This window comes from Pannonibacter sp. CBAS1226, assembly GCF_055685825.1.
The window spans coordinates 338522-394030 of record NZ_JBVOUO010000004.1 but is presented as its reverse complement, the minus strand read 5'-3'; the positions used below and the strand labels follow the sequence as shown (position 1 = coordinate 394030).

General features: G+C 63.9%; 56 protein-coding genes and 1 tRNA gene (1 of these 57 running past the window's edge). 13 read left to right on the top strand and 44 right to left on the bottom strand.

The window, feature by feature from the left end; genetic code table 11:
* The 11 genes from AC0CMF_RS14465 to flgB all read right to left on the bottom strand — a co-directional run.
* Positions 1 to 883, bottom strand: partial view of a flagellin N-terminal helical domain-containing protein gene (locus AC0CMF_RS14465; protein WP_050474392.1) — the 5' portion only. It extends 38 nt beyond the left edge of the window; 883 of the gene's 921 nt are visible here — the first part of the coding sequence; its start codon is at positions 881 to 883; the stop codon falls past the left edge of the window.
* A gap of 263 nt (positions 884 to 1146) precedes the next feature.
* A complete protein-coding gene (gene fliP, locus AC0CMF_RS14460) occupies positions 1147 to 1896 on the bottom strand; it encodes a flagellar type III secretion system pore protein FliP (protein WP_122519159.1) in 750 nt (249 codons plus the stop codon).
* A complete protein-coding gene (locus AC0CMF_RS14455) occupies positions 1893 to 2399 on the bottom strand; it encodes a flagellar basal body-associated FliL family protein (protein WP_050474390.1) in 507 nt (168 codons plus the stop codon). The genes fliP and AC0CMF_RS14455 overlap by 4 nt, the downstream gene beginning before the upstream one ends.
* 23 nt (positions 2400 to 2422) lie before the next feature.
* A complete protein-coding gene (flgH, locus tag AC0CMF_RS14450; RefSeq protein ID WP_050474389.1) occupies positions 2423 to 3127 on the bottom strand; it encodes a flagellar basal body L-ring protein FlgH in 705 nt (234 codons plus the stop codon).
* Entirely contained in the window at positions 3127 to 3696 is a 570-nt protein-coding gene (locus AC0CMF_RS14445; RefSeq protein ID WP_374629155.1) for a MotE family protein, read from the bottom strand. The genes flgH and AC0CMF_RS14445 overlap by 1 nt, the downstream gene beginning before the upstream one ends.
* A gap of 275 nt (positions 3697 to 3971) precedes the next feature.
* Entirely contained in the window at positions 3972 to 5090 is a 1119-nt protein-coding gene (gene flgI / locus AC0CMF_RS14440; protein WP_058898124.1) for a flagellar basal body P-ring protein FlgI, read from the bottom strand.
* Positions 5091 to 5092: 2 nt separating this feature from the next.
* A complete protein-coding gene (gene flgA / locus AC0CMF_RS14435; RefSeq protein WP_050474387.1) occupies positions 5093 to 5557 on the bottom strand; it encodes a flagellar basal body P-ring formation chaperone FlgA in 465 nt (154 codons plus the stop codon).
* A 28-nt stretch (positions 5558 to 5585) separates the two neighbouring features.
* Positions 5586 to 6374, bottom strand: a complete 789-nt coding sequence (gene flgG / locus AC0CMF_RS14430; protein ID WP_050474386.1) for a flagellar basal-body rod protein FlgG — start codon at positions 6372 to 6374, stop codon at positions 5586 to 5588.
* A gap of 50 nt (positions 6375 to 6424) precedes the next feature.
* Positions 6425 to 6766, bottom strand: a complete 342-nt coding sequence (gene fliE / locus AC0CMF_RS14425; RefSeq protein ID WP_334252828.1) for a flagellar hook-basal body complex protein FliE — start codon at positions 6764 to 6766, stop codon at positions 6425 to 6427.
* Positions 6767 to 6768: 2 nt separating this feature from the next.
* Complete coding sequence (gene flgC / locus AC0CMF_RS14420; protein WP_050474385.1) at positions 6769 to 7185, bottom strand: flagellar basal body rod protein FlgC; 417 nt, start codon at positions 7183 to 7185, stop codon at positions 6769 to 6771.
* Positions 7186 to 7188: 3 nt separating this feature from the next.
* Positions 7189 to 7569, bottom strand: coding sequence for a flagellar basal body rod protein FlgB (gene flgB / locus AC0CMF_RS14415; RefSeq protein ID WP_050474384.1), 381 nt, complete (start codon positions 7567 to 7569; stop codon positions 7189 to 7191).
* Between the two features lie 232 nt (positions 7570 to 7801).
* Between flgB and AC0CMF_RS14410 the strand changes: the two genes are divergently transcribed.
* Complete coding sequence (locus AC0CMF_RS14410; protein ID WP_123193467.1) at positions 7802 to 9100, top strand: Hsp70 family protein; 1299 nt, start codon at positions 7802 to 7804, stop codon at positions 9098 to 9100.
* Between the two features lie 580 nt (positions 9101 to 9680).
* Here AC0CMF_RS14410 and AC0CMF_RS14405 read toward each other — a convergent pair.
* The 4 genes from AC0CMF_RS14405 to AC0CMF_RS14390 form a co-directional block, all read right to left on the bottom strand.
* Positions 9681 to 10208: a glycine cleavage system transcriptional repressor gene (locus AC0CMF_RS14405; RefSeq protein WP_374629156.1), complete on the bottom strand. Its 528-nt coding sequence runs from the start codon at positions 10206 to 10208 to the stop codon at positions 9681 to 9683.
* A 102-nt stretch (positions 10209 to 10310) separates the two neighbouring features.
* Complete coding sequence (locus tag AC0CMF_RS14400) at positions 10311 to 10715, bottom strand: carboxymuconolactone decarboxylase family protein (protein ID WP_374629157.1); 405 nt, start codon at positions 10713 to 10715, stop codon at positions 10311 to 10313.
* A 122-nt stretch (positions 10716 to 10837) separates the two neighbouring features.
* A complete protein-coding gene (locus AC0CMF_RS14395; protein WP_374629158.1) occupies positions 10838 to 12268 on the bottom strand; it encodes a PepSY-associated TM helix domain-containing protein in 1431 nt (476 codons plus the stop codon).
* An 84-nt stretch (positions 12269 to 12352) separates the two neighbouring features.
* Positions 12353 to 12772, bottom strand: coding sequence for a DUF2946 family protein (locus AC0CMF_RS14390; protein WP_374629159.1), 420 nt, complete (start codon positions 12770 to 12772; stop codon positions 12353 to 12355).
* 220 nt (positions 12773 to 12992) lie between these two features.
* Here AC0CMF_RS14390 and AC0CMF_RS14385 point away from each other — a divergent pair, with 220 nt between their 5' ends.
* The 3 genes from AC0CMF_RS14385 to AC0CMF_RS14375 all read left to right on the top strand — a co-directional run bounded on the left by AC0CMF_RS14385 (position 12993) and on the right by AC0CMF_RS14375 (position 14286).
* The gene (locus tag AC0CMF_RS14385) at positions 12993 to 13454 is read left to right on the top strand and encodes a hypothetical protein (protein ID WP_374629160.1); all 462 of its coding nucleotides are present in this window, start codon (positions 12993 to 12995) and stop codon (positions 13452 to 13454) included.
* Positions 13451 to 13888: a cobalamin biosynthesis protein gene (locus tag AC0CMF_RS14380; RefSeq protein WP_374629161.1), complete on the top strand. Its 438-nt coding sequence runs from the start codon at positions 13451 to 13453 to the stop codon at positions 13886 to 13888. Before AC0CMF_RS14385 ends, AC0CMF_RS14380 begins: the two co-directional genes overlap by 4 nt.
* 68 nt (positions 13889 to 13956) lie before the next feature.
* The gene (locus AC0CMF_RS14375; RefSeq protein ID WP_157757089.1) at positions 13957 to 14286 is read left to right on the top strand and encodes a hypothetical protein; all 330 of its coding nucleotides are present in this window, start codon (positions 13957 to 13959) and stop codon (positions 14284 to 14286) included.
* Between the two features lie 21 nt (positions 14287 to 14307).
* Here the strand turns inward: AC0CMF_RS14375 and AC0CMF_RS14370 are convergent, their stop codons facing one another.
* From AC0CMF_RS14370 to cyoA, 5 genes are all read right to left on the bottom strand, one after another.
* Positions 14308 to 15018, bottom strand: coding sequence for an SURF1 family protein (locus tag AC0CMF_RS14370; protein WP_374629162.1), 711 nt, complete (start codon positions 15016 to 15018; stop codon positions 14308 to 14310).
* A gap of 333 nt (positions 15019 to 15351) precedes the next feature.
* Entirely contained in the window at positions 15352 to 15753 is a 402-nt protein-coding gene (cyoD, locus tag AC0CMF_RS14365) for a cytochrome o ubiquinol oxidase subunit IV (protein WP_374629163.1), read from the bottom strand.
* On the bottom strand, positions 15753 to 16376 hold the full coding sequence (cyoC, locus tag AC0CMF_RS14360; protein WP_374629164.1) for a cytochrome o ubiquinol oxidase subunit III: 624 nt from the start codon (positions 16374 to 16376) through the stop codon (positions 15753 to 15755). The genes cyoD and cyoC overlap by 1 nt, the downstream gene beginning before the upstream one ends.
* A gap of 5 nt (positions 16377 to 16381) precedes the next feature.
* Entirely contained in the window at positions 16382 to 18385 is a 2004-nt protein-coding gene (gene cyoB, locus AC0CMF_RS14355) for a cytochrome o ubiquinol oxidase subunit I (protein WP_374629165.1), read from the bottom strand.
* A 12-nt stretch (positions 18386 to 18397) separates the two neighbouring features.
* Positions 18398 to 19603 (bottom strand): ubiquinol oxidase subunit II, encoded by a 1206-nt coding sequence (gene cyoA, locus AC0CMF_RS14350; protein WP_050474373.1) that lies wholly within the window; start codon positions 19601 to 19603, stop codon positions 18398 to 18400.
* Between the two features lie 240 nt (positions 19604 to 19843).
* Between cyoA and AC0CMF_RS14345 the strand changes: the two genes are divergently transcribed.
* Entirely contained in the window at positions 19844 to 21172 is a 1329-nt protein-coding gene (locus AC0CMF_RS14345) for an MFS transporter (protein ID WP_374629167.1), read from the top strand.
* 72 nt (positions 21173 to 21244) lie between these two features.
* Here the strand turns inward: AC0CMF_RS14345 and AC0CMF_RS14340 are convergent, their stop codons facing one another.
* The 3 genes from AC0CMF_RS14340 to AC0CMF_RS14330 all read right to left on the bottom strand — a co-directional run bounded on the left by AC0CMF_RS14340 (position 21245) and on the right by AC0CMF_RS14330 (position 24377).
* Complete coding sequence (locus AC0CMF_RS14340) at positions 21245 to 22576, bottom strand: cobyrinate a,c-diamide synthase (RefSeq protein WP_374629168.1); 1332 nt, start codon at positions 22574 to 22576, stop codon at positions 21245 to 21247.
* Positions 22573 to 23445 carry a uroporphyrinogen-III C-methyltransferase gene (cobA, locus tag AC0CMF_RS14335; protein ID WP_374629169.1) on the bottom strand — a complete coding sequence of 291 codons (873 nt, stop codon included), beginning with the start codon at positions 23443 to 23445 and terminating at the stop codon, positions 22573 to 22575. Before cobA ends, AC0CMF_RS14340 begins: the two co-directional genes overlap by 4 nt.
* A gap of 128 nt (positions 23446 to 23573) precedes the next feature.
* The gene (locus AC0CMF_RS14330) at positions 23574 to 24377 is read right to left on the bottom strand and encodes a WecB/TagA/CpsF family glycosyltransferase (protein ID WP_208977647.1); all 804 of its coding nucleotides are present in this window, start codon (positions 24375 to 24377) and stop codon (positions 23574 to 23576) included.
* Between the two features lie 335 nt (positions 24378 to 24712).
* On the opposite strand from AC0CMF_RS14330, the gene AC0CMF_RS14325 reads away from it, so the two are divergent.
* The gene (locus tag AC0CMF_RS14325; RefSeq protein WP_374629170.1) at positions 24713 to 26725 is read left to right on the top strand and encodes a GumC family protein; all 2013 of its coding nucleotides are present in this window, start codon (positions 24713 to 24715) and stop codon (positions 26723 to 26725) included.
* Positions 26703 to 28079 (top strand): UDP-phosphate alpha N-acetylglucosaminyltransferase, encoded by a 1377-nt coding sequence (locus tag AC0CMF_RS14320; protein WP_374629172.1) that lies wholly within the window; start codon positions 26703 to 26705, stop codon positions 28077 to 28079. Before AC0CMF_RS14325 ends, AC0CMF_RS14320 begins: the two co-directional genes overlap by 23 nt.
* 29 nt (positions 28080 to 28108) lie before the next feature.
* Here the strand turns inward: AC0CMF_RS14320 and AC0CMF_RS14315 are convergent, their stop codons facing one another.
* Both AC0CMF_RS14315 and AC0CMF_RS14310 read right to left on the bottom strand, forming a co-directional pair.
* The gene (locus tag AC0CMF_RS14315; RefSeq protein ID WP_122519141.1) at positions 28109 to 29266 is read right to left on the bottom strand and encodes a glycosyltransferase family 4 protein; all 1158 of its coding nucleotides are present in this window, start codon (positions 29264 to 29266) and stop codon (positions 28109 to 28111) included.
* Positions 29263 to 30348, bottom strand: coding sequence for a polysaccharide deacetylase family protein (locus AC0CMF_RS14310; protein WP_208991435.1), 1086 nt, complete (start codon positions 30346 to 30348; stop codon positions 29263 to 29265). Before AC0CMF_RS14310 ends, AC0CMF_RS14315 begins: the two co-directional genes overlap by 4 nt.
* A 226-nt stretch (positions 30349 to 30574) precedes the next feature.
* Between AC0CMF_RS14310 and AC0CMF_RS14305 the strand changes: the two genes are divergently transcribed.
* From AC0CMF_RS14305 to AC0CMF_RS14290, 4 genes are read left to right on the top strand one after another with little or no spacing between them, the layout of a single operon-like run.
* Positions 30575 to 31807: a glycosyltransferase gene (locus AC0CMF_RS14305; protein ID WP_058898145.1), complete on the top strand. Its 1233-nt coding sequence runs from the start codon at positions 30575 to 30577 to the stop codon at positions 31805 to 31807.
* On the top strand, positions 31804 to 33180 hold the full coding sequence (locus tag AC0CMF_RS14300; RefSeq protein WP_374629173.1) for a lipopolysaccharide biosynthesis protein: 1377 nt from the start codon (positions 31804 to 31806) through the stop codon (positions 33178 to 33180). Before AC0CMF_RS14305 ends, AC0CMF_RS14300 begins: the two co-directional genes overlap by 4 nt.
* Positions 33180 to 34334 carry a glycoside hydrolase family 5 protein gene (locus tag AC0CMF_RS14295; protein ID WP_374629174.1) on the top strand — a complete coding sequence of 385 codons (1155 nt, stop codon included), beginning with the start codon at positions 33180 to 33182 and terminating at the stop codon, positions 34332 to 34334. Before AC0CMF_RS14300 ends, AC0CMF_RS14295 begins: the two co-directional genes overlap by 1 nt.
* Positions 34318 to 36066 (top strand): alpha/beta fold hydrolase, encoded by a 1749-nt coding sequence (locus AC0CMF_RS14290; protein ID WP_374629175.1) that lies wholly within the window; start codon positions 34318 to 34320, stop codon positions 36064 to 36066. Before AC0CMF_RS14295 ends, AC0CMF_RS14290 begins: the two co-directional genes overlap by 17 nt.
* Here the strand turns inward: AC0CMF_RS14290 and AC0CMF_RS14285 are convergent.
* The 6 genes from AC0CMF_RS14285 to AC0CMF_RS14260 all read right to left on the bottom strand — a co-directional run bounded on the left by AC0CMF_RS14285 (position 36054) and on the right by AC0CMF_RS14260 (position 43009).
* Positions 36054 to 38501, bottom strand: a complete 2448-nt coding sequence (locus tag AC0CMF_RS14285; RefSeq protein WP_374629177.1) for a glycosyl hydrolase 2 galactose-binding domain-containing protein — start codon at positions 38499 to 38501, stop codon at positions 36054 to 36056. The two genes, AC0CMF_RS14290 and AC0CMF_RS14285, sit on opposite strands and share 13 nt — an antisense overlap.
* A 353-nt stretch (positions 38502 to 38854) precedes the next feature.
* The gene (locus AC0CMF_RS14280; protein ID WP_374629178.1) at positions 38855 to 39853 is read right to left on the bottom strand and encodes a DUF1839 family protein; all 999 of its coding nucleotides are present in this window, start codon (positions 39851 to 39853) and stop codon (positions 38855 to 38857) included.
* A gap of 1 nt (position 39854) precedes the next feature.
* Positions 39855 to 40763 carry an amino acid--[acyl-carrier-protein] ligase gene (locus AC0CMF_RS14275; RefSeq protein WP_374629179.1) on the bottom strand — a complete coding sequence of 303 codons (909 nt, stop codon included), beginning with the start codon at positions 40761 to 40763 and terminating at the stop codon, positions 39855 to 39857.
* A gap of 31 nt (positions 40764 to 40794) precedes the next feature.
* On the bottom strand, positions 40795 to 41976 hold the full coding sequence (locus tag AC0CMF_RS14270) for an acyl-CoA dehydrogenase family protein (RefSeq protein WP_374629180.1): 1182 nt from the start codon (positions 41974 to 41976) through the stop codon (positions 40795 to 40797).
* Positions 41976 to 42224: an acyl carrier protein gene (locus tag AC0CMF_RS14265; protein ID WP_050474357.1), complete on the bottom strand. Its 249-nt coding sequence runs from the start codon at positions 42222 to 42224 to the stop codon at positions 41976 to 41978. The genes AC0CMF_RS14270 and AC0CMF_RS14265 overlap by 1 nt, the downstream gene beginning before the upstream one ends.
* Before the next feature lie 251 nt (positions 42225 to 42475).
* Positions 42476 to 43009, bottom strand: a complete 534-nt coding sequence (locus AC0CMF_RS14260) for a cytochrome b (RefSeq protein ID WP_050474356.1) — start codon at positions 43007 to 43009, stop codon at positions 42476 to 42478.
* A 266-nt stretch (positions 43010 to 43275) separates the two neighbouring features.
* Between AC0CMF_RS14260 and AC0CMF_RS14255 the strand changes: the two genes are divergently transcribed.
* A complete protein-coding gene (locus AC0CMF_RS14255) occupies positions 43276 to 44148 on the top strand; it encodes a RibD family protein (RefSeq protein ID WP_374629181.1) in 873 nt (290 codons plus the stop codon).
* On the opposite strand, the gene AC0CMF_RS14250 is transcribed toward AC0CMF_RS14255, so the two are convergent.
* From AC0CMF_RS14250 to AC0CMF_RS14195, 12 genes are all read right to left on the bottom strand, one after another.
* Positions 44139 to 44942 carry a class I SAM-dependent methyltransferase gene (locus AC0CMF_RS14250; RefSeq protein WP_374629182.1) on the bottom strand — a complete coding sequence of 268 codons (804 nt, stop codon included), beginning with the start codon at positions 44940 to 44942 and terminating at the stop codon, positions 44139 to 44141. The two genes, AC0CMF_RS14255 and AC0CMF_RS14250, sit on opposite strands and share 10 nt — an antisense overlap.
* A 20-nt stretch (positions 44943 to 44962) precedes the next feature.
* Entirely contained in the window at positions 44963 to 46048 is a 1086-nt protein-coding gene (locus tag AC0CMF_RS14245; protein WP_374629183.1) for a glycosyltransferase family 4 protein, read from the bottom strand.
* Positions 46045 to 46446, bottom strand: coding sequence for a 6-pyruvoyl trahydropterin synthase family protein (locus AC0CMF_RS14240; protein ID WP_374629184.1), 402 nt, complete (start codon positions 46444 to 46446; stop codon positions 46045 to 46047). The genes AC0CMF_RS14245 and AC0CMF_RS14240 overlap by 4 nt, the downstream gene beginning before the upstream one ends.
* Positions 46447 to 46450: 4 nt before the next feature.
* On the bottom strand, positions 46451 to 47461 hold the full coding sequence (locus AC0CMF_RS14235; protein ID WP_374629185.1) for a zinc-dependent alcohol dehydrogenase: 1011 nt from the start codon (positions 47459 to 47461) through the stop codon (positions 46451 to 46453).
* Between the two features lie 189 nt (positions 47462 to 47650).
* Entirely contained in the window at positions 47651 to 48118 is a 468-nt protein-coding gene (gene ptsN, locus AC0CMF_RS14230; RefSeq protein WP_050474443.1) for a PTS IIA-like nitrogen regulatory protein PtsN, read from the bottom strand.
* 79 nt (positions 48119 to 48197) lie between these two features.
* Complete coding sequence (hpf, locus tag AC0CMF_RS14225; RefSeq protein ID WP_082206083.1) at positions 48198 to 48803, bottom strand: ribosome hibernation-promoting factor, HPF/YfiA family; 606 nt, start codon at positions 48801 to 48803, stop codon at positions 48198 to 48200.
* 261 nt (positions 48804 to 49064) lie between these two features.
* Positions 49065 to 50633, bottom strand: coding sequence for an RNA polymerase factor sigma-54 (gene rpoN, locus AC0CMF_RS14220; protein ID WP_058898156.1), 1569 nt, complete (start codon positions 50631 to 50633; stop codon positions 49065 to 49067).
* A gap of 72 nt (positions 50634 to 50705) precedes the next feature.
* Positions 50706 to 51488, bottom strand: a complete 783-nt coding sequence (gene lptB / locus AC0CMF_RS14215; protein WP_050474349.1) for an LPS export ABC transporter ATP-binding protein — start codon at positions 51486 to 51488, stop codon at positions 50706 to 50708.
* A 96-nt stretch (positions 51489 to 51584) separates the two neighbouring features.
* Entirely contained in the window at positions 51585 to 52130 is a 546-nt protein-coding gene (lptA, locus tag AC0CMF_RS14210) for a lipopolysaccharide transport periplasmic protein LptA (RefSeq protein ID WP_050474348.1), read from the bottom strand.
* Positions 52127 to 52786, bottom strand: coding sequence for an LPS export ABC transporter periplasmic protein LptC (lptC, locus tag AC0CMF_RS14205; RefSeq protein ID WP_050474347.1), 660 nt, complete (start codon positions 52784 to 52786; stop codon positions 52127 to 52129). Before lptC ends, lptA begins: the two co-directional genes overlap by 4 nt.
* 254 nt (positions 52787 to 53040) lie before the next feature.
* The gene (locus AC0CMF_RS14200) at positions 53041 to 53661 is read right to left on the bottom strand and encodes a ribonuclease D (RefSeq protein ID WP_055454382.1); all 621 of its coding nucleotides are present in this window, start codon (positions 53659 to 53661) and stop codon (positions 53041 to 53043) included.
* A 150-nt stretch (positions 53662 to 53811) separates the two neighbouring features.
* A tRNA-Leu gene (locus AC0CMF_RS14195) sits at positions 53812 to 53897 on the bottom strand.
* 174 nt (positions 53898 to 54071) lie between these two features.
* Here AC0CMF_RS14195 and AC0CMF_RS14190 point away from each other — a divergent pair.
* The gene (locus tag AC0CMF_RS14190) at positions 54072 to 55046 is read left to right on the top strand and encodes a complex I NDUFA9 subunit family protein (protein WP_058898157.1); all 975 of its coding nucleotides are present in this window, start codon (positions 54072 to 54074) and stop codon (positions 55044 to 55046) included.
* 102 nt (positions 55047 to 55148) lie between these two features.
* Here the strand turns inward: AC0CMF_RS14190 and AC0CMF_RS14185 are convergent, their stop codons facing one another.
* Positions 55149 to 55397, bottom strand: a complete 249-nt coding sequence (locus AC0CMF_RS14185; protein WP_058898158.1) for a YjiS-like domain-containing protein — start codon at positions 55395 to 55397, stop codon at positions 55149 to 55151.
* Positions 55398 to 55509 lie beyond the last annotated feature (112 nt).

Below are 55509 nucleotides of genomic sequence, written 5' to 3'. Positions count from 1 at the left end.
TGGCGATCGACAGAGCCTGGATACCGAGCTGCTGCTGGACCTGAAGGGCCTGCAGGCGGGTCGATTCAGCGTTCATGTCAGCATCAACCAGCTGGCCGACACCACGCTCGATGGCGTCGGTCAGGGCGGTCACGAAGCTCTTCTGGGTATCGACACGGGTCTTGACCGAGCCAAGCAGAGTAGCTGCATTGGTGATGTCCTTCAGGGCATCATCGACCGCACCAATGGTTTCTTCCAGAGTGGTGAGATCAGCTGCGGAGTCCGTCAGAGCCGAGATGTTGATGGTCGACACCTTGACGTCACCACCGCTGGCAAGAGTGCGATCCTTGTCCAGGATACCGATCTGGCCGTTGCTGTCATACAGCGTGGTCTGGGTGATATCGATGTCAATCGTATCGATCGAGATCGTACCGCCAGCACGCGTGAAGGAGCCGACAGTGGACTTGGTGGCGTTGTAGTCAGCTGCAGCGGAGTTCACCGACAGCCAGTTCTCACCGTTGAACACTGCAGAGTCTGCAATGGTCTTCAGCTGACCCTGCATTTCGGTGATGTCCGACTGGATCTTGTCACGGTCCACACCCGGCTGACGGGCAGCAACGAGCTTGGACTTGATGTCGTCGACCAGTTCCTTGGCCTTGTCCATGGCGGTGTACTGCACGTCGAGGGTAGCAGCGCCCAGACCCAGGGCATCCTTCACGGCCGAGAGAGCCATGTTGTCGGAACGCATCGTGGTGGCGATGGACCAGTAAGCGGCGTTGTCCTGAGCAGTCGAAACGCGCATGCCGGTGGAGATGCGGCTCTGCACCTGCGCCATGGAAGCGTTGGTCTTGTTCAGGGTCTGCAGCGCCGTCATGGCGGAGGCATTAGTCAGAAGGCTGGACATAGCAAGTCCCTTTCATATGGAAAGTTGAAGGGGACATACCGGGTTTTCACCGGTACAGCAGGGCGGCATCATGCCTTTGAGCCTCAAAGTGTGGGAAGGGCTCAACCTGTTGTGATACTCACGCTAGCGCTGCAGGCTTGCGTGAAGCTGACCAAAAGCTAGCATCACAAAAGTGCCGTTGCCAAGGGGCAAATGCACGCGCTTCGAAACAAAAAGGCACGGCGCGGGCGGCGCCATGCCTTGTAATACGTCAGGCGGTTTTCTCAAAAAAAGGACCGCACCAAACTGCCCACCAGCAGATTCCAGCCATCGATGAGCACGAAGAACAAGGCCTTGAACGGCAGGGCGATCACCGTGGGCGGCAGCATCATCATGCCCATGGACATGGTGATGGTGGCCACAATCATGTCGATCACAAGGAACGGCAGCACGATCAGAAAGCCGATCTCGAAGCCCCGGCGCAGTTCCGAAATCATGAAGGCCGGGATCAGGACCCGCAACTCGACCTTGTCCGGCGAGGCGGCGGTTTCATTGGTCACCCGGCCGGCTGCCAGATCATCGAACAGCACCAGATCAGCCTCGCGCACTTGCGACAGCATGAAGTCGCGGAACGGATCGGTGATCCGCTCATAGGCAACCTCTTCGGTGATCTCGTTGGCCAGAAGCGGCTTGACCCCCTCGTTCCACGCCCGGTCGAACGTGGGTGCCATGACATAGAAGGTCATGAACAGGGCAAGGGAAATCAGGATCAGGTTGCCCGGTGTCGTCTGCAGGCCGATGCCGGAGCGCAGAAACGACAGGGCGATGGCAAAGCGCGTGAAGCTCGTCACCATGATGAGAATGCCCGGGGCAACCGACAGCACAGTGAGGAGCGCAATCACCTGCACGATGCGGCCGCTGGCGCTGGCCTCACCCGCCGGCAGCAGCGAGGACAGATCTGGCAAGGCCTGCGCACTGGCGGCAACAGTGCCCGCAAGCAGCAGAAGAACGGCGGTCAGCAGCCTGCGTGTCATTGCACCACCAGGGATTCAAGGATCAGCTCACGAACCTTGCCGCCGGAGCGGGCCTTGGCGCGCTCATTGAGATCTTCGCGCAGGTGCTGAAGGCCGGCTGCTCCTTCGATCTGGGCCAGGGTGACGGTGCGCAGATAGGCCAGGACATCTTCTTCGATATAGCCAAGCAGGACGATGACATCATCGATGCCTTCCTGATCGATCACCACGGAGGCCTGCAGCCGCACCCAGGCCTCGCGCGGAGCCGCCAGATTGGTCACCAGCGGCTTGAGCGACCTGAGCCGCACGGGAGCGAGATAGATCTGTTCCACGTCAGGCTCTTTCGCAGCCGTTGCGGCCTGACCGGCGACAGCGTTGCGGACCGTTTCCGTGAAATGCAGACCAGCGACAGCACCGATCCCCCCGCCAAGCAGCGTCAGCAGAAACAGGATCAGGATGAAGCTGCCGATGGAGCCGCCGGACGAGCCATCCCGCCCATCAGGATCATTGGCAAGATCAGCCATGGAAACGCCTCCTCAACAGGCACTCAGAAGGGTGAGATCGTGTCGATGACCTGCTGGCCCCAGGCAGGCTGCTGGATCTCCGAGATGCGCCCGCGTCCGCCATAGGACACGCGCGCTTCTGCAATCTTGTTGTAATCGATGGTGTTGTTGCCGCCGATGTCACGCGGGCGGACGATGCCGGCCACGTTGAGAACGCGCATCTCGTAGTTCACCCGGACTTCCTGGGACCCGGAGATGACGAGGTTGCCATTCGGCAGACGGTCGGTGACGACCGCGGCAACCTGCAGCTTGATCTCCTCCTTGCGGTCGATGGTACCGCGCGAGTTGGAGGAGGAGCCGGATTTGGTGTCGAAGGAAAGATCTGCCGAGGTTCCCGAGCCGCCGGCACTGGCCGAGAAGCCGCCGCCGATCCCGAGCTTGCCGTCGCGCCCGCGCGCCGAATTGTTGTTCAGCGTTGCCTTGTCATTGATGGCAATCAGCACGGTGATGACATCGCCAACACGGCGGGCGCGGGGATCGGAGAAGAAATCATCGCGGCCTGAAACCCAGAGCGAATTGTAGTCCTTGCGGCCGCTCGGATTGAAGGTGTTGAGCGGATAGACCGCGGCGGGCTGGGACGCGAGGCCATAGCCCACGGGTGACATCGCCGGCTCACGGCCGATTTCATTCATCTGACCTGCGCAACCTGCTGACACAAGACAAAGGGCGAAAGGGATCAACAGGCGCATCAAAGGCTCCCCTGTGCTTCGGATTTGGAAAGTCCAGCCATGGAGTGGGTCAGCTGGGCCGCGCGGGCGGGATCCATTTCGTCCAGGATCTGGCTGGCTGCGCGGGCATTGAGCTTCACAAGCACGGCAACGGCCGTATCTTCGTCCAGCGTCGCCAGCTGGGCTGCAGCCGCCTCCGGCCGCATGCGCTGAAAGATCGACACAACATGCCCCTCGACTTCGCCGAGAACCTTCTCGCGCCGCTTGACCCATTCCTCGTATTCGGCGCGCTTCTGCTCCAGCTCGCGGATCCGGTTCTGAAGCCGCTCTTCCAGCGCAATGAGATTCCATGTCTGCCAGGCAAGACGGGCATCACTCGCCGCCCCGCCCATGTTCTGGCAGTAGAGCGCCGCATCGCTCGGCGCGCCCGCGTCTCCAGGCTCGGCCGGGGCGGGCACCGGAAGATCCGCAGCCGATGCATTGCGCAGGTTGGAGGCCGTCTGGGCGCCAGCCGGAGCTGCAAAACCCAGCGCTGCCAGAGACAGCAAGCAGGAGATAGTCAGGATGCGGCAGACAGAACGCCGGAACAAAGGGCGCAGGGCTCCAGCCGGGGTCATGCACGGGATCATGGGCAGGAAATCCTTCCAGTCGCTGTTGGCCCGACTATGGCGGCCGAGGCTTGTGCGGAGCTTGGCCGGATGCCGTGAAGGCAGCGCAGGCTTGCGGAAGAGACAGGCTGGCGGACGTAAGGGCAGGCTGAAATGCAGCACGGTCCACAGCCATCAGGCTGCGGACCGTGCCCTCCCCCGGAGCTGTGTGGGCAGGGGGCTGCCGGGAGAATTCGGGATTGCTGACCGTGCAAGGCTTACTGGATCACCAGTTCCGCCTGCAGGGCGCCTGCCGTCTTGATCGTCTGAAGGATGGCGATGATACCGGTCGGCTTGAGACCGATGCGGTTCAGACCGCGCACGAGCGTCTGCAGGTCGGTGCCGCCGATGATGGCGAGCTGCCCGCCATTTTCAGCCGCATCAATGAAGGTGCGGGGCGTCACCACCGTTTCACCATTGCCAAAGGGCTGCGGCTGGGACACCTCCGGCGCCTCGGTGATGCGGACCGTCAGATTGCCATGGGTGACGGCGACAGTTGAAATCTGCACATCGCGGCCGATCACCACCGTTCCCGTCCGCTCATCGATGACAACGCGCGCCGACTGATCCGGCTGCACCATCAACCCCTCGATTTCTGCCATGAAGCGGGTGAGGCTGACCTTGGCCGGCGGGGTCAGATCGATGGAGCGGTGATCTCTTTCACGGGCTGACGAAACGCCATAGGTGGTCTTGGTGTAGCGGTTGATGGCATCAGCCACCCGCACCGCAGTGCGGAAGTCCGGGTTGGACAGTTCCAGCACCAGCCCGGGAATATTGGCGAAACGGTCCGGCAGATTACGTTCGATCATGCCGCCATTGGGAATGCGCCCCACTGTCGGAATGCCCTGACGCAGGCTCTCGGCCTGCCCGGTTTCGGAAAACCCCGAAACCGCAACAGCACCCTGCGCCACCGCATAAACCGCCCCGTCCGCGCCAAGCAGCGGCGTGGCGACCAGCGTGCCGCCAGCCAGAGAGGATGCATCGCCGAGGGACGAGACATTGACGTCAATGCGCGAGCCCTGGCCAATGAAAGGCGGAAGGTTTGCCGTCACCACCACAGCCGCGACATTGCGGGTGCGCAGGCGCGCGTCACGCACGTTGATGCCCATGCTGTCGAGCATGGACTGAAGGGATTGTTCGGTGAAAGGCGCATTGCGCAGCGTGTCGCCGGACCCTTGCAGGCCGATGACAAGGCCGTAACCGACCAGCTGGTTGTCACGCACGCCCTGAAGCGAGGCAATGTCCTTGATGCGCACCATGGCACTGGCAGGCGCCGCAAGGCTGGCGGCGCCCATGGCAAGGGCCAGGGCCAGAACTGCAAGGAAAATCCGCCGCATGGTCAATCACCTACCAGAATGGAGCCGTCCGGCTGAACCCGGCCGGTGATGATGAGGCCGCTGTCGATGTTTCTGGCGCGAATGAAGGATCCGACGGACCCATTCTGCAGCGCCTCGACCTGAGCAATGATCTGCAAGCCGCCTTCGCGGAAGATCAGGCGGGCAGGTTCGCCGCGCTTGATCACCGTTTCCACCGCAACGGCGGTTGCGGGCACAGGCACACCCGGCTGCAGCGAGCGGCGGGCGACACGCCCCACCAGCTCTTCCCTTGTTGCAACCACGGAGAACTGCTGAACCGTCCTCAAGGGGAAGCGGCGGATGATCACCTGATCGGCACTGATCACCTCGCCCTGCCGGACGCCGGACCGCAGCACCGGCAGATCCAGAGAAGAGGCGCGCGCACCGGTCATGGCGGCCGTGAGGGCAAGGCCTGCCAGCATCATGCAGATGAAAAGCCGTGTCAGCATCGCTGCTCTCCTCGCCCGCTCCTAAGGATCAGCGGATCCCTTGCGTCACCACGCCAAACATGTCGTCCGCGGCCTTGATGACCTTGGAGTTCATTTCGTAGCCGCGCTGCGCCGAGATCAGCTCGGTGATTTCCTTCACCGGATCGACGTTGGAGGCCTCCGTGTAGCCCTGGCGGATGATGCCGAAACCCGGATCACCGGCGACACCGGCAATGCCCGGGCCGGAGGCCGGGGTTTCACGGAACAGGTTGCCGCCGATGGGCTCAAGCCCGACGTCATTGGCAAAGTTGGTCATGGCCAGCTGCCCCAGTTCCTGCGGGTTCACTTCACCTGCCACCTTGGCAAAGACCGTGCCGGACTCATTGATGGTGACTTCAATGGTCTCCGGCGGAATGATGATCGCCGGTTCAATGGCATAGCCATCGAGCGTCACAATGCGACCCTCGGCATTCTTGTTGAAGGCGCCGGCGCGGGTGTAGAGTTGCTCGCCTTCCGGCCCGGTTACCTGGAACCAGCCGCGCCCGTCGATGGCCATGTCCAGCTCGTTGCCGGTCTGGTTCATGGTGCCCTGGATGTGCAGCTTGCGGATGGCGGCGGAACGCACGCCAAGACCCAGCTGCGCGCCTTCCGGCACCGGATCCTCACCGCCCCGGTTCGGCACCCCCTGCAGGCGCTCGGCCTGATAGAGCAGGTCGGTGAATTCGGCCCGCGCCCGCTTGAAGGAGGTGGTGTTGATGTTGGCGATGTTGTTGGCGATGACTTCGACATTGAGCTGCTGGGCGCTCATGCCGGTCGCTGCGATTGCCAGAGCTTTCATGTCAAACTCCCTCGATGCGGGCTGAATTCAAGATCATCCGGGCAGGAGCCTCAGATGGCCATGCGGCTGACTTCCTGATAGGCGGAAACGACCTTGTCGCGGATGGCGATGGCGGTTTGCAGAGAGGCCTCGGCGGCCATCACGGCTTCCACCACCTGCTGGGCTGAAGCCTTGCCGCTGATGCCGGCGATCGAAACGGCTTCACCTTCCTTCACGCGCTCGATGGCTTCCTGCGTCACGGAGGCCATGGTGTCCGTGAAGCTGACCTCGGGCACCGCATTGGCGGGCGCTGCGCCGCCCAGCGGCACGCCGCCTGCGACATAGCGGGTCTGGGAGACCTGCGACGTGATACCGTCACCGGCGGATTTGATGGCGGAAATCTGGTCGATCATCTTCAATCCCTCAGAAGGTCGATGGTGCGCATGATCATGCTGCGGGCCTGCGTCATCATCTTCAGGTTGGCTTCGTAGGAGCGGTTCGTCTCGCGCATGTCGGCCATTTCGACCAGCATGTTGATATTCGGCATCTTCACGTAGCCATTTTCGTCGGCAGCCGGATGGCCCGGATCGTACTCAACGTTGAAAGGCGCCTTGTCGGACCCGATGCCCTTGACCTTCACCAGATCAGCGGACAATGCCCGGTCAACCTCGCTTTCGAAGGTGATGGTCTTGCGCTTGTAAGGATCCGAGCCCGGCGTCTTGCCAGTCGATTGCGCATTGGCCAGATTTTCCGACACGATGCGAAGACGGTCGGACTGGGCGCGCAGGCCGGAAGCGGAGATCTTGAGAGTTGCGGCCAGCGGGTCGATCATCACTTATCCCTTCAGGCTTGCCAGATACATGCGGTGAAAGGACTTGATGATGCTGGTGTTGAGCGCATGGTCGCGCGAAACTTCACCCGCCTTCATCAGTTCCTGCTCCAGATTGACGCTGTTGCCGGAGTGGGAAACATCCCAGCTTTCCGCCTTGCCAACCTTGGACGCTTCGGGCGCATCCCCGAGGCTGCCCATGTGGCGGCCGTGGGTTGCGGTCATCACCAGGCTGGTTTCATCCAGAAGCGTGGTGAAAGCCTCGATGTCGCGGGCGGCATAGCCGGGCGTGTTGGCATTGGCGATGTTCTGCGCCACCGTTGCCTGGCGCACCGACAGCCAGTCGGCCTGACGGGATGCAAGACTGTTCAGATAGACAGGTTCCAACGTCGCTCTCCGAAGCCTGTTGTGGCGTTCGGTAACAGAACTAGGGCGTCAACCTTGTCCGAGGCTTTCGACCCCGGCCCTGCCGGTACGGCTGGCGCAGGCGGGAAGGCACCGGCCGGACAGGCAGAAAACCGGCCCCTGCCCTTGCGCAAGGCGGCGGGATCGGCTAATGCGCACGTCCCTTGCGCGCCTGCACGGCGTCCCACTCCAGCGACATTTCAGGGAGCCCGCCATGCGTCCGGCCATCGGTCTTGATTTCGGCACGTCCAACACGGTGCTGACCGCCTGCACCGCGGCAGGCAATGCCAGCAGTATCACCTTCGGTCATGCTCCGGATCAGGTGGACAGCCTGCCTTCCGTGCTGTCCTTCCTGGAGCCGCCGCGCGGCGTCCATCCGGACGAGCGCGCCGACGTCGGCCAGTGGGCCATCCGCCAGTTCATGGACCACACGGGCGAGTGCCGTTTCCTGCAATCGCTCAAGACCTTTGTTGCCAGCAAGCTGTTCAAGGGCACCGGCGTATTCGGCACCCATTATGAGTTCGAGGACCTGCTGGAGACCTTCCTGCGCCGCGCCGGAGCACACCGCGACGAGGCGCTGGATACGGGCGGTGGCCGGCTGGTCATCGGCCGCCCGGTGACCTTTGCGGGCGGCGCACCGGATGATGCGCTGGCGATGCAGCGCTACCGCTCGGCCCTCTCCCGCTTCGGTTTTGAGGAAGTGCTGTTCGTCTATGAGCCCGTGGCAGCGGCTTTTGCCTATGCGCAGCGGCTTGAGGGCGAGGCCACCGTTCTCGTCGCCGACTTCGGCGGCGGCACCACCGACTTTTCGCTGATGCGCTTTGCCCGCAATGCCGGCGGCCTCACGGCCGAGCCGCTGGGCCATGGCGGCCTCGGCATTGCCGGCAACACGCTGGATTACCGCATCGTCGACAAGGTGATTCTGCCGGAACTGGGCAAGGGCAGCCAGTACCGCAGCATGGGCAAGGTGCTGGAAGTGCCGCCGAATCTTTTCTCCAACTTCGCCCATTGGCACATGTTGTCGGTCTTCAAGGCTTCCGCCGATTACCGCGAGCTGAAGAAGATGCTGAGTTCCTGTCTCGATCAGGACAAGATCGAACTGTTCATCGAGCTGGTCGATACCGATCAGGGCTATCCGCTCTACAAGGCCGTTTCGGATGCCAAGGCGCGGCTGTCCTTCGATGAGGAAACGGAACTGCGCTTTGCCCCCATCGGCAAGGACTTCGCCGCCACCGTGCGCCGGGCGGACTTCGAGGAGTGGATCGCCCACGACCTCACCCGCATCAGCGACGCGCTGACGGCAACGCTCGCCAGCGCCAACCTGGATGCAAAGGACGTGGACAAGGTGTTCCTGACCGGCGGCACCTCCTTCGTGCCCGCGATCCGCAAGCTCTTCGCAGACCGCTTCGGAGCGGAGCGCCTGTCAGGCGGGGAGGAAATGTCCTCTGTCGCCAAGGGCCTCTCCCTCATCGGCGCCCGCGAAGACGCCGCCGCCTGGGCCGTGGCTGCCTAAGGCGGGAGATGGGGAGCGCTTGATCTCACCGGCACAGCCTTTCAGCCCCCTGCCCCTGTTGGGGAGTGTCTACAACGGACTTGCAGTCAGGCACCAGTTCCTCTCCCCCCTTGCTACTGCATGCACACATCATGCCCGAAGCTGAATACAAATCAGGGAAAGCCTGAAGTTTGATCACTCTGGCACGGCGTTTCAGCCCCCCTCCCCCTCGTGGGGAGGGGGGAGGGGTGGGGGGGACGGCCTCTCCGTCTGACAGAGTGTCCATTGATTATGGGCGGTTTCGCTTCCTGATGAATCATCAGAAAAAGATCTATTTTTCAAAATGTTGCAGGCTCAGAACCCCCCACCCCTTACCCCTCCCCACCAGGGGGAGGGGGGCGGACAGGCCCTACCTCAGAAAAGATGCATCACTGCGGGTGGTGTCTGAGCCTGATGTGTGAATCCGGTAGCCCCCCTCAAGGGGGGAGAGGGGCGCTGCGGTCAAACGAGGGCCCGATTTTCTTCTGTGCGTCCAACGTAAATACTGCCCCACCAGAGAGCGTGAGCTGGAAGGCCGTACCCAAGAAGATAGACCTCTCCCTCAGTCCTCCGTGTCCTCGCTCATCTCGATATCGGCCATGATGTCGGCGGCAATCGCCTGGATGGCGGCTTCGAGGCTGGCGACGCTGGTGCTGTCCGGCAGGATCAGGTCGGCACTGGCACGGAAGAGCAATTCGCCCGACATGGAGCCTGGGGAGACGATGGTTTCCAGCGTCTCGATGCTTGCCCCTTGAGCGGCAATCACCTGCGTGACCGCACGCAGGATGCCCGGCTGGTCCTGACAGACCAGATCCAGCCGCAGACGGCGGCCTTCAGCACCATTGCCACCGCCGCCGCGTACCACACTGACGGAAATGCCTTGTTCCGAAAGCGCAGCCAGCGCTGCTTCCAGCTCGGATGCCCGGTCTTCCGGCACATCGACGCTGACAATGCCCGCAAATTCGCCGCCGAGGCGCGCCATGGAGCTTTCCAGCCAGTTGCCGCCTGCTGCGGCGATGACACCGGCCAGCGCATCCACAAGGCCCGGCCGGTCTTTGGCAATGGCAGTCAGAACGATATGGCGGCCCATGGCTTTTCTTCCTCTCGATGTGTCCGGCAGGCCGTCATACGGCCTGCCCCTTCTGCTCGCACCTTAGGCATGCTCCGGGCTGGAGGCAAAGCCTATCGGGCGTCAGGTGCTCATATCAAACTGCGGATCAACGGTAACCTGCAGCGCCGTCACCAGATGGTTGGTCTTGGCGGCAAGGCCGATGACGGACAGAAGCTCGCCATATTGCGCCTCGCTCATGCCCTTGGCGCGGGCAGCAGCCGTATGGGAGTGAACGCAATAGGAGCAGCCGTTGGCCACCGACACGGCGATGTAGATCATCTCGCGGGTGAGCGGATCAAGGCTGCCTGGCGCAGCCATGACCGTCTTCACCTCGGCCCAGGTGCGCTCCAGTGCGGCCGGGTCAGCCGCCAGTGCGCGCCAGAAATTGTTGATGAAATCGGTGCCGCGCGTCTTGCGGATATCGGCAAAGACGGCTGCCACCTGCGGCCCGGCCTCTGCATCGGAAATCAGTCTGACTGTCGCCATGTCGGTCCTCCCTTGGGAGTGCCAGACTAGACCGCTTTATGGCGGCAGGGAAACACCTGCTGACAAAGACAAAAGGGCGCGGCAGTCCCCTGCCGCGCCTTTTGATCATCATGCGGTCAGGCTCAGCGCAGGGCGCGGGCCAGCGGCGAAATGCGGGAGATGACCAGAATGTCCAGCGCCAGCACCGCGATCAGCGTCAGGCCGACCAGCGGGAAGAACAGGGACACGGCCAGCATCACCAGCATGGCGCTGCGCCAGTGCGGCAGATTGGACGGCACCTGCGGCGCGAACAGACGGGCACCGCCGCGCGCCGGGCGGCGCTTCCACCACAGAACCACGGAGCTGAGGGACAGGAAGATCACCGACAGGCAGATCACCGTGTTCAGCATCAGGTTCCACAGGCCCGTGAGCCCCATGTGCAGCGGAACACCGACGGCCATCACCTTGCCAGCAACCGAGTAGTCCTCGAAGCCGACGCTGGCGAGAATGCGGCCCGTGTAACGGTCCACATGCACGGTGCGGTCGGAGAAGGGATCAGCCGCGTCCGAGCTCATGGTGTCCTGGTTGATGGTCCAGACGCCGGTTTCGCCCTTCGGATAGGAGATGCGATAGCGGGCGTTGAAGCCCACGGCCCTGGCGAGCGAGGCAAGGCTGTCGATATCGACGGCAACGCCCGGCGCCACACCGATCACGCCGCCGGTGGAACCGGAGGCAGGCATCATCGTCTGTTCCAGAGCCCAGGGCACATTGGCAACGCCATCATGGTTCAGGGCTTCGGCATGGGTCACGTCAGACAGGGGCACGTTGTCCCACTTTTCTGCCGGGAAGGTGCTCCAGGCCTGTGTCAGCTTCGAGCCCCAGACGCCCGTCCAGGACATGCCGGAGAGAAGGAACAGCAGCAGGAAGGCGGAGAGATAGAAGCCCACGGTGCCATGCAGCGTCTTCCAGAAGGCACGGCCCTTCTGATTGAAGCGCGGCAGCAGAACGGCACCGAGCCCGCCCTCGCGCGGCCACCACATGTAAAGGCCGGTGATGATCAGAATGATGCCGAAACCGGCGGCGATCTCCAGCATCCGGTCGCCGGGCGTGCCCAGCAGGAGGTCGCTGTGAATGTCGTCGGCCAAGTCATACCAGCCGGCGCGGCGGCCCCAGGTCTCCACCACATCGCCCGTGTAGGGGTTGATGGCCACCATCTCCTGCCCTGCATCCGTGCGGATGCGGAAGACGCCGACCCGGTCTTCGGCACGGGGGCTGAGCCATTCCACCATTGTGCCGCCGCCAAGCGCGGCAACGGCCTTGTCCGCCTGTTCGGAGACAGCCAGCGCCACCGCACCCTGCGGCACGGTCACGCGGATGTTCTCGCCATCCCGGCCATCAAAGTAGCCGATGTACATCATCATCATGCCGGTGACGGCAAGGATGCAGAAGAAGGGCACGACAAACAGGCCCGCATAGAAATGCCAGCGCCAGGCGGCACGGTAGAAAGCTGCGAGCAGAGAAGCGTCGGCGGCGCGGTCCGCGTCCTGCGCGGTGCCGGAAACAACGTCGGTCATGGTCTGATCCTCATGGCCGGAGACGCGCGCTTCAAGGCACGCAGCATCAACCGGCAGGGTGTTCTGGAATGAAAGGTGAGGGGATCAGATCAGAACGGGCGGCGCGCGCGCCCCGGCACCGGCATAAATGCCCGCCGTATGGCCTGCATTGTCGAAAACGGAGAGAAGACGGCCGCCGGAGAGAACCGGCAGAGGCAGGGCGGGAGAGGCTTCAGGAGTGGCCAGTGCCAGAACGGCAGAGAAGGAACAGGGCGCAGCCTGCCCCTTGCCCTTGCGCTGGTCTTCAGGATTGGACGGCTGCTCATGCCCGGAAGCATCCAGCGTCACGGTCTGGAAGCCCTCAGCCGTGGAAGGCGCGCAGATGACGATAGTCAGATCACCGCTACTGGAACGGCCCGGCATGAAACCGGCTGGAATGAGGGCATGAAACAGCACGGCGAGCAGTGCAATCCACACCGCCAGCACGCGCGCATCATGGCGCAGATCTGTCCATAGGGAAGACAAACGCGTAAGCCCCCAGCCTGCCCGGTGCAAGCTTTCCTCTCTTGCTGTCTAGCCGATCACCTTCTTTGGAACAATAGGGGAAACCCGGACCTTGCGAGGGCAGGATGGCTCAACTAGGGTCGGGCCTGACGGCGCGCGGCGGCTCATGCGCGCTCTTTTTCCGGTGTGTGACCTATCCGGCGCGGCTTCTGGCAGCGCCCCGCCAGCAGGAGAGACTGACGTGAAGGGAGTGGGCAGCGGACTGGGCAGCGGGCAGGGCAATGGCCCTGATGGCTCCGGTCTGCCAGAGGGCGAAACAGGCACCCAGCCATCCAGACGGCACGCGGGCGTGTCTGCGCTTGCCAATCAGGCAGGGCCACTGCCCCGGCAGGCTGCGCCCTCCCCCGCACCTGAGGCTCCGGCTCCCATGCGGTCCACCCGTAGCGCAGCAGCGGCGCCTCAAGGCGTGCCGGCAAGCAAGTCTGGCAACCCGAAGGGGCTGAGGTCCCTCGGTTTCCTGTCTCACGGCGGTTCGGCCTCCGGTGAGCCCCCCCGCAAGGCACGGGGGCGCAAGATGCATACGCAGGTGGTCACGGCACCGCCCGCCCCTGACGCAGCCGCCAAGCCCGGCGATCTTTCCATAAGGCACAAGCGCCTGCCTTCCCTGCGCGAGGAAAAGGCGCAGGACAAGCAGGACCCATGACCGCCGCTGCCGCATCCGGGCACCAGCCACACGGCGCCGGGCTGGTGATTGTTGGAGCAGGCTGCAGCCAGGGCTGCGCTTCTGCGGAGCTGATCAGTCTGGCGGGCGCCGCATTGGAGGAGGCAGGCCTTCCGGCGGAAGCTGTTGCCGCCATCGCCACGCTGGATCTCAAGGCCGGGGAGGCGGCCATCGGCGCGCTCGCGGCGCATTTCGGCGTGCCGCTGCTTGCTTTCGGCGCAACGCGGCTGGAGCAGGAAACGCCGCGTCTGGCCACCCCTTCGGCGCGTGTTTTTGCGGCTGTCGGCTGCCACAGCGTCTGCGAGGGCGCGGCGCTGGCCGCCGCAGGACCGGGCGGGCATCTGGTGCTTGCCAGACGCAAGTCAGCACGGGCGGCCATCGCTCTGGCTGCGGCCATGGCATTGCCACAAGAATAGGCAAGAGACGGACTACAAGTCCCTGTCCAGAAGGACGGGACGCCTTGCGAATGATGGGAACCTCAGACATGTCTGCGACAAAATACGCCCTGATCGCCCTCACCCTCGCCTCTGGCGGCTGCGCCGCAACGACAGGCGAGAAGCGGGCGGAAGGCTCGGACCAGCCGGTTGCGATCACCAGCACCGCCTTCGACCGCCAGTGCCCTGCCAATGCCGGCGGCATCGTGATCCGCAACAACACGGCGCAGAAGCAGAGGGTGACCTACGAGCGCTCGGGCAACCGCAAGAAGCCGCTGCGGGTCGCCGTCAACATCGCGCCGGAGCCGGGCAGCAAGTGGATCGGCTGCGAGGGCGACGGCTACAGCTACCGCGTTCTGCGCCACGCACCGCGCAAGTGAGCGGCCACGGCAGGGGAAGCGTCAGTCTTCCCCGCTCCTGCGGAACGCCCAGAACAGCAGGAAGGTAAGGCCGCCGGAGAGAGCAAACCACGTCAGCGCATATTGCAGGTGATTGTTGGGGAAGCTGACGACGGTGAGCCCGCCAATGGGCAGGCTGTCAGCCGCCCCCTCCGTCACACCGCCATCGAGGAAGTAAGGCGCGGCCTCGCCAAGCCCGAGGCTTTGCGCCATCGCTGCCGTATCGCGCGAGAACCAGCGTCCGCCTTCAGGATCGTTGGAACGCAGGAAGGCACCATCCGGCTGGCTGAGGCGCAGAAGGCCTGAAACCTCAACCGCTCCCGCGGGACGGGGCCGGTCTTCCGGGTTCTGCCGGTCCTGCGGCACGAAGCCCCGGTTCACGAACAGCCGCCAGCCGTCCTGTGTCTCGAAGGGTGACATGACCCAGAAGCCGGGTCCGCGCGCCGTTACCGCCATCACCAGCAGGTCGGCTTCCGGCAGGTAATGACCGCGGGCGGTAATGCGGCGGTATTCGGCGCTGTCGAAGGTGATTTGCGGCCAGTCTGCCGGACCGGGCGCGGCAACGGGCTGCGCCGCAAGGCCGGCCTCCACCCGTGCGATGAGCGCATTCTTCCAGCCAAGCCGCTGCACCTGCCAGATGCCAAGGCCTGCCAGGATGACCACGGCCAGAAGGCCGGGGCCAAGAAGCAGCCATTTGCGCGTTCCGGCAGACATCACGCCTCCTCTGGCAGGCCTTTCACGGGCACTCGACGAGAACCGCAGCGCCCTCTCCCTGTTGGTCTACAGCATGCACACATCGTGTTTGAAGCCAAAGACGGTTTGGGGTCAGCCAGCAGTCTGGTTACTCTGGCGCGGCGTTTCAGCTCCCCTCCCCCTCGTGGGGAGGGGGGCGGCAGGCGTCCCCCCGAAAAGCAAACGTCTCATTGCGGGCAGTTTCCAGACCTGATGCGTGAAGCTGGTCGCCCTCGTGGAGGAGGAGGAAGGGTCCCTTTACCAAAGGTAATGCAGATGCCTCTTGCAGGCATCTGCATCATATCAGGATCAGGATCAGGAGCCGAAGCCCTGCATCTGCGCGGGGTCCATCTGCGGCATCATGTTGGTGTTGAGGTTGTACATCACCCACAGGGAGCCAGCGAGCATGATCACCACAACGATGACGGTGAAGATCATCGACAGCATGGTCCAGCCCTCGTCCGAACGGCTGTTCATGTGAAGGAAGTAGACCATGTGCACGAGGATCTGCACGACGGCGAAGCCGATCACGATCACCGCCGTCACCGCGCGGCTTTCAAAGCCGCCGGTCATGACGATGGCGAACGGGATCGCCGTCAGGATGACCGAGAGCACGAAGCCGATCAGATAGGACTTGTAGCTGCCGTGATCATGGCCAACGTTGCCCTGCCCATGATCGCCATGATGGCTGTGGGGTTTGATGGAATGTGCGGACATCAGATCATCCCCAGAAGATAGACGAAGGTGAAGACACCGATCCAGATCACGTCGAGGAAGTGCCAGAACATGCTGAGGCATTCCATGCGCCGGGTGTTGGCCGGAATGAGACCCTTGCGGTTCACCTGAACCATCAGCGTCACAAGCCAGATCGAGCCGAAGGCAACGTGCAGGCCGTGGGTGCCGACCAGTGCGAAGAAGGCCGACAGGAAGGCAGAGCGCTGCGGCCCGGCCCCCAGGTGGATCAGATGGTGGAACTCGTAGATTTCCAGCGCAAGGAACGCCAGACCAAGAGCCAGGGTCACCGCCAGCCACATCTGCATGCGGGCCTGACGGCCCTCATACATCGCCAGCATGGCAAAGCCGAAGGTGATGGACGACACGAGCAGGAAGCCCGTGTTGATCGCGATCAGGGTCAGGTCGAACAGGGCCTTGGGGCCGGGACCGGCCGCATAGCTCTGCCCCAGCACGCCGAAGCAGGCGAAGAGGACTGCAAACATCAGGCAGTCGCTCATCAGGTAGATCCAGAAGCCGAGCTTGGTCGACGCGCCTTCCGGATGATGATGCGGCTCGGTTTCCCAGTAGGTTGCGGCAGCGCCTGCCGAATGGGCCGTGGTGCTCATCGGATTCAGGCTCCAATCTTCGCAAGTTCGAGATCACGGGCACCTTCCACCCGCTCGACCTCATCGACCGGCACATAATAGTCGCGGTCATAGTTGAACGTATGGGCAATCGCCACGGCGATCAGCGCCAGGAAGGACAGGGCCGCCAGCCACCAGATGTACCAGACGAGGGCAAAGCCGCAGAGCGTGGCAAGACCCGAAAGGATGACACCCGTGCCGGTGTAACGCGGCATGTGGATCGGCATGTAGGCTGCCTTCGGGCGCGTGTGTCCGGCCTGCTTCATGTCATGCCAGGCGTCCATGTCATGCACCACCGGGGTGAAGGCGAAGTTGTAGGCCGGCGGGGGCGAAGAGGTTGCCCATTCCAGCGTACGGCCATCCCAGGGGTCGCCCGACAGGTCCATGTTTTCCTTCCGCTTCCAGATGGAAACACCGATCTGGACAAAGAAGGCGGCGATACCGGCGGCGATCAGCGCAGCACCTGCGGCGGCGAGGATGAACCAGATCTGCAGGTCCGGATCATCGAACACCCGCATGCGGCGCGTCACACCCATCAGGCCGAGGATGTAGAGCGGCATGAAGGCCAGCCAGAAGCCGACGACCCAGCACCAGAACGACACCTTGCCCCAGAACACATTCAGCTTGAAGCCGAAGGCCTTGGGCCACCAGTAGGCGATGGCGGCAAAGCAGCCGAACAGCACGCCGCCGATGATGACGTTATGGAAATGCGCCACGAGGAACAGCGAGTTGTGCAGCACGAAGTCGGCCGGGGGAACGGCCAGCAGAACGCCCGTCATGCCGCCGACCGTGAAGGTCAGCATGAAGGCGACAGTCCACATCATCGGCAGTTCGAAGCGCACCCGGCCCTTGTACATGGTGAAGAGCCAGTTGAAGATCTTCGCACCGGTCGGCACGGAAATGATCATCGTGGTGATGCCGAAGAAGGCATTCACCGAGGCACCCGAACCCATGGTGAAGAAGTGGTGCAGCCAGACGAGGTAGCTAAGGACGGTAATACAGACCGTGGCATAGACCATGGAGCTGTAGCCGAACAGCCGCTTGCCGGAGAAGGTGGACGTGACTTCCGAGAAGACGCCGAACAGCGGCAGGATGAGGATGTACACTTCCGGGTGACCCCAGATCCAGATGAGGTTGATGTACATCATGGCGTTGCCGCCAAGGTCATTGGTGAAGAAGTTCGTGCCGATGTAGCGGTCAAGCGTCAGCAGGATCAGCGTCATCGTCAGCACCGGGAAGGAAGCGACGATGAGCACGTTGGTGCAGAGCGAGGTCCAGGTGAACACGGGCATGCGCATCAGGGTCATGCCGGGAGCGCGCATCTTGATGATGGTCACCAGCAGGTTGATGCCCGATAGCGTTGTTCCCACACCCGCGACCTGCAGGCCCCAGATGTAATAATCGACACCCACCCATGGACTGTAGCCGATGCCCGACAGCGGCGGAAAGGCCAGCCAGCCGGTCTGCGCGAATTCACCCACGAAGAGCGAGGCCATGACCAGCACGGCGCCGCCGACCGTCATCCAGAACGAGAAGTTGTTCAGGAAGGGGAAGGACACATCGCGTGCGCCGATCTGCAGCGGCACCACATAGTTCATCAGGCCCGTGACGAAAGGCATCGCCACGAAGAAGATCATGATGACGCCATGGGCCGTGAAGATCTGGTCGTAGTGGTGGGCGTTGAGATAGCCCTCCGAGCCGTTGAAGGCCCAGACTTGCTGGATGCGCATCATGATGGCGTCGGCAAAGCCGCGCACCAGCATGATCAGCGCGAGGATGATGTACATGATGCCGATCTTCTTGTGATCGACGGTCGTGAACCATTCCTTCCAGAGATAGCCCCAGAGGCGGAAGTAGGTCAGGCCGGCAAGAAGCGCGATGCCGCCCACCGCCACAACGGCGAAGGTTGCCCAGACGATGGGGTCCTGGGGGATTGCGCTCCAGTTGAGGCGCCCCAGAAGAAATGTGGTCGAGTGATCTATCGTGGCCATGCCCGGATCCTGTCAGAGCTGGGGCGCAGAGCCGGAGAACGGCAGTGCGTAAGTGATGGAACGGTCGTCGCGCTGACCGAAGAGCGAAGCGGGCTGGGAAAGCCCGTGGCCGCGCAGCGGACCGGAGATGACGGGGCGTGCATCTGCCCAGGCCGGCTTCACCGACAGCATCTGCTGCAGTTCTTCGGTGGAGCAGAAGCCAACCACCTGGAACGGCGCCCAGCCCAGCACCGGCGAGCGGGTGCCGCGGCGGTCATACTTGTCATAGATGAGCGAGGACATGTTGACGGTGCCGGCAAGGCCGGTGCCGCCCTGCGCGTCCAGCGCCATCATCTCGGCCATGCAGATCTTGCCGTTTTCGACGCACATGTTGACGATGCGCGGGAAAAGCTCCGGATCGACGCTGGCGAAGGTGGCCGGTGCCACGTTCTCGCTGGGGCGCTCCAGCTCCAGATAGGACGGACGGTCAAGCGTCTGGTCACCGGCACGTGCGGCCTCGACCCAGGCCTCGAATCCGGCGGCATCGCTCGCCAGAGCCTTGAAGCGCATGCCGGAGAAGCCGGCACCGGAATAGTGCGAGGCGAGACCCTGATAGGTGCCCTCTTCGTTGAAGACGCCGTGCAGCGTCGTCTGCATGCCCGGCATCGCATAGATCATGCCGGCCATGGCGGGAATGTAGAAGGCATTCATCACCGAGGAGGAAGTCAGCGTGAACTGGATCGGCCGGTCCACCGGCGCCGCCAGCTCGTTCACCGAAGCCACGCCATATTGCGGGTAGATGAAGAGCCATTTCCAGTCGAGCGCCACCACCTGCACCTGCAGCGGCTCCACGTCCGGGCTCACCGGCTGGCCCTTGGCGATGCGGTCCAGCGGGCGGTAGGGATCAAGAAGATGGGTGCCAACCCAGGTGATCGCGCCCAGCGAGACGATGATCAGCAGCGGGATGGCCCAGATGACCAGTTCCAGCTTGGTGGAATGCGACCATTCCGGCTCGTAAGCCGCCTTCCTGTTCGCAGAACGGAAGTGCCAGGCGAACCAGCAGGTCAGCAGCATCACCGGAATGATGATGATCAGCATCAAGAGCGTGGAGATGACCAGCAGGTCGCGCTGCTGCGCTGCAACATCACCGGACGGTGCAAGGACCTCGGCCTTGCATGCGGACAGCAGCAGAAAGGCGCCGCACGCAGCGAGTATTCTCGGGAGGCGAAGCTTCGACATGGTTTACCCTGACAGTTTGCCGCACCCGTCAGCCGCCTCCCCCCGAACGCAAACTGACGCGATTTGATCTTGCGCAATGCACCTAGAGCGATTTTGTGCGGGCGCACATACGACAATTTGTCACCTGTAAAAAAATTTCGCACTGCGGCATTGAGCCCTAAATACGTATTTACCGGTGCAGCAACAGGCCGCAGGCTTGCAGCCGCACTCCGTCAGTCCTCATGAAAGTGGCCGGATCCGATGGCGAACACAGCCGATATCTCATCCACGAATTCCTCTTCGAGCGGGCGCGGCACGTCGGAGCATGATGTCTCCCCGTCCGATATCGCGGTCGGCGTGATCATCGGGCGCACGTCGGAGTTCTTCGACTTCTTCGTCTTCGCCATCGCCTCGGTCATCGTGTTTCCGGCACGGATTTTCCCGTTCGTTGATCCGCTGACCGGCACACTCTGGTCTTTCGCCCTCGTGGCGCTTGCCTTCGTCGCCCGTCCGCTGGGCACGGCGATGTTCATGGCGCTCGACCGGCGCCATGGCCGTGTCACCAAGCTGACGGTGGCGCTCTTCCTGCTCGGCACCTCAACAGTCGCCATGGGTCTGGTCCCCTCCTACGAGACTGCCGGATGGTGGGCCGTCGGCATGCTGGTGCTGCTGCGCTTCGGCCAGGGCCTGGCTCTGGGCGGCACGTGGGACGGTCTTGCGCCGCTGCTGGCCATTACCGCCTCGAAGAGCAGCCGTGGCTTTTACGCCATGATCCCGCAGCTTGGGGCCGTCGCCGGCCTTGCGGTTGCGGCAGTCATGTTTGCCTATCTGGTGATGACGCTGTCTTCCGCCGACTTCCTCGACTGGGGCTGGCGCTATCCGTTCTTCGTGGCCTTCGCCATCAACGTCGTGGCGCTGTTTGCCCGCCTGCGCATTGTCGATACGCCGGAGTTCACCGAGCTGTTCAAGTCGAACGAGCTGACGCCGACGCGGCTTTCCACCACCTTGGTACAGGATGGGCGCACCATGCTGGTCGGCATTTTCGTGCCGCTGGCCAGCTTTGCCATGTTCCACATGGTCACGGTGTTCCCGCTGTCGTGGATCTTCCTCTACACCGATGAAACCCTTGGCTCGTTCCTGCTGATCGAGGCAGCCGGAGCCGGACTGGGCATCCTCGCCATGCTGTTCTCCGGCTGGCTGTCCGACCGTATCGGCCGCCAGAAGATCCTCGTCTGGGGTGCCTGGGCCATTGCGGCCTTTGCCCTCAGCGCGCCGCTGCTGCTGAATGGCGGATCGGCCGGTGTCACGGCCTATCTGATGATCGGCTTCCTGATCCTCGGCTTCAACCTGGCCCAGTCCTCCGGCGCCGTGGCATCGCTCTTTGACCAGCGCAACCGCTACACGGGTTCGGCCTATGTTTCGGCCCTGTCGTGGATGTTCGGCGCAGGCTTTGCGCCGCTCTGCGCGCTGCTGCTCTCCACCTGGTTCGGCCTCTTTGCCGCAGGGCTCTATCTGCTCTCGGGCGCTGTCTGCACGCTGTTGTCGCTGGCCGTGGCCCGGCAGATCGCCCTGCAGCCGCGCGAAGGCTGAGCGGCGAACCATTGAAACAGAAGGGCCGCCGGTTCATGCCAGAACCGGCGGCCTTTTGCATGTCCAGGGGGATCAGATGCGGGCGATCAGATGGGCGTAGGAGCCCGAAACCGTTCCGCACCGCAGCCCCATTGCAGGAAGTTCATCGCCGAGCGCATCACGGGCGGTAAACAGCCGCTCCGCCTCGCCCTCATGGATGATGCTGGCATAGTGGAATTCGTGCCCGGCGAGCGCCGCGCCTTTTTCCACTCCCGCAAAGGGCAGGCCGCCCAGCGCGGTCAGCCGCCGGTAGCCCAGATGCAGTTTGCGCGCGGCAAAGCTGGTGACGAGCGGGAGCAAACCCAGCATGGCATGTCTCTCGCCGCCTGCATCGATCAGGCCCTCGCCCAGCATCATGTAGCCGCCGCATTCGCCGTAAACCGCAGCGCCGCGTTCCGCCGCCTGCTGCATCCCGGCCTTGAAGCGGAAGGCTGCCGCAAGCTGGCCTGCATGAAGCTCCGGATAGCCGCCCGGCAGATAGACCGCATCGGCCCCTGCGTCCGGCGCCTCGTCCGCAAGGGGCGAGAAGGGCAGGATTTCAGCCCCCGCCGCCTGCCAGCCCCGCAGAAGGTGCGGATAGGCAAAGGCAAAGGCAACGTCACTGGCAACGGCAATGCGCTGCCCCGGAGGTGGCAGCAGAATGGGCCAGCCGGACAGCCCAGCCCCAGATGCCGCAAGCGGACGGGCAAGCGCGGCCAGCGCTGCAAGATCAACGGAGCGGGAAGCCGCATCCGCTGCTCCTTCAAGAAACTGCGTCAGATCCTCCCGCTCGGAGGCCTGCACCAGCCCCAGATGCCGTTCGGCCAGAACCAGCGCCCCGCTGCGCGGCACCTCGCCCAGCACCGGCAGGCCAAGCGGAGCGAGCGCCGCCCTGAGCATGGCGCCATGCCGGGCAGAGCCCACCTTGTTGAGGATAACGCCCGCCACCTCGACATCGGCGCGGTGATCGCGGAAGCCGCGCACGACGGCCGCCACGGACTGCGCCTGACGGCCGCAATCGATCACCAGAACCACGGGCACACCCAGCGCCGCCGCCACATCGGCGGCACTGCTGGAACCATCGGAAGCGCCATCGAAAAGGCCCATGGCCGCCTCGATCAGCAGCAGATCTGCCCCCTGCCCGGCTTGCGCTGCAAGCTGGCGCAGCACGGGCGGCGGCATGGAGAAGGGGTCGAGATTGACGGAAACCGCGCCTGCGGCTGCCTCATGGAACTTCGGATCGATGTAATCCGGCCCGCATTTGGCCCCGCGCACGGCAAGCCCGTTGCGGCGCAGGGCGGCGAGCAGGGCAAGGGTCAGCACCGTCTTGCCCGAGCCGGAGGACGGCGCAGCCAGCATGAGTGCAGGCGGAAGAGACTGGCTCATGCGCCTGATCCTGCAGCCTGCTGCGCATCGCCGGACAGGCCCAGCGGATCGGACACGAGCACCCGCCCCGCCATGGCACCAATCCAGTCGAGCCCCTCGCGCAGGCGCACCACTTCGCCGACACAGACGATGGCGGGCGGCTCCAGCCCGGCAGTCTCTGCATCCTGCGCGCAGCGGCCCAGCGCGGTGACCAGAACCTTCTGGTCCGGCTGCGACGCATTGCACACGATAGCCACAGGCTCATCCACAGGACGTCCACAGGTTATCAGCGCCTGCGAAATCTCCGGAAGATGCTTCATCGCCATATACATGATGATCACGGGCGAGCCTTCGGCGATGCCCTTCCAGTTGATTGCCTCCGGTGCAAGACCCGTCTGGTCGTGCCCGGTCAAGAAGGTGACCGCCTGATTGGTGTCGCGGTGCGTGGCGGGAATGCCCGCATAGGCCAGACCGCCGATGCCGGCGGTGATGCCGGGAATGATGCGGAAGGGCACATGCGCGCCGGCAAGGCCCAGCGCCTCTTCGCCGCCCCGGCCAAAGACGAAGGGATCGCCGCCCTTCAGCCGCAGCACCCGCTTGCCCTCACGCGCCAATTCAATCAGCCGCAGGGTGATGTCGCGCTGTTTCGGGCTCGGCTTGCCGCCGCGTTTGCCCGCATATTCCAGCAAGGTGCCGGGCCGGGCGAAATCGAGGATGCTGGTATCGACCAGTGCGTCATAGACCACGGCATCTGCCTGTTGCAGCCCGTTGAGGGCATGAAGCGTCAGGAGCCCCGGATCACCGGGGCCGGCACCCGCCAGCCACACCCAGCCGGGTTCGAAAACCGGAAGGGCAAGGGGCAGCGCAAGGGATGTGGCAGAACGTGTCATGCCCCCGTTCTACCCGCCTTGCCGCCAGCGGCCAAGCCGGATGCACCGGCCTCCGCCGAATGTCTGATGCAGCGGCCACAGATGGCCGTGCGGAGGACCTTGCGCTCTCGTGCGAACCGGAGCGGGCGTTACAGCAGGGGCATGGCCCGGCCACCCGGCCGGTCACGGCGGGCTTCGGCGCGCAGCCGCAAGACAGCAGAAAGGAAACGGTAGATGCCGACCGTGTAGCGCTTGCCCAGACGGCGCGGCTCCTGCATCAGGCGGAAAAGCCATTCCAGACCCGCAGCCTGAAGAAAGCGCGGCGCCCGCACCACTTCCCCGGACAGGAAATCGAACAGCGCTCCAACACCGATGCAGATGGTCGGATTAAGCTTGTCCCGGTTCTCGACAATGAAGCGTTCCTGCGCCGGATTTCCCATGCCGACGAGCAGCAGGTCCACATTGGCGGCGTTGATCCGCGCAATGACCGCATCCCTTTCTTCGCGCGCGAAGTAGCCGTCATGGAAACCTGCGACGTGATGCTGCGGGTAATGCGCAGCAATATACTCTGCCGCTCCTGCCACCGAACTCGGCTTTGCTCCCAGCAGATAGATCCGCAAGGGCAGCCCAATATTCTCCAGAATCGCGGGCACAAGGTCGGTGCCGTTGAGATTTGCCGGAAACGCCTTGCCCGTGATGGCACGCGCAGCAATGTCTACGCCGATCCCGTCATTGAACAGCGTCATGCGGGATAAGGTCTCCGCATATTCCGGATGATCAAGAGCCTGCAGGACCGTGTGCGCGTTGCAGATGGCGACATCCATCTTGATCCGCAACAACTGGGATGTGCGCAGCATATCAATGGCCTGCGCGCGTGATAATCTATTGATACCAAGCGGACCAATTTGCGCGACCCCAGCCCCCAAAGGCATCCCCAAGGTCAATTCAGGCATCAACATCCCCAGCGCCCCACATCAACAGAGTTTTGCATGAGGGAAACTGGCTAAAACAACTCAACAACGCCTTAACTCCCAAGACAAAGGCATTTTATAGATTACCGGCCCTCAACGCCACCCCAAGAATTCTTACATTCTCGTCATGGTTTCATTTACCATGATGCCCCGGTCCGTTTGCAAACGCTAGGGTAGCCTCAATCCGGGATAGCACCGCATTTTCCAAATGTTAATCATATCTCTTCATCTTTCCTAACATTACGGCACGGGCATGCCCGCCGCCCCGGTCAGCTCCAGAGGTTTGCCGCCCATCGCCTCGCCAACGGTTTTCAGTCATGGTTGAAGTTTCTGACATTCCGGCAATTCTCACGCGCCGCCTGCGGTGGATCATTGTTGTTCCCGCGCTGCTGACCGGCTTGGCTGTGCTTTTCGCGCTGACGCGTGCTCCGGCCTACACGGCGTCGGCCGAACTTCTCGTGGAACCGCCGAGCCTGCAGATCCTTGGGCGGGAATTCTCCGGCCGAGAAGGTGCATCACCTCTCGAGGGTTTCGACGTGGACAGCCAGGCCTTCGTGCTGATGTCCACCCCGGTTCTTGACCGGGTGGTGTCCTCGCTTGAGCTGGAAAATGATCCGGCTTTCTCCGGCAAGGGGTTGCGGCAGACCTTGCTGCCTTTCCTGTTTTCCGCGCCCGATCCCGCAGGCCGGCGGATGGCGGTGATCGAGGCGCTGCGCAAGCGGCTGCAGGTGCAGCGGATCGAGAAGACCTTCATCTTCCAGATCGCCGCGACACATCCCAACCGGGACCGGGCCGCCGATATCGCCAATGCCACAGCTGCGGCCTATCTGGCGGAAGCCGCCAAGGCCCGCTCGGAAGGCTTCCAGCGCACCAGCCAGTCGCTGAAGACGCAGGCCGACCAGCTGCAGGCGCAGGTGCAGCAGGCCGAGGCTGCGGTGGAAAAATACCGCGCCGACAATGGCCTGATCTCCACCACGCAGGGCGGCCTTGTGGTGGACCAGCAGCTGCAGGATCTCAACACCCAGCTGACCCAGGCACGGGTGGACCTGGAAAAGGCCAAGAACACCTTCGAGCTGATCCGCCGCCTGAGCCCCTCCGACATCGAGGCCGGAGCCATTCCGGTGGATGTGGCCAACACGGTGCTGAGCTCGCTGCGGGTGCAATATGCGAATCTTGCCGAGCAGGAGGCCCGCGCTTCCACAACACTGGGCGCCAATCATCCGCAGATGCGTGAGATCGCGGCGCAGATGCAGAACACCCGCCGCCAGATCTCGGATGAGCTGTCCCGCGTCCAGCGCAACATCCGCAGCGACTTCGAGCGGGCGCAGGCCAATCTCAACGGACTTGAGGCCCGGATCGACCAGCTGAAATCCGCCAATTCCACCCAGAGCCGGGCGCAGATCGAGCTGCGGCAGCTGGAGGCGGAGGCCGACACACGCCGGGGCGTCTATCAGCTTTTCATGAAGCGCGCGCAGGAACTGGCCGAACAGCAGAACGTGACGGCCACCAATTCCCGCATCCTCTCCGCTGCCCAGCCGCCGCTCTCGGCCAACGGGCCGTCTTCCGTGCTCATCATCGCCGCTGCAGCCATCTTTGGGCTTGTGCTGTCCGCAGGCGGGGCTGTCGGCGCCGAGATCATCAGCGGGCGGCTCAACTCCGAGCGGGACCTCGTGGACTGGACCGGCGCTCCCGTCCTCACAAACCTGCCGGTTCTGGCAGCCGCCCCCGCACGCAAGCTTCTGGGCCAAAATAGCGGCAGCAAGCCGCTTGCCTTGCGCAACGAGGCGCAGATGGGCATGACCCGTGTCGCCTATGCCCTGCGCTATGCCCTGTCGGAAGAGCTTCCCGCCAATATTCTCATCTTGCGCACCTCTGACATGCTGGACACCCGCCCCGTCGCCCGGGGCATCGCCGAGGCGCTGCACGAGATGAACGAGGATGTGCTGCTGGCCCAGGCGCTGCCGCAGTCAGAACAGGGCACGCCGGAAGACCGGCCCAAGCCGCGCAAGGGCGATCTGGCCAGGACAACCGGTGAGGCACCGGAGCGCAATGCCGCCCTGTCGCGCTATCTCAGCGTCGAACGGGTCAATGAACGGCGCAAATATGCCGGGCCCGCCTCGCTGATGGACGAAGGCCAGGATTTCCTGCTGATCGACTGCGGCCCGTCCGAGAGCAATCCGATCCTGCCGGTGCTTCTGAAGAACTGCGATGCCATCGTGCTGGTGAGCCAGCTGGGCGCCACGCGGATGGCGGACCTCGACCGGGTGCTCGCCTATATCCAACCCTGGCAGGACCGGGTGATCGGCAATGTCGTCCTTGAAGCGGCCTGAGGGAACGGCCCACACCCGTTTCCGCCTGCCCCCGGCTGGCGCAAGGGCGCTCCCCGCACGTCCGCAGGAGCGCAGCCCCGCCTGGCTGATGGCCGTCTATGCGGTCATCTTCGGCACGCTCGTCTTCAACCTCGGTCTTGCCTTCCTCAACACGCGGGTGATGGGCATCTCGCAGAACCATGTGGTGCTGAGCGAGTTGCTGCTGACCGCCTGCGCCCTGCTGCTGGCCATGACGCGCCGGGCTAACCTCTATGTGGTCATCGGCGTCTATCTGGCCTACATGCTGATGATCATGGCCCTGCGCGGGGTCATTGATCCCAAATCGGTGCGCGATGCGCTGGTGCCGGTGATTTTCTATTTCATCGGCCGCCAGATCCATGACATCCGGCAGGTGGACCGGCTGGTGCTCTGGTCGGCCCTGCTCGTCATCGCCGTGGGCCTGATCGAGTATCTGTTCCTCGACCTGTTTCTCCAGAACATCAACATTTTCGACTATTACGTCGCCCGTGGAACCATCACCGCAGACAGCAACTTCCTCGGTGAGGACAGTCCCCTGTTCCACAGCGGCGTGCGGCTGGGCGGGCGCAATTTCTTTGCCTTTCTTGGCACCCACCGTGTTTCGTCGGTGTTCCTGGAACCGGTGTCGATGGGCAACTTCGGTGCCTTTCTCGTCATGTGGGCGGTGTTCCGGCAGGACATGCAGGGCCGTCTGCTGCTGTTTGCCCTGGCCTTCGCCGTGATCATCCTGGGCGATGCCCGCTTCGGCATGTTCGTGTCGCTGAGCTTCTTCCTCATCGCCCCGCTCAACCGCATCACCCCGCGCGCCGTGCTGGTGGCAGCGCCCATCCTGATCGTGCTGCTGCTCATCATTTATGCCGCTGCGAGCAACAGGCTCGGCTGGGACGACACGCTGACAGGCCGCTGGCTCTACTCTGGCCAATTGCTGATGAAGCTGGACTGGAAGGGCATTCTCGGCATTTCCACCATGGAGACCTATCTGTCCGACAGCGGCTATGCCTTTGCGCTGTTCCAGACGGGGGCCATCGGCCTTCTGGGCCTTTGGGTGCTCTATGTCTATGCCCCGGCCGAGTCGGATGCGGGCTGGCGCTTCAAGGTGCTGATGGTCGCCTACATCTGCCTGCTGATGATCGTGTCCTACTCGCTTTCGACCATCAAGACCGGCGGCCTGCTCTGGCTCTGCGCCGGGGCTGCCGATGCCTGGAACGGCAAGCACCCTGCCGGAGCCAGCCGCCTTGCCATGCCCGCCCTGTTCCGCCGCCGCACGCGGCCTCAGCCCGCCGTCACCAGCCGCTGGAAACTTCCGCCAGGTTTTGAAAAGGGCCGCAGGGCCTGAGCGGTTATCAGGGACGTTTCAGGCCAATTTCAAGCCAGCCTCAGGGCATCCGCATAAAGCCGTTCATAGGCGGCTGCCGTTCCGGCCCAGCCGTGCTGCGCCGCCGAGGCAATGGCCGCCTGACGCTGGGCCGAAGGGTCTGCCGTCAACGCCGCCCATGCTTCTTCCACCGCCTGCGCCGCCTTGGCCGGATCGGCAAAGCTGGCAAGACGGACCATCGGATGCTTGCGGGCGAGTGAAACGAAGGCCGTATTGGGCTCCACCACCGGCAGGAGACCGGCACTGAGGCCCTCGATCATGGCAACGCCGAAGCCCTCGTAATTCGAGGCGCTGACGAACAGGCTGCAACGGCCCATCACCTCGCGGATACGGGTGTTGGACGGATTGCAGTGCAGCGACACCGCAGCTTCAAGCCCGCGCTCCGCAATCATGCCGCGCACATCCGCCTCGCTCCAGTCCGAGCCGCTGCCCGCGATGTGCAGATGCCACGCGCCGTCTTTTGCCGCCAGCCCCTTCATCATGTCGAGCAGCGCATCAAGCCGCTTGTTGTGGGAGAAGCGGCCGATGGTCATCAGCCCCTTCTCCGGCACGGGCGAGGCAGCGCCGCCGAATTTTTCCAGATCCGCCGCATTCTCGATCAGCCGCACGCGGGAGGGTGCAATGCGGGCAAAGGTGGCCAGATCGCTTTCGCTGCAGCAGGCAATGCCCCGGTAGCGGCTGGCGGAAAGCCGCGTGACGGTATTGAACCAGAGCGTCTTCAGCCGCTTGTGATCGGCGGTATGAAAGAAGCCGCCATGGGTGGTCGCCACCATCGGCGTGCGGCGGAAAGGTGATGTCCAGGCAAGGCTGTCGAAGAAGAAATCGACCGCATGCACGTGGATGAGATCGGCTTCGCCAAGCTCTGCGAAGACGGACGGTGCCACCGGATAGCGCGGCGAGCCCCGGAACGGGATGCGCCGCACCTCGAAGCCGTCGATCGTCTCCTGCGCAGGCAGCAGACGGTCCGGCTCGATGAACAGGCGGTTCAGCGTCACCACCTTCACCCGCCCAAAGCGGCCGGTCTGACGGCCTGCGAGATTGCGGACCACATCCTCCAGCCCGCCGATCATCGGGTAGAACTGGCGCACCACGTGCACGATGGTCTTGCCTGCGAAAGGCGAAACAGGTTCGGGAAGCGGTGCCGTCATGAAGAAGGTCCTGAAGTTGGGCGCGTATTGACGGCAGGCTCGCCCCAGCCGCTGCGCAGCGCCCGGAAGACACCATGAGCACCGCTGAGCGCCTGAGGCACGGCATGAGCGGCGAACTCGCCATTCTGCCGGGGCCAGAGCCAGCGCGCCTGCGCATGTTGCGGAAAGAGGCAGCCCGGCTCGGTGGTTACCGCGCCATGGAAGCCAAGCCTGCGCAGGATCTCCGCCTCCCGGGTGCCGCTGATCGACGGCGCGCCATAGGGATAGGCGAACCAGCGGACCTCACGGCTAAGCAGGGCTTCGAGATGCGTCTTGTTGGCGGCGATGTCCGCCTCCGCGTCCGCCTCTGACAGCAGCGCCAGCGCCCGGTGGGTGGTGGTATGGGCACCGATCTCGACGAGCGGGTGCCGGTCGATGGCCTTCACCTCTTCCGCTGTCATCGCCAGCCGCTCCACGAGGCCCGGCATGTTCAGCCCATGGGCGGCAAAGACATCCGGCAGCAGGGCGGCTCTGGCGAAATCCGCCCAGACCCAGGCGGTCATATGCTCCAGCGCCGCTGCCTTCTCAGCCCGGGTACGGCTCTCGATGGTCTGGCCCATGGGCTCGATGGCGAGCCTGTCATGGTGCAATGCCAGTTCGCGCAGGCCCAGCCACCAGGCATTGATGGACCGGTTGAGCATATCCGTTGGCACGAAGATGGTGGCAGGAGCCCCGTGGCGCTCCATCACCGGTAGGGCCAGTTCCGCGTTGGAGCGGTAGCCATCATCAAAGGTCAGCGCAGCGAAGGGGCGCGTATCGCCGGCCTCAAGCCGCCGCTGCGCCTCGTCCAGCGTGACGAACGCGCGGCCCTGGCGCTGAAGCCCGGCAAGGATGGCTTCGAAATCATCGATCCGGCAGCCCTGCCCCAGCGTCTGTGCGCTGTCACTGACGAATTCGTGGAACATCAGCACCACGCCGCTGCCGCCATAGCGCCGACCGACAACGGCATCCAGGCCAAGGCCATGCAGAAGGCGCGCGGTTCCCGAAAGAACCGACGCTCTGATCCTCGCCTTCAGGGGAATGCCGGGCACCACTGGTGTCATGAGGGCCTGTTTCCGTTTCCGATCTGCCGCTTCCAGCTGCTGCCGTCATCTGAAGGCGACAATCGCACAGCTCTTTTAACAAGGGCTTGATCAAACCCGCATTTACCGCAGGGTCAGATTTGACCAATACGGGCGGCGTAATCGTGTCTGCTCTGCGGCTGACCTTACGTTTCCTCAAGACTCCTCAGCTATCAAGGACCAACCGCAACGACGACGAGCCCAGACTATGCGCATCCTGATGGCCTGTGCCGCCTTCCCCCCCAACCTGCCCGGAGGAGCCCAGACGTCCTCCTTCATGCTGGCAAAGATGCTGCAGTCGCAGGGAGCGGATCTGACCGTCGTCAACGTGGGCGACACGGATGCGGAGGAAGAGGTGTCCGGCATCCGGGTGCACCGGATCGCCAGCCCGAATGTCTATTGGGACTATATGAAGCGCAAGGCCGGCTGGAAGAAGCCGGTCTGGCATGCTCTGGAGAACGGCAACCCCTTCGCCTTTTCGGCCATGCGCCGGCAGATTGCGCGCACGCAGCCGGACCTGTTTCTGACCGTCAGCATCGAGAACATCAATGTGGCGAGCTGGGCAGCGGCGAAGATGGCAGGCCTGCCTGTGGTGCATACGGCCTTCAATTCCTTCCTCATCTGCTGGAACTCGGTGATGCAGAAGCGGTCGGAAAACTGCGCGCGCCAGTGTACCAGCTGCAAGCTGAGCTCTCTGGGCAAGCGCGGCTTCACCCGCTTTGTCGACGGGGTGGTGGGCGAGTCGCAGGACGTGCTGGACCGGCACCGGCTGGAGGGCTATTTCCCCAACGCGGAAATGCGCCGCATCCCCGCCGTTCTGCCCGGACTGCAGGCCTCTGCGCCGCGCCCCTTTCCGCAAGGACGGCCGCTCAGGGTCGGCTTTCTGGGGCTGCACAGCCACTTCAAGGGTCTGGCCTATCTCGCCGATGCCGCCCGCCTGCTGGCGGATGACCGCAGCATCGAGTTCCACATCGCCGGAGAAGGCGCCTCGCGGGACAACTACGCCGAAGAGGTCCGCGCCCGCTTTCCTCAGCACAATACGGTGTTTCACGGTTGGGTGAAGGCGGACGAGTTCCTTGCAGGCATCGACGTTCTGGCCTATCCGTCCATCGGGCGCGAGGCCTTCGGCCGGTCATCGATCGAAGCCTTCGCCCATGCCATTCCTGTCATTTCGACCAATATAGGCGGCGTGGCCGAAAACATCGTAGATGGGGTCAATGGTTTCCATGTTCCGCCGGCCGATGCGGCCGCCCTCAAGGAGGCAATCCTGAAAACTGCTGCTTGTGCAGACCGCTATGCCGCGCTGAGTGCCGGCGCGCTGGCCGCTGCCCGGACCTATCTGCCTGAGGTGATCGGACCGCAGTTCAGCGGCTTCCTGGAGCATATCCGCAGGCGCAAAACAGCGGCCGCACCGGTGTTGAAAGAGGCCGACGCCGAATGAATGCAATCCGTCATGCCCTGTCCCGCGTCAATGTGAAGGAATTTCTCTGGTCGCTGGTCAGCCGGCTGGCCTCGCCCGTGCTCAGCTTTTCCGTTCTGCTGATGGCAAGCCGCATGCTGACCATCGAGGAATACGGCCTCTACAACTTCCTCTTCTCGGTCGGCTCGTCGCTGGGTCTTGTGCTGGTGCTCGGCCAGAACGTGCTGCTGCTCAAGCATTACCGCAACACCGGCAAGCCGGAAGACGCGCCCGGCAATGCGGCCCTCTTGCGGATGAACGCGGTCTGGCTTGCCTGCGGCGCCCTGTTTCTGGCGGCCGCCACGGCCCTCATCTATCCCTTCCGGCAGGGTCTTGAGCTGCATTATCAGGCCCTGCATGTGGCCTTCGTGTTCGCTGCGGTTTTTTCCATCAGCGAGTACATGCAGTATTATTTCCGGGTGAAGGGCAATGTCGGGCTGGCGCTGACGCCGCGCGAGAACATCTGGCGCATCCTCACACTTCTCTGCTTCCCGTTCTTCACCTGGACCGGATTCATGGATTCAGGGGCCAGGGCGATGGAGATCACCACGGTGCTTCTGGTGCTGGTGGTCGGCTATCAGGTGCTGCGCATGCTAGCGCTGGAAGGCCGGGGCTTTCTCAGACTGAAGCCTGCAGAGGACTTATCCAGCGACCGGCGGGACTGGAGGCACGAAAGCCTGTTCTTCACCGCCAACAGCTTCTTCGTCTCGGCTTCGCTCTATCTGGAAACCATCCTCATCGGCATCTTCCTGAGCCTTGAGGCCGCCGCCTTCTATTTCGTCGCCTTCCGCCTTGCCGCGCTGCTGATGCTGCCCGTCACCATCATCGACACCGTCGGCGTGCCCATGGTTTCTGCAAAGCTGCAGGAGCGAAACACCGCCGGGGCACAATATCTGATCTCGATCCTCTCCGCCGCCAGCTTTGCCGGAACGCTGCTTGCCTATGTGTTCATGATGCTGATCGGCAAGTTTGCGCTCGGATTGTTCGAGCCGAGCTTTGCCGAACACTTCGACGTTCTGGTGATCCTGTGCCTGCTGCCGGTGCTGCATGCCTTCTTCGGTCCCGGCACCAGCCTTTTGATGATCGGCGGCGGCGAGCGCTATTTTCTGGCCATGCGGTCGGTCGCCTTTGCCTTCTATATCGGCGCACTGGCGCTGGCCGCGCCGGTCTATGGCATGGCCGGCATTGCGGCCATCGGCACGCTGCACAGCGTTGCCGTGCTCTATCTCTGCCGCAACTGGTCGCTGAAGCACATGGGGGTGGACAATATGGCCAGCACCATCGTCACCGTGCTGCGCAACTGGCGGCAGGGCGGGGTGGCAGGCGCGGCTCCCGGCCGCAAGGACGGGCAGTGATGGCGGGGCGCGCAGCGGCCGGGCCTGCGCCCGCAAGGCTCATCGCCAGACTGCTGGCCGCCCTGTTGTGCCTGCCTGCTGTTTCCGCCGCATCAGCGCAGACCCTCACCTGCCTGCGCGGTGCCAATGTGGCCGGGGCGGAGTTTGGCGATACGGTGGGCAAGCTCGGCACCACCCATTTCTACCCGACGCAGAAGACCCTCACCTATCTGGCCGGCAAGGGCATGAACATCGTCCGCTTTCCCTTCAAGTGGGAACGGTTGCAGCCCGAACTCTACGGCCCGCTGGATGACCGGGAACTGACGCCCCTTCTGGCCAGCGTTGCCATGGCGCGGCAGATGGGCTTCACCGTCATTCTGGACCCGCACACCAACGCCCGCTTTGCCGGCAAGCAGATCGGCTCGCCGGAGGTGCCAACCGCCGCCTTCGTGGATTTCTGGCGCCGCATGTCCGCCTTTCACGCGGGCGATCCTCAAGTCATGTTCGAGCTGCAGAACGAGCCGGATTACATGGATGCGGCCTTCTGGCTGCCCTCCGTCAATGCGGCCATCGCGGCGATCCGGGAAAATGGCGCGGACAACATGATCCTGGTGCCCGGCACCATCTGGACCAGCGCCTATCACTGGTTTGCGGAGCAGAACGGCGGCAGCAATGCTGAGGTGATGACCGGCGTGATTGATCCTCTGAACAATTTCGCCTTCGACATCCACCAGTATCCCGACCACGATTTTTCCGGCACCAACCGCACCTGCCCGGCAACGGATACGGCGATTGAATCCCTCAGCCGGGTGACGGACTGGCTGAAGGCCACCGGCAACCGGGCGCTGCTGGGCGAATTCGGCGGCACCGCCAGCCCGGACTGTCTCGATGCCATCGGCCGCATGGCCGGTTTCGTCAATGACAACCCGGACACCTGGATCGGCTGGACCTATTGGGCCGCCGGTGACTGGTGGGGCGATTATCCGCTCTCCATCCAGCCCGATGACAATGGCATCGAGCGGCCGCAGATGCGGGTGGTACAGCGTTATATCCTTGATCCCGTGACCGGGCAGATCCCGGCCTGCGCTTCACTGGCTCCGGCTGGGGCATGGCAGCTGCGCGGCCCGGACGAGAACCAGAAAGGGACCGGTTCCGCCGATGCCCCCGCGCGCTGACACTGTGACGGCACAGATCCCGGTTGCCCTGACGCATGAACCCGCGCTGGTGATGGGGCCTCCCGCAGAAACGGGCGTGATCCTGATCGAAGACTGGGGCTACACCGGCCTCTGCGCCCGGCGCAGCATGCGGCTGCTGGCCGAGCGGCTGGCCGCGGCCGGCTATCCGGTGCTGCGGTTCGATCTGCCCGGCATGGGCGCTTCCTTGCGCAATCCGGAAGAGATCGACGGGCTGGAACAGGCCGCAACCGCTCTTGATGAGGCGGCCGAAGCCTTGAGCGCCGCCCGCGCCTGCAACCGCTTCATTTTCGCAGGGCTCGGCCTTGGCGCGCTTCTGGCGCTGGACCGGATGGCCCGTCAGCCGCAGAGTGCCGCCGCGCTGATCCTCATGGCCCCGCCCGTTTCGGGCCGCAGCTGGCTGCGGGAGAACCAGCTGAATGCGGCCATGATCGCGGAGCGCACGGGTGTTTCCACGCCGCCGGTGCCGGGCATCGCCTTTCATGTGGCCGGGATCGCCATGCCTGAGGGGCTGGCGGGCGCCATCCGCTCACGCCGGATGACTGCGCAGGAGATTCCGGCCAGCCTGCCTGTCCTCGTCATGCCCCGTCCCGGACGGACGGCCGAAGAGGACTTTGCCTCGGATCTTGCCACCACGCATGCCAAGGCAACACGGCTCGATTTTACCGGCTATGACGCCATGGTCACGGACCCGACCCTGTCGCAGGCGCCGCTGGATGATCTCGCCGGACTGGCCCTGTGGCTGGATCGGGCTTTGCCTCCCTCCGTCCCGTCAGGCGCCGCAGCCCCGGCTAGTCCGGTGGTCCTGACCGCTGCCAGCTTCACCGAGGAAACCGTCATGCTGGGCCGGTACGGCCAGATGGCCGGAACCTGGTGCAAGCCCGTGAGCCCGCCGGAAGCCCCCGGTCCCGTGGTTCTGGCCTTTTCCGCAGGCGGCACGCCGCGCGCCGGCTGGGCCCATGGCATGCGGGACATGGCGCGGGCTCTGGCCGCGCAAGGTATCGCCTCGCTGCGGGTCGATGCTTCCGGCATTGGCGACAGCGTGGCCGCACCCGAGGGGCTGTATCCTGTCCACTACAGCGCGCCCCAGATGCAGGATGTGACGGATGCGCTGGACTGGCTGAGTGCACACGGCTACTCCCAAGTCATCGCAACGGGTGCCTGCAGCGGCGCCTATCTCGCCCTTCGCGGGGCAGTGGCAGACACACGGATCAAGGCGGCTGTCTGCGTCAATCTGCAACGGCTGCTGTGGGACCGGCGCGAGGATATCGCCGACCTGCTGCATTTCGGCCATGACGATGCCGCCGGCTATGCGGGCAAGCTGCTGGACCCGGACAAGCTGCGCAAACTGTTCTCCGGTGGCGTGCCGGTGCTGCGGCTGCTGAAATACATGGCCGGACGGGCACTGCAAAAGGCCGAAGAGAAAACGGCGCCCTGGGCCATGGGCCTGACGCCCTCATCCCGCCTGCAACGGCAGATCGCCAGAGATCTGGCGCTTGTCTCCGGACGCGGACAGACCATAGACCTGATCTACAGCCCCAACGACCCCGGCCTGCCCTATCTGGAACAGGCACTTGGACCCGATGGCGCCAAGGCAGCCAGCCTGCCGGGTGTGTCCGTTAGCTTCCTCGAAAAGGCGGATCACAATCTGACACCGCCTGAGGCACGCGCTGTGTGGCTCGCTCACCTGCTGAAGGCGGCTCAGCCCTCGTAGCCCGCACCTGCCAGCGCATTGACCGCCGAGACCAGACCGCGCGGTGCCGCATCAGCCGGTGCAGAGGCTCTGCGCCTGAGGCGAATGCGGCGCGGTGCTCCGGGCGCAAGGTGGAACCAGTTGTCTTCCGCGATGAAGCACGGGTCCTCCACATGCAGGCTTTCGGCAAGGCGGCTCGCCGTCACCTCCAGCGCCCAGCAGCCGTCTTCGCATCTCTCTACCGCCACCGTCAGCCCCAGATCCTGCGGCGGCAGATTGCGGCCTGCGGGAAAATGGAACGCCTCGCTGAGGCATTCGCCCGTCTCCTCATCCGTAAGGCGCAGCACCGTGACGGAATGCGCCAGCGGGCCGAAACGGTAGGCATAGGTGATGTCGAAGAAGCTGCCGATGAGATCAACGGCAGGGATGATCTGCCCCGAACGGGCGGCAAGCTCCATCTCGCGGGCAGCACTCAGCACCGGCACATGGCCATCGCGCAGGGCCTGCAAGGTGAGCTTCACCCGGCGCGGCTCTGCCGTCTCATTGAGAAGATGCAGATCAAGGCCGTTGGTGCCCTCGTCCAGTGCCAGCACCTGAAGCGGGCGCAGCACATGCGCCAGGGCCTCAAGCGCAGGCTTGGGCTCACCGCCCGCCGCGATCAGACCCCAGCCGCAGCCGGGGGCAAGATCGCTCAGCGCCAGCACTAAGGCTCCACGGCAGGAGGAGCCAACCCGCCGCCACTCGGCAAAGGTCTCCGCCATCACGGCACCACTGACAGCGCGCGACAGCAGGAGGTAGCGCGCCGGGTCTTCTGCCGCGAGCGCCTGCGGGTCCACCCGGTAAAGCTCCCTCAGATAATGATCCCGCACATCCGCGAAATCCCAGTCGGCGCCCCGGTCTTTGGGAGCCAGCGCCTTCCAGTCGGCATCTGACGGTTTGCGGCCTGCAAGGCCTGCGTCACCCGGCAGATTGGCGAAGGCAAGGCACTCGCCGGCAAAGCGCACATTGGCGCGGCGGGCATCTTCCAGTGGGCGGCGGTAGGCGCCGGCGCCGTAATAATGGCCGATGCCCTCCCCCGGATAGAACGGCAGGCTGCCGCCGGAGGGGGAATTGGGCACGAAGGGAATGCGCGGCGCCTCTTCCGCCGCAAGGCGCGGCAGCAATTCCCCCGAAAGCGAACAGGCGCGCCGCTCTGCAGGCAGGCCCATCATCGCCGCCTGCTGCTGCATTTCGCTGCCGCCGCACAGCACGGTGAGGCAGGGATGCAGGCTGAGGCAGGCCAGCGCCTGCCGCGCCTCCACCTCGACGGAGGCGGCAAAGGCCTCATCGGCCATCGGATAATCGAAATTGGCGAACTGGAAATCCTGCCAGAGCATCAGCCCCAGTTCATCGCACAGATCGAGCAGGTCATCGCTGGCATAAACGCCCAGGCCCGGCACGCGGATCATGTTGAACCCGGCCGCCACCGCCGCCTCCAGATGCGGGCGGCAGGCCTTCCGGTCATCACGCAGCGCCAAGAGGTCCGCACTGGTCCAGACCGCGCCACGGGCAAAAACCGGCAGGCCATTGAGGATCAGGCCGAAGCCCTTGCCATCCGCTCCCCGGTCCACCCCGATGCGGCGGAAGCCGGTGCGGCCAAGCCGGGTCTCAAGGCCGCCCTGCTCCAGCACCACGTCATGCAGAGCCGGGGTGCCATGGGTTGCGGGCCACCAGGGGGCCACGCCGGGCAGGTGGAGATGGGCCGTGAATGTGCCGGAGCCGGTTTGCTTCAGCTCCCCTGTGGAACCGGCACAGCGGACCACGGCGCCCGCCATCTTCGCTGCCGCGCACATGTGCACAACGAGATGCCCGGTGCCGTCTTCATCCAGATGTGCCGCCATGGTCTGCAGAACGGGCGCATCCGCATCCGCCCTTTCGATCCACACCGGCTTCCACGGTCCCACGGCCTCGATCTCCGGGCACCAGCCGGGCATGTGGCCGAGCAGCGTGGTGCGGATGCCGCGCAGGGCAGGCTCATCGATCAGCATGGTTTTCCAGCGGGCGCGTGGCAGCTTGCGGGCCAGCAGCCCGGTCAGAGCCCGGAAGACGAGAACGAGCGTGTTCCGGGCCTCAGCCTCCACCTCAACGGCGTAGCTTCGGAACATGTTGTCCGCCTCCAGCACGCAAGTGCCGTTCCACCAGACCTCGCAGAGTGTCGCCAGCCCCTCGAAGATGAGCCGGTGACGGCCGGGTTGGACGGTAACCTCAGCGCTGTAACAGATATCCCGGTCCTGCAGCGGCATGGGGACCGCCGGATCAAACCGCCCCGCCCGCGCAAGCGCTTCCGCCGCCGTTCCGGGCACGGGCGCGGGAATGCTCTCCAGCGCGGCGAGCTCTTCAGGCCTTGCAGCAGTGCCAACCGGCCGCAGCACCATGCGCCAATCTGCGGTGAGAAGCTTGCGCCCTGCCATCTTCATGCGCCCTGGCCTTCATGGGGGGCCCTAGACACCGTTACGTTGGCACAGCCTTTCAGCCCCCCTCCCCCTCGTGGGGAGGGGTGAGGGGTGGGGGGAGACAACCTCTCCTCGCGGCAAGAAGTCTCATGATCCCGAACCGCCATAGCGCTTCCCCACCACTCAATAAAACAACGGTTCATCTGGTGATTGCGAGCTTAGAGCCCCCCACCCCTTACCCCTCCCCACGAGGGGGAGGGGGGCTGAAAGGCAGTGCCTGAATGACTTGGTGCCGCCTTGTCCTAGCCCACGACCGGCTTCAAACATGGTGTTTACATGCCACGGCCCACCAAGAACAGAACGGCAGCGCCATACCCTCAAACAGATGTATCACAAACCGCCACCAGTCCCGCCGCCAGATCATCCCAGGCATCGGCAGCCGGCATCAGCGCCGGTGTCAGCCGGTCAAAAGACTTGCGCATCACGGCGCGGGCAAGCTGGAACTGCACCGACTTGGCACAGGAGGAGATGGTCCTGGCATGAGCGGCAAGCGGCGCCAGACCGCCCAGTTCCGAATGGTGCTCCGCGAGCCACTCAAGATGAGCAGCGAACAGCTCGAAATTCGCGCCCAGCTGACGCAGGGTGTTGAAGGCATAGAGGTGGAAGAAACCGAAGGGCCGTTCCGCAATCGCCTCCACCTGCCCGGCAAAGACAGCGGCAAAGCTGCGCACCGGGTTGGCAGCGGGCCTTGCGGCAACATGGCGGGCGAGGATCTTCGCGGCGCGATCCGCAATCTCCGGCTCCTGCGGCAACGCAGCCGGGAACTTGACGAACTCGGTATAGGGCAACAGCGGCAAGGCGTCCGGCGCGGCATTGCGGTGGAAGATGCCTTCGAAATCGTCCCCCTCCAGCCGGTGCAGGCCGAGATTGTGGAAATAGTCCATCTGCCGGGCTTCAAGGTCGAGCCGGTTGATGGCCACGGTCGTCTTGCCATGCTCCTTGCGGTAGGCGGTGCCCTGCGTGTCCGGCAGGAAGAAGCTGTCCAGTTCGACAAGGCACAGCCGCCCGCGGCGGATCTGCTCTGCCACATGCAGCTCCACCCGGTCGTAGATGGCAAGCTCCGTCACCCGCAGGCCGAAGAGCGTTTCCAGATCCTCCAGCGGCACCTTGAAGAAGGTGAACTGGTCGCCCTCGAAATCCTGCGTGATGGCAAAGCCCAGCGCTGCCTCCGGCGGCAAGCCGAGCGCGGCCAGAACCTCGATCCATATGTCGAGATAGCAGTTGGTTTCCGGCCAGTCGCGCGACAGGTCATGCAGGGCATGGCGCTGATAGGTCTCGGGCGAAAGCGCCGGAAACACCTTGTCCGTCACGGCCATCTCAGCCCCACAGCACCTTGCGCACCCCGGCCGGCCAGCTGCCGGTGTCGAGGCCGTGGTGAGCAAACAGCGCCAGCGTCACGCGCTCAAGGCCGAAGCCGACGCAGGCCGTATGCGCCACTTCGCCGTCCGCCGTGGTCAGGCCCCAGGTCTTGCCGAAATGGTCCTGATGGTAGTTGAAGGACAGGCATGCGGTCGGCTTCTCGGTGGAGGTCACCGGCACCAGCAGCTCGAACTTCAGGTTCTGATCGCGCTGGTTGTTGGAGAGCATGCGCCCCGCCCGGCCGAAGAACGGGTCATTGGCCACATCGATGGCGACCGGCAGGCCGACGCTGGCAATCAGCTCCTGCCCGCGCTCCATCCACGACTGGCGGAAGGCCATTACTTCGTCCGGCGTGCCCATGCGCACATATTCGCGCATGCGGAACAGCTGCATGCGCGCCGGATCCTTCGATGGCTCATGGCGGAAGCAATAGGACTGAAGATCGAAGATGCCGCCGCGCTCCGGCAGCTGCCCGCGCCGCGCCACGGTGGGATAGAGCGGATAGCAGGCGGCCGGCGTCAGCACGATATCCGTTGCCTCCTGCCCCTTGGTCCAGTCACCGCCCTCGGCCATGCATTGCAGCAGGTTCACATGGTCCAGCTCGCAGCCGCAGAAACTGTGTACGGTTCCAGCCAGCTGCGGGAAGCTCTTCATATAGCCCGAGCCCTCGAAATGGGCGCGGTTCATGCCCGGCGGAAAGCGGATGACCTCGGCATGCTGGTCCGCCCCGAAGGCCGACACAAGCGCATCGAAGCGCTGGATCACATCCTCGAACACCCCGCCCCGGCCATAGAGGCCATCAACGCCCGTGTCGATGAGATGACCGGCAGCAAACAGCCGGTCGAGAAGGGAAGCCTGCATGTCCATGTGTCCCCCAGAGGTCTGTGTCTGGAATGTCTCAGCCGAGCAGGCTGGTGTCCTGCCGGTTCATCAGCAGAAGCGTGGAGGTATTGCCGAGAATGCGGTCGTTAGAAATCATCAGCTGCGCCGAATGCGCATCGCGCAGATGGCGGCCAAGGCTGTAGGGCGTGCCGTTCTTGTAGCCCATGATGCCGCAGACCAGCAGGCAGTGATTGATGATGTCGAGGATCGTCTGCGAGGAGGCGATCTTCACATTGTTCATGGAGACGGCAAAGCTGATGGAGGACAGCCGCGTCTCGTCTTCCCGCGCCGCCTCATACTGCTGCAGCGCCGCCAGAATGTTGGACTTCACCAGCTGCAGCAGGTTGGACGCCTCGGCCAGACGCAAGGCGCCGGGCGGCACGGTGCCGGGGCTCTTGCGCGCTGCCGCCTTCACGAAGGCCTGTGCCCGCGCAAAAGCATCGGCGGCAATGCCGAACCACACGCCGCTCCACAGAATGTGCGAATAGACCAGCATGGACTGGGCCGCGATCTCGGCAAAGGGCTTGGGCAGAATCTGGCAGGCCGGTGCCTCGCCCTTGAACAGAAACCCGTCGGAGCGGGTTCCGCGCATGCCCAGCGTGTCCCAGTGATGGGTCTTGTCGAGGCTGTACTGGCCCTTCAGAAACACGGTCATCACCTGATCGGACGGTGCGCTGTCGGCCCTTGCCCGCGAGGTGACGAGGATGGCATCCGCTGCCTCCGCATAGGAAATGACGGTCGCGTCCTTCTCAAGCCGGCAGATCCCGTCCGCCACCTCGACGGCGCAGATGGAGTTGCGCAGGTTGCCGCCAATGCCGCCTTCGGTGGTGGCGGAGGCGAGCAGAAGCTGTTCGGCCGCGATCCGGCGCATGAAGCCTTCGTGCCACGCATCCCCCTGCCCGTGCGCCACAAGGCTCGACACCTTGATCTGATGCATGGCGAAAATCATGCCCGCCGCGGCACAGGCCTGACCGAGGACGGAGCAGACTTCCGCCAGCTCCGCCGTGGAGGCGCCTTCGCCGCCGAGGGCCACGGGGATCTGCAAGCCAAGCAGACGCTCGGCCCGCATGGCATCCAGCGCCTCCTGCGGGAAGCGGCCGGAGGCATCCACATCATCCGCATGAGCGCCAGCCACAGCCGCAGCGCGCCTTGCACGCTCCGCCAGGGCAAGGGCACGAACCGGCCGCAACTCGTTCATCACGCCACCTGTCCGGCTGTCAGCGAGGCAACGGCCGCAGAAATCGCCGCGATCGAGGCAAAGGTCTTGCGGTTCAGCAGCGTCTCGGGAAACTCGACATCGAAGGCATCTTCCAGCCCCAGCATCAGCTGCACGGAAGCAAAGGACGACAGGCCCGCTTCGTAAAGGTCATCCTCATCGCGCAGCGTATCGACGGGCACAGGCAATCCGCCATGCCGGGAAATCAGGTCACGGATCGTAGCAGTCATGAATTATCAACCCCAAACAACGCCAGCCCTACCCTCTCGCACCGGGCCAGTGATGGAACTTGGCGGCGAGGATAGGCAATCGCAGGGATCATGGCACGCGCAAAGATACAATACAGTTAAATCAAGACTGCAATTCGTCCGTTTTCATTAACCTGCGATAAACTTACTCTGCGTGCTTAGGTCTTTTCCCTTAGGAAACCGCCAAAGCAGTATGCCCGCATGAGGCTTTCGAGCAGAACAGCAGCCTTGCCTCATCCCAGCATCCGGCGCAGCGTATCATCCCGCAGCACGAAATGATGATGCAGCGCCGCTCCGATATGCAGGAAGATGAGCGCGGTGAAGGCCAGCCCCAGCGCCATATGCAGGCGGAAGAGACTGGCCGCCAGTTCCCGGTCCTGCCCCGTCAGCGGCGGCAGGGTGAAGAGGCCGAAAACCTCAATCGCCGCGCCAAAGGCCGAGGTCGCCACCCATCCGACCAGCGGATTGAGCAGCAGAAAGCCATAGAGCAAGCCATGGACGATGCCCGCCGCCCGGCGCTGCCAGACAGGCATGGCATCAGGCAAAGGCTGCGGCGGATGGCGCAGCCGCCAGAAGAGGCGCGCCAGCGTCAGCACCATCAGCACGACGCCGACCGAGCGGTGAAAGTCGAACAGGCTGTTCTGCAGGCTGCCGGGACCGACACGGATCATGACAAACCCGGCCGGCACCATGGCGAGCACAAGCCCCGCCGTTACCCAGTGAAACAGGCGGGCACCGCCACCATACCGGAACGTATCCCTGCTCATCACAGCCTCTCCCTGCTGCCTTTGCGTCACACAGGATCGCATGCGGGACGCCGAAGGCAAGGCCTGTCACGATTACGTGAGCCCTGCATCGGAACGCCTCCGCCATGCGTAGTGTCGACAAAGGCAAGGTAAACCCTATTTACCTCTGCTAAAACTGGTTCGGGGGCGAACTTCGGGACAGCGTGTGCCAGAGCGGCGCTTGAGTATTTCAGGGCAGAATGCCGCAGCAGCACTGGCCCTGAAACCAGAGGGTGGAGAGGCGCAAGGTGAGGTCAACACGGATGCCAGCGGCCCTGACGGCAGGCCAAACGACGCAGACGGCGACGCAAGCGGCGACGCTTCGGCCTCAGCGTGATCCTGCTCTCCGCCTGACCGCCTTTGCCGATGACGAGGATTGGCGTGCCGTGCTGGCCGCCGCCCGCGCGCCCGGAAAGCCCCTGCCGCAACGGTGGGACAGCCTCTTTGGTCCGCTGATCCACCTGAGACCGGATGAAACCCGCGTGGTTGGCCAGCTTGGCCAGTCCCTCGACGGGCGTATCGCCACGGTCAGCGGTCATTCCAAATATATCAACGGCTCCGGCTGCCTGTCGCATCTGCACCGGCTGCGCGCGGTCTGCGATGTGGTGGTGGTTGGCGCCGGAACGGCCATTGCCGATGATCCGCAGCTGAATGTGCGCCTTGTGGAAGGGCCGAACCCGGCCCGGGCCATCATCGATCCCAATGGTCGCGTGCCGCGCGGCCTGCGCCTGTTCGAGGATGACGGCGTGCGCCGTCTCGTCATCACGGCGGCAGAGACGCAAGGAGACTGGCCCGAAGGGGTGGAGGTGCTGCGGCTGGAGCGCCTTGCCTGTGGCGGGCTCTGCCCCTCGGCCATCGTGCGGGCACTGGCAAAGGCGGGCCTGCGCCGTATCCTCATCGAAGGCGGCAGCCAGACGATTTCCCGCTTCATCACCGCCCGCAGCCTCGACCGGCTGCACCTGCTCATCGCACCGATGATCATCGGCGCGGGGAAGATGGGGCTGGAGCTCTCGCCGATCCAGACCCTGCAGGAGGCTCTGCGCCCGCGCATGACGCCGCATCAGGCCGGTGACGAGGTGCTGCTCGACTGCGACCTGCGGTCCTGCCCGGTTTATTCCTGAGGCAAGGCAGCGATGTCGAGATGCCCGACCTGAAGGGTTGAGCGGCCGGCGGCAATCTCCGCCAGCCGGAAGGCAAGCCAGCCCGCAATGCCCGCAGCATCGACACCCATCTCGCCGGCGGCATCCGCCCAGCCACGCACAAGCGCTTCCTGAAAGGCACCATGCTCCGGCCCGGCCTGCCAGTCGGATGTGCCCTGTACCACCCGGTAGCCAGCTCTCTTGAAAGCACGCGCAGCATAAGGCGCAGCATCCGGGCCCAGCGCCGGGCCAAAGCCCTTGTCCGTCTGCTGATGCGCATTCATCGCAAGACGCACGGTTTCATCCAGCGGATGGGGCGGGAAACACACGGCACGGCCATCATAGGTGAGACTGGCGAAAAAAGGCTTGCCCGCAGCGCTGACCGCAGCGGCAAGAGCATCGGCAAATCCGGCCGTGACCAGATCCAGAAAGGCCGAGGTCGTCACCCCATCCGTTGCAGTCAGATCAAGGCCTCCAAAACCTGCGGCAAGATCGGTTTCCCGGTACTCGATGGCAACTCCCGCCAGCCCCGAAAGCCGTGCTCTGGCCTGTGCCAGCAGGGCCGGATCATGATCGGTCAGCAGCCATCGCTGTCCCTCGCCCAGCCTGGGCGCAAGCGCGGCCACGGTTGCGCCAGTGCCGCTGGCCAGATCCGTCAGATGCGGCAGCCGCCCCTCAGGCAGGGCGTCAAGAAACACCCCTTCCACAGCGGCGTTGCGCGCCGCCTCATCCAGGGGGGAGCGCAATGCCAGCCATTCAGCTGAAAATCCCGCCATCCGTCTTTCCTTTCTCCTGATCAGGCCGGGATGCGGATCGCAGCAGCGTCGAGCGCAGCCGAGAACTGGCGCGCGGCCTCTGTCCAGTCCGGCATGCGGTCAGCTGCTTCGCGCGCTTCTCCCGCCAATTGCCGGCGCAAGGCGCTGTCCGCCATCAGCCTGCGCAGTGCTGAACGCAAACCTTCTACGCTGCCGGGCGGCACATAGATCCCGCCGCCACCGGACAGGCTGCGCTCCACCGCAGGGCCGCCACTGCCGATGACCGGCAGCCCGCGGGCCAGCGCCTCAGTGAAGGCCATGCCGAAGCCCTCATAATGGCTGGCGAGCACGAAGAGGTCTGCCGCTGCATAGGCGGCCTCCAGCACGGTGCTGGACAGTGCGCCGTGCAGGGTGATCCGCCGCTCCAGCCCATGCGCCGTGATCTGCCGCACCAGCGCAGCGTGACAGGCTTCGTCCAGAAAGCCGCCCGCCACGTCCAGCTGCCAGTCAAATTCCGTCAGGCCCGCCAGCGCCTCCACCAGCACATCATGCCCCTTGCGCGGCACGATGGAGCCAACCGACAGGAGACGCAGGCCCGGTCCGCCACTGCCCGGCGCCTGCGGCGCCCGGTCCGTACCCGGCTCCACCACATGCAGATGCGCAGACGGCACGGCAAAAAGCTCACGCACCCGTGCCGCCGTCGCATGGCTGGTGACGATCACCTCATGGGCATGGCGCAAGGCCTCGCGTTCGGCCGCCTCAAGCTGACCGGCGAGTTGCGGGTCCAGACCGTTTTCGAGGCACAGCGGATGATGCAGCAGGCAGACGAGCGTGATGCGGGGTGCCAGCCGCGCCGCAACAGCCCCCAGCACCGCATAGGCGAGACCATCCACCACCAGCAGCGTGTCGTCCGGCAGCGCCTCAAGCGCCGTTTCAGCTTTCCGCAGCACCTCCGGCTCCGGACAGGGAAACCCCTCCCCCAGTTCCAGAAACTCCACGTCCCGGCCAAGCTCCCTCAGCCCGGCAATGATGCGCCGGTCATAGCCGTAACCGCCGGTCGGCGTGTCGAGGCGGCCGGGAAAGGCAAAGACAATGGGGACTTTGGGAGCAGAGGCCTCACGTGTCATGCCACAGGCGCCTCATACCAGGCGCGGGCCACATGCGACTCGGAGATGGTCACCCGGATCGCATGGATTTCGCTGCCCGGACGGCCCAGCCGGTTGTCCCTTGCGGCCTGAGCCAGATGGTCATGCACATGCTTGGTCAGGAACTCGGTTGTCGTGTTGATCCCGGCGAACTCCGGCACCTCATCGAGGTTGCGGTAGTTCAGCGGTGACAGCACTTCCTTCAGCACCTCATGGGCCCGGCCGATATCGATGACAACGCCATTGGCATCAAGGCTGTCGGCCAGAAAGGCGGCATCGACCACAAAGGTCGCCCCATGCAGCGCCTGCGCCGGGCCGAACAGCTCGCCCTTGAAGGAGTGGGCAATCATCACGTGGTCGCGAACTTCAACGGCAAACATTCACTCACTCCGGTTGGTCATAAACAACAAGCGGCGCCAGAGCCGAACGGTCGTGCAACAGCACATGCGGCAGGCGCCCGGGCAGGCTGGCAAAGGAAAGGACGGGGTGCAGCAGCGCATCGAGCCGGTCATCTGCCAGCAGCGCCAGCGCCGTCTCCAGCCTGCGGCGGAAGGTCCAGCGGTTGCGGCGCTGCGCCGGGATGCGCCCGACCTGCGTTGATTTCAGCACCAGACGGCGGCTGTGAAAATCCGCCCCCAGCGGCACGGATACCGGCTTTGCCCCATACCAGCTCAGCTCCAGCACGGTGGCTTCATCCCCGGCGCAGGTGAGCGCGGTCGCAAGCCCCTCGGGCGAGGCACTGGCGTGGATGACGAGATCCTGATCCCTTAGCGCCTCAGAGGGCAAGGCAAAGCCAGCCCCAAAGGACGCAGCAATCTCCGCACGGGAGGGATCGATGTCCACAAGCGTCACGCGGGTGCCGGGAATGCCGGCGGCCAGAAACACGCAGAGCAGTCCCAGAACGCCGCCGCCCACCACGCAGATGTGGTCACCGGGGGCGGGCGCACCGTCCCACAGGGCGTTGAGCGCGGTTTCCATATTGGCCGCCAGAACGGCCCGCTCCGCCGGAATGCCCCCCGGCACCGGCACCAGCATCTCCAGCGGCGCATCGAACAGATCCTGATGGGGATGCAGGCAGAAGACGGTCTGGCCAAGCAGTTCCGGCGGACCAGCCTCGACGCGGCCTACGGCGGCATAGCCATATTTGACCGGATAAGGAAAATCGCCCTCCTGCAGTGGCGCGCGCATGCGCTGCCATTCAGCTTCCGGCACCAGCCCGTTCAGCACCAGCCGCTCCGTCCCCCGGCTGACACCGCTTGCCAGTGTGCGCAACCGTGCGCGGCCAGGTTCCAGAAGAGCAAGCTGCTCTCGGCGCAGCTCGCAGGTACCATTAGCCACATACCAGAGCGCCGTGGCTGCCCGCTGCCCGTTCCCGGCGTTCTCATCAGCTGTCATTGCTGCCTGTCCTGCAGTTGGCATGTCTTGCTTCTCATACGCAGGGTCGCACAGACTGGAGCAGTTCGCACAGGTCCTGAGGGCGCAAAATATAGATCATACAAAAACACCCCGCCTGGGATCCCAGGCAGGGTGTTTGAAAACTCTTCGGTGCTTGAGCGGGAGGTGCCCGCCCAAAGTGCCCGCCGGTCAGGCCGCGTTCGAGGACGACTGCGGCTGGGTCAGAAGCACAAAGGCCGCTTCCGCGTCGATGGCCGTGCGCAGGCCGCTCGCAATCTTGGTGTCGCGCAACTGGCGGGCGATCCGGGCCAATGCCTTGAGATGGTCCGCACCTGCCCCTTCCGGGGCCAGCAGCAGGAAGATGAGATCGACCGGCTGGTCATCCAGCGCATCGAAGTCGACCGGCTTCTCCATCCTTGCGAAGACTCCGACCAGCTTGTCGAGTTTCACCAGCTTGCCATGGGGAATGGCCACGCCATGCCCAACGCCGGTGGACCCAAGCCGCTCACGCTGCAGCAGCGTGTCGAAGATTTCGCGTTCAGACAGGCCCGTCAGTTCCGCGGCCTTGGTGGCCAGCTCCTGAATAGCCTGCTTCTTGCTGCTCGCCTTCAACCCGACGACAACCGCTTCCTGAGATATCAGATCGCTCAGATCCATCATTCTTTTCCGTTTGGTCCTCAAAAACGCTCCCGGCAGGTTGCCCCGCCGGGAGTGCAGAACTTGAGGACAAGATGGCCTAGTTGGCCGCTTGCTGTCCAATCAAGGCTGGGTCAATCCAGCCGATATTGCCGTCCGGGCGCCGGTAAACGACGTTCACCCCGCCATTCGCGGCGCTCTTGAAGACGACGACCGGAGCTTCGGACAGATCCAGCTCCATGACCGCCATGCCGACGGTGAGGGTCTTGATCCGGGCCGAGGTCTCGGCAATGACCAGCGGATTGAAATCCGCCGGAACTTCCTCATCCTCCTCCGGCGAAGCCAGCACGTAGGACGGGGCTTCGTAGAACTCACGCGCACCATTGGCGCTGTTATGCGCCTTCAGTTTGCGCTTGTAGCGGCGAAGCCGCTTCTCAATCCTGTCCGCAGCGCGGTCGAAGCTCGCGCGCGGATCATGGTCCTCTCCGGACACCTGCAACACGATCCCCGTGTCGAGATGCAGCGAGCATTCCGTCTTGAAGCCCGCGCCTTCGCGCGTCAGCGTGACGTGCCCGTTAAAACCGCCGTCGAAATACTTCGACAAAGCGTCGGCGATCCGGTCGTTGACATGGACGCGCATTGCATCGCCAACATCAACGTTCTTACCCGAAATCCGCAGTGTCATGGGGACCTCTTCTTGTTTCATGGACCGTTTCCTGCCGGCGGGAGCCGGCTCACGGAGCTTTCGCCCCGGACGGAACAGCATGACCCAAACGGCACTTCGGCGCCACACCCCTGACATTGCTTTCGCGGGCGGTGCTATAGGCGGCACTGCCCATAAAGTCAATTGGCGGCTCTGACAGCCTCAGTGGCCGGGCGGATCAAACCTCCCGTCCAAAACATATAGGATCACAATTTGGCTTTGTGAGCACCTACTGGACGAGAGTCCGATTAATTTTTGCTGTCTTCAGGACAAGCCCTTCTTTTCCCTGCGTCTTTGCACGGAAGAGCCGAGGTGCATGGCCTCGCGGTATTTGGCCACAGTGCGACGGGCGATGTCCACGCCGTCGTCCTTGAGGCGCTTCACGATCGTGTCGTCGGAAAGTATATCGTCCGGCGATTCGGCATCGATCATCTGCTTGATGCGATGGCGCACCGCCTCCGCCGAATGGGCATCGCCCCCTTCCGTCGCCGAGATGGCGGAAGAGAAGAAATACTTCAGCTCGAAGATGCCGCGCGGCGTTGCCATGTACTTGTTTGAGGTGACACGGCTGATCGTGGATTCATGCATGCCGATGGCATCGGCAATGGTCTTGAGGTTCAGCGGCCGCAGGTGCTCGATGCCATAGGTCAGGAAGCCATCCTGCTGGCGCACGATCTCCGTCGCCACTTTCAGGATGGTCTTGGCCCGCTGGTCGAGGCTCTTCACCAGCCAGTTCGCTGTCTGCAGGCAATCGGTCAGATAGCTGCGCTCGGTCTCGTTGCGAGCCGTGCGGGTGATGGAGGCGAAATAGGTCTGGTTGACCAGCACGCGCGGCAGTGTCTCGGTGTTCAGTTCCACCGTCCAGCCGCCGTCAGAGGCAGGGCGCACCAGCACGTCCGGCACCATCGGCTGCACGATGGACGAGCCATAGGCGCGGCCAGGCCTCGGGTCCAGCGCCTTGATCTCGGCGATCATGTCGGCAAGGTCTTCCTCATCCACGCCGCAGATGCGGCGCAGCGCCGGATAGTCATGGCGCGCCAGCAGCTCGATGTGAGCGATCATGGCTTCCATCGCCGGGTCGAAGCGGTTGCGCTCCTTCAGCTGGAGGGCCAGGCACTCGGCCAGCGAACGGGCAAAGACGCCGGAGGGCTCAAACCCCTGCATCACGGCAAGAACGGCCTCGATGCGGGCCGCAGGAATGCCGAGCTGCGCAGCGGCTTCCTCCAGATCGAGCTGCAGATAGCCGTTTTCATCGAGGCTGTTGATCAGGTGCTGGCCGATGATCTTGTCCACCGCATCGGCAAAGGCCAGATGCATCTGGTCCATCAGCACCTGAATGAGGGATTCTTCCTCCGCCACGAAGGCTTCGAGATTATAGTCCTCGGAGGAGGCCGAGCTGCTCGCCCGGTGGCTGTCGATGCCCAGAAGCGAAGCCGGTTCCGGCGCCGCGGAGACGCCGGGCTCATCGGGAAATACGTTGCCGAGGTCGGTGTCCATCTGCGACGCGATGCTCTCGGCCTGCGGCTCAAGGTCGCTCTTCAGCCACTCGGAGGGGGCACCATCGCTGCTGCTGAACTCGCCGCCGCCGGCCTCGAAATCATCCCCGCCGGATGCATCGGAGGCGCCATCGTGGTCACCGCCCTGCCCGTCGGCCGCCCCAGTGCCGTCGCCACTTTCCGTGCGCTCCAGCAAGGGGTTACGCTCCAGTTCCGCCTCCACATAGGCAACCAGATCGAGATTGGACATTTGCAGCAGCTTGATCGCCTGCATGAGCTGCGGCGTCATGATCAGCGACTGGCTTTGCCGCATCTCAAGCTTGGTCGAGATTGCCATGGGCGGGGGGCGTTTCCTATCCTGGTGCTTTTTGGTCCGTTTCTTGCTTATAACCTAGCACCACCGCCCTGTTCAAAGCGTAAATTGCTCTCCGAGGTAAAGACGGCGCACATCCGGGTCCGCCACGATGTCATGCGGGGCCCCTTCCGTCAGCACTTCGCCCGACGCGATGATATAGGCGCGGTCGATGAGGCCAAGCGTTTCGCGGACATTATGGTCGGTGATCAGCACGCCGATGCCGCGCTGGGTGAGATGGCGCACCAGCTGCTGAATGTCGCCCACGGCGATGGGATCGATACCGGCAAAAGGCTCGTCCAGCAGCATGAAGGACGGGCGGGTTGCCAGCGCGCGGGCAATTTCCACGCGGCGGCGCTCGCCCCCCGACAGGGCGATGGAGGGCGACTTGCGCAGATGGGTGAGGCCGAATTCGGCCAGAAGCTCGTCGAGATCCGCTTCGCGCTGGCGCTTGTCCGGTTCCACCACTTCCAGCACCGCGCGGATGTTGTCTTCCACGTTGAGGCCCCGGAAGATCGAGGCCTCCTGCGGCAGGTAACCGATGCCGAGGCGGGCGCGGCGGTACATGGGCAGGCTGGTGATATCGAAGCCGGACAGGGTAATCTGTCCCTGATCCGGGCGGATGAGACCCGTGATCATGTAGAAGGTGGTCGTCTTGCCCGCCCCGTTCGGCCCCAGCAGCCCGACGGACTCGCCCGGGTTGACGGTCAGCGAGACGTATTTGACCACCTGGCGCTTGCGGTAGCTTTTGCCGATGCCTTCGACCGTCAATGCGCCGCCGGCATAGGCTTCGTCGGATACAGGACCGGCGGCGTCACGGCCGGAGAAGGGGAAAGGCAACCATTTCACGCGGGAAGCATCCTGACGGTAAGAGACAGCTCTTGCACACACCCTGGGCCAGCCGGCCGCCGCTCTCCCTTGCGGCGGAAGCCAGGCTCAGTTTCCGGCGGGCGGAGTGTTGTTCAGGCTGTTGGGCTGAATGAGGACCTTCACACGACCCGACTTGGGCGCTTCAAGATCCGCCTGACCGGTGGTGAGATTGACCGTCAGCTTGTTGCCGACAACCACATTCGGCCCCTGGCTGAGCACGACCTCGCGGCCGGTCATTACCATCATGTTTGTGGCCATGTCGAAGTTGGCTTCATCGCCCGTTGCCGTCTGGTCTTTCGAGGTGATGAAGACACGGCCGGAAGCCTCGAGGCGCGAGATATCCTGCTGGGCGCCCTGGGTGGCCGAGCCATCGTAGAACACCTTCAGGCGCTGGGTCTTCAGCGTGGTCTCCCCCTGCACCACGACCACGTCGCCGGTGAAGGTTGCCACCTTGGAGTTGTCCTCGACCTGAAGCTCCCTGGCCTCGATCTGAATAGGCTTGTCATTGTCCTGACCGAAGCCCTGGAACGCGTTGTTGAAGGTCTGGGCGGAGGCCCCGACGGGTACAATCGCCAGTGCGGCGAGGGTCAGCAAAGTCCTGATACCCTTCATTGCGGGTTCTCCGTTTTGTTGGCGCCGGGTCGCAGCACCATCTTGATACCATCAGTGAAACGGGCAATGCCATTTTCCTGATCATATGTGAAGCCATTGGCCTGAATATCACCGCCGTCCGACTGCACCTGCATCGCCCGGTCGGTCACGACCGCGCCCGTCTTCATGTCCACATCAACGCGCTGGAACTCGATGGCATATTTGCCGCTCCAGTTGATCCTGACGTTCTCGAACAGCTTCAGCGTCTCGGCGCTGCTGTCATAGGTGCCCTTGTCGGACGTGATCTGTGCTTTTTCTTCCGGATTGGAGACGATCTCGGCCGTGATCATTTCCAGGTCGATGATGCGCGGATTGGTCAGGCGCTGGATGGCCCGCTCGGCCAGAACCCGGTAGGTGCGCTCACCATCATTCCCCGACAGTTCCGGCCGGTCCATGACCAGCCCCTCGGAAGTCAGCGTCACATTGCCAATGCCGAGGCTGTTGAGGAGATTGAAGACGAAGATCAGCCCGCCCATGCCCAGCAGCACGACCAGCCCGAGCACAGGCAGCAGGATGCGAAGCGCACGCACACGGCCTGAATGACGGCGTGCATTTGCACGGGCCTTGTTGACCCGCCCGCCTGTCACATTCCCGGAGCGCTGTGTCGTCTGATCCATCTTCTCTCCCGGCTCACAGCCGCGTCACACCGTCATGCGAACCCCGCCTGCAAGGGACCGGCCCCATTCACCTGGCGCAGACTTGCGCCGGATTCATGGCCGCACCCACAGGCTCACCGCACCGTGATCGCGCATCTGCACGCCATGCGGGAATTGCGTCACTCTGCCTTCCAAACATGCATCCGCATATGGGGTATGCGACGAACGTTAAAAAGATGCAACGCAAGGACAATCAAGCAGCCGGAAGCGCCTGTTCAGCTATGTGCAAAAATATCCTGTTCTTCCCAGCCAAGCAGATCAAGCCTTGCACGGGTGGGCAGGAACTCAAAACAGGCCTGCGCAAAACCGGTGCGCTCTTCACGCTCCAGCATCATCTGCAGCTGGGCGCGCAGCGCATGAAGGTGCAGCACGTCGGAAGCCGCATAGGCAAGCTGCGCATCCGTCAGCGTTTCAGCCGCCCAGTCCGAGCTCTGCTGCTGCTTCGACAGGTCCACACCCACCAGCTCACGGGTGATGTCCTTCAGGCCGTGCCGGTCCGTGTAGGTGCGCACCAGCTTGGAAGCAATCTTGGTGCACCAGACCGGCGACACGGTGATGCCGAGATACTGGTAGAGTACCGCCAGATCGAAGCGGGCGAAGTGGAAAATCTTCACCTTGGCCGGATCGGTGAAGAGGCGGGCGAGATTCGGCGCCGATTTCTGGCCCCGGGCGATCTGCACCACATCCGCCGTGCCATCGCCGGGCGACAGCTGCACCACGCAGAGCCGGTCGCGGTGCGGGTTGAGACCCAGGGTTTCCGTGTCCACAGCCACGGCCTCCACACCCTCGTAGTGGGACAGATCGGGCAGGTCGTGCTTATGGTAACGGATGGTCATCGGCGGAAATCCTGAAGTTGCGTCGGGTTCTTTCAGCACATTCCCCGGCACCGGGCAAGATCCGGCGCAGTCATGAAGGAGGCCTGAAAGCGAAAAAGGCCCGCTTTCGCGGACCTTTTCGGTCTGGACCTTGGTAGTGATCCAGAAATTTGGTGCCCAGGAGAGGACTCGAACCTCCACGCCTTGTGAGCGCTAGTACCTGAAACTAGTGCGTCTACCAATTCCGCCACCTGGGCTGTGAGGAGGGCTTTTAGGGGTGCTCTGAGGGCTTGTCAATCGTCCTTTTGAGAGAAAAATGCATTTGCACACATGCCGCCTTCACAGGCGGGGAGCAAAGGGCTAAGAACCCAAGGTGCGCCGCCATCCGGGCGGCCCATTGCTTCAAGTGACGCGACAAGGAGCCGGCCGCTATGCATTCGGCGCTCAATGGAAAACTCGTTACCGTCTTCGGTGCTTCCGGCTTTCTCGGCCGCCATGTGGTGCTTGCACTGGCACGCCGCGGCTACCGGATTCGCGCGGCTGTGCGCCGTCCGGATCTGGCCGAGCACCTGCAGCCGCTGGGCGGCGTTGGCCAGATCATGCCGGTTCAGGCGAACCTGCGTTACCGCTGGTCTGTGGACCGCGCCGTCGAGGGGGCGGATGCGGTCGTCAATCTGGTGGGGATTCTCTATCAGTCCGGCCGCCAGAGCTTTGATGCCGTGCAGGGCTTCGGACCGCGCGCCATTGCGGAAGCCGCCCGCGCTGCAGGCCTGAACGGCATCGTCCACGTCTCGGCCATTGGCGCTGACGCGGCCTCTCCCGCCGCCTATGCCCGCACAAAGGCCGCCGGCGAGGCTGGTGTCCTGGAGACGCTGCCGGACAGCGTCATCCTGCGCCCGTCCATCGTGTTCGGCCCGGAAGATGATTTCTTCAACCGCTTCGCCGCCATGGCGCGCATGTCCCCGATCCTGCCGCTCGTCGGCGGCGGGGTCACGAAGTTCCAGCCGGTCTACGTCGGTGATGTTGCCGCCGCGGTTGCCAAGGCTGTGGACGGCGGCTGCAAGCCAGGCACCGTCTACGAACTGGGCGGCCCGGAAGTGAAGAGCTTCAAGGAATGCCTTGAGCTGATGCTGGAGATCACCCGCCGCAAGCGCCTGCTGCTGCCGCTGCCCTTTGGTGCGGCCGAAATGCAGGCCCGGGTGCTGCAGCTGCTGCCCAAGCCGCTGCTGACGGTGGACCAGGTGAAGATGCTGCGTGTGGACAACGTGGTTTCGGCAGCTGCCGAAGCCGAAGGCCGCACTCTGGCAGGCCTCGGCATCAATCCGTCCTCGCTCGCCGCCATTCTGCCGTCCTACCTGACCCGCTTCCGCGAGCACGGTCAGTATGATGCCCACCGCGTGGCCTGAAGGGCCACGCAGAGAAAGGGTTTCTGGGTGGCCTGAAGGGCCACGCAAAAAGGACTTTCGGGGCCTGAAAGGCCACGGAACACGGTTGAATTTGCAGGGGCGTCATTTGGCGCCCCTGTTCTTTTGGGTGCTCGCCCCCTTTTTCCGCCTCGGCTCCAGCCAGTGGCCCGATGGCGTCAGCCCGACGTCCTTGAGCAGCCGCTCGTCCAGATGCGCGATGTTGCGGCGGCGTATGCGGCGCAGGCGCTCCTCATGGAGCCAGTCTCTGAACTGTGCCAGAATGCCCGCCAGATACGGCAGGAACCCTGATGCTGCGGATGCCTTGCGGTCTGAAGTTTCGTTTCCATGCATCGTCCTGTCTCCTCTCACGCGCCCGCTCAAGTCCCTTCTTGCCGGGCCAGTGAAAGCAAGGATGCCAGCCCAAACCTGACAGCTGCGAGTCAGGTTTGATCCTGTTATGTTC

Bases quoted from the DNA above. Each gene is read 5' to 3' on its own strand.
- AC0CMF_RS14325 (WP_374629170.1), top strand. From the start codon at position 24,713: ATGGTTGAAGTTTCTGACATTCCGGCAATTCTCACGCGCCGCCTGCGG.
- cyoA (WP_050474373.1), bottom strand. From the start codon at position 19,603: ATGTCGAAGCTTCGCCTCCCGAGAATACTCGCTGCGTGCGGCGCCTTT.
- AC0CMF_RS14330 (WP_208977647.1), bottom strand. From the start codon at position 24,377: ATGCCTGAATTGACCTTGGGGATGCCTTTGGGGGCTGGGGTCGCGCAA.
- AC0CMF_RS14240 (WP_374629184.1), bottom strand. From the start codon at position 46,446: ATGTTTGCCGTTGAAGTTCGCGACCACGTGATGATTGCCCACTCCTTC.
- flgA (WP_050474387.1), bottom strand. From the start codon at position 5,557: ATGCTGACACGGCTTTTCATCTGCATGATGCTGGCAGGCCTTGCCCTC.
- fliP (WP_122519159.1), bottom strand. From the start codon at position 1,896: ATGACACGCAGGCTGCTGACCGCCGTTCTTCTGCTGCTTGCGGGCACT.
- hpf (WP_082206083.1), bottom strand. From the start codon at position 48,803: ATGAAACAAGAAGAGGTCCCCATGACACTGCGGATTTCGGGTAAGAAC.
- AC0CMF_RS14455 (WP_050474390.1), bottom strand. From the start codon at position 2,399: ATGGCTGATCTTGCCAATGATCCTGATGGGCGGGATGGCTCGTCCGGC.
- AC0CMF_RS14265 (WP_050474357.1), bottom strand. From the start codon at position 42,224: ATGACTGCTACGATCCGTGACCTGATTTCCCGGCATGGCGGATTGCCT.
- AC0CMF_RS14405 (WP_374629156.1), bottom strand. From the start codon at position 10,208: ATGGGCCGCCATATCGTTCTGACTGCCATTGCCAAAGACCGGCCGGGC.
- AC0CMF_RS14345 (WP_374629167.1), top strand. From the start codon at position 19,844: ATGGCGAACACAGCCGATATCTCATCCACGAATTCCTCTTCGAGCGGG.
- lptC (WP_050474347.1), bottom strand. From the start codon at position 52,786: ATGGATCAGACGACACAGCGCTCCGGGAATGTGACAGGCGGGCGGGTC.
- AC0CMF_RS14340 (WP_374629168.1), bottom strand. From the start codon at position 22,576: ATGAGCCAGTCTCTTCCGCCTGCACTCATGCTGGCTGCGCCGTCCTCC.
- AC0CMF_RS14315 (WP_122519141.1), bottom strand. From the start codon at position 29,266: ATGACGGCACCGCTTCCCGAACCTGTTTCGCCTTTCGCAGGCAAGACC.
- AC0CMF_RS14410 (WP_123193467.1), top strand. From the start codon at position 7,802: ATGCGTCCGGCCATCGGTCTTGATTTCGGCACGTCCAACACGGTGCTG.
- AC0CMF_RS14310 (WP_208991435.1), bottom strand. From the start codon at position 30,348: ATGACACCAGTGGTGCCCGGCATTCCCCTGAAGGCGAGGATCAGAGCG.
- cobA (WP_374629169.1), bottom strand. From the start codon at position 23,445: ATGACACGTTCTGCCACATCCCTTGCGCTGCCCCTTGCCCTTCCGGTT.
- AC0CMF_RS14400 (WP_374629157.1), bottom strand. From the start codon at position 10,715: ATGGCGACAGTCAGACTGATTTCCGATGCAGAGGCCGGGCCGCAGGTG.
- AC0CMF_RS14300 (WP_374629173.1), top strand. From the start codon at position 31,804: ATGAATGCAATCCGTCATGCCCTGTCCCGCGTCAATGTGAAGGAATTT.
- flgG (WP_050474386.1), bottom strand. From the start codon at position 6,374: ATGAAAGCTCTGGCAATCGCAGCGACCGGCATGAGCGCCCAGCAGCTC.
- AC0CMF_RS14190 (WP_058898157.1), top strand. From the start codon at position 54,072: ATGCATTCGGCGCTCAATGGAAAACTCGTTACCGTCTTCGGTGCTTCC.
- cyoD (WP_374629163.1), bottom strand. From the start codon at position 15,753: ATGTCCGCACATTCCATCAAACCCCACAGCCATCATGGCGATCATGGG.
- lptA (WP_050474348.1), bottom strand. From the start codon at position 52,130: ATGAAGGGTATCAGGACTTTGCTGACCCTCGCCGCACTGGCGATTGTA.
- flgC (WP_050474385.1), bottom strand. From the start codon at position 7,185: ATGATCGACCCGCTGGCCGCAACTCTCAAGATCTCCGCTTCCGGCCTG.
- AC0CMF_RS14270 (WP_374629180.1), bottom strand. From the start codon at position 41,976: ATGAACGAGTTGCGGCCGGTTCGTGCCCTTGCCCTGGCGGAGCGTGCA.
- AC0CMF_RS14295 (WP_374629174.1), top strand. From the start codon at position 33,180: ATGGCGGGGCGCGCAGCGGCCGGGCCTGCGCCCGCAAGGCTCATCGCC.
- AC0CMF_RS14370 (WP_374629162.1), bottom strand. From the start codon at position 15,018: ATGTCTGCCGGAACGCGCAAATGGCTGCTTCTTGGCCCCGGCCTTCTG.
- fliE (WP_334252828.1), bottom strand. From the start codon at position 6,766: ATGATCGACCAGATTTCCGCCATCAAATCCGCCGGTGACGGTATCACG.
- AC0CMF_RS14245 (WP_374629183.1), bottom strand. From the start codon at position 46,048: ATGACACGTGAGGCCTCTGCTCCCAAAGTCCCCATTGTCTTTGCCTTT.
- AC0CMF_RS14185 (WP_058898158.1), bottom strand. From the start codon at position 55,397: ATGCATGGAAACGAAACTTCAGACCGCAAGGCATCCGCAGCATCAGGG.
- ptsN (WP_050474443.1), bottom strand. From the start codon at position 48,118: ATGGATCTGAGCGATCTGATATCTCAGGAAGCGGTTGTCGTCGGGTTG.
- AC0CMF_RS14285 (WP_374629177.1), bottom strand. From the start codon at position 38,501: ATGAAGATGGCAGGGCGCAAGCTTCTCACCGCAGATTGGCGCATGGTG.
- AC0CMF_RS14260 (WP_050474356.1), bottom strand. From the start codon at position 43,009: ATGAGCAGGGATACGTTCCGGTATGGTGGCGGTGCCCGCCTGTTTCAC.
- AC0CMF_RS14395 (WP_374629158.1), bottom strand. From the start codon at position 12,268: ATGACCGACGTTGTTTCCGGCACCGCGCAGGACGCGGACCGCGCCGCC.
- AC0CMF_RS14320 (WP_374629172.1), top strand. From the start codon at position 26,703: ATGTCGTCCTTGAAGCGGCCTGAGGGAACGGCCCACACCCGTTTCCGC.
- cyoC (WP_374629164.1), bottom strand. From the start codon at position 16,376: ATGAGCACCACGGCCCATTCGGCAGGCGCTGCCGCAACCTACTGGGAA.
- AC0CMF_RS14375 (WP_157757089.1), top strand. From the start codon at position 13,957: ATGTCTGCGACAAAATACGCCCTGATCGCCCTCACCCTCGCCTCTGGC.
- AC0CMF_RS14250 (WP_374629182.1), bottom strand. From the start codon at position 44,942: ATGGCGGGATTTTCAGCTGAATGGCTGGCATTGCGCTCCCCCCTGGAT.
- AC0CMF_RS14280 (WP_374629178.1), bottom strand. From the start codon at position 39,853: ATGGCCGTGACGGACAAGGTGTTTCCGGCGCTTTCGCCCGAGACCTAT.
- rpoN (WP_058898156.1), bottom strand. From the start codon at position 50,633: ATGGCAATCTCGACCAAGCTTGAGATGCGGCAAAGCCAGTCGCTGATC.
- AC0CMF_RS14200 (WP_055454382.1), bottom strand. From the start codon at position 53,661: ATGACCATCCGTTACCATAAGCACGACCTGCCCGATCTGTCCCACTAC.
- flgH (WP_050474389.1), bottom strand. From the start codon at position 3,127: ATGCGCCTGTTGATCCCTTTCGCCCTTTGTCTTGTGTCAGCAGGTTGC.
- AC0CMF_RS14275 (WP_374629179.1), bottom strand. From the start codon at position 40,763: ATGGACATGCAGGCTTCCCTTCTCGACCGGCTGTTTGCTGCCGGTCAT.
- AC0CMF_RS14290 (WP_374629175.1), top strand. From the start codon at position 34,318: ATGCCCCCGCGCGCTGACACTGTGACGGCACAGATCCCGGTTGCCCTG.
- AC0CMF_RS14235 (WP_374629185.1), bottom strand. From the start codon at position 47,461: ATGACAGCTGATGAGAACGCCGGGAACGGGCAGCGGGCAGCCACGGCG.
- AC0CMF_RS14305 (WP_058898145.1), top strand. From the start codon at position 30,575: ATGCGCATCCTGATGGCCTGTGCCGCCTTCCCCCCCAACCTGCCCGGA.
- flgI (WP_058898124.1), bottom strand. From the start codon at position 5,090: ATGCGGCGGATTTTCCTTGCAGTTCTGGCCCTGGCCCTTGCCATGGGC.
- AC0CMF_RS14380 (WP_374629161.1), top strand. From the start codon at position 13,451: ATGACCGCCGCTGCCGCATCCGGGCACCAGCCACACGGCGCCGGGCTG.
- cyoB (WP_374629165.1), bottom strand. From the start codon at position 18,385: ATGGCCACGATAGATCACTCGACCACATTTCTTCTGGGGCGCCTCAAC.